This is a genomic window from Thalassospira sp. HJ, assembly GCF_000948415.1.
Lineage (GTDB): Bacteria > Pseudomonadota > Alphaproteobacteria > Rhodospirillales > Thalassospiraceae > Thalassospira.
On sequence record NZ_JYII01000021.1, the window covers coordinates 285,524 to 343,194 of the forward strand.

Sequence of the window (57,671 nt, forward strand, 5' to 3'; positions counted from 1 at the left end):
GGCGACCGGCCCGGATGCCAAACAGGCGATTGATGCGCTGAACGAACTGGTTGATGCCAAGTTCGACGAAGAATAGGACGCACTTTTCGGCCCAATATTGAGGCCGAAGACGTCTGACTTTCGGGAAACAACAAGAACGAGTTGGTAGCTAAGAAGGCTTGCAAGTTCCTCCAACAGACCAAACCGTTTCAGATGAAAACACCACGGGCGTCCGGCGGGTCATCACCGGGTTGGGCGCATCGGGCGGGATTGTTATCGGTCGCGCCTTTGTCCTTGATCGCCAGATCATTCAGGTCAATCGCAAGCCAATTTCTGACGATGCCGTCGAGTCCGAATGCAAGCGCCTTCATGATGGCGTTGCCGAAAGCATTGATCAGCTCAAACGGCTGAAATCCCAATCATCAAGTGCCGAAAGTGCCGCGTCCGAGGAACTTGGCTTCCTGATGGATGCCTATATCCACATGCTGACCCAGTCGCGTCTGGTGCGCGGGGCCGAAGAACTGATCGTTTCAAAAAAGCGCAATGCGGTGCATGCGGTCAGTGACGTGATCGATGCAATTGCCGATCAGTTTTCAGGCATGGAAGACAGTTATATCGCCGCGCGCGCGACGGACATCCGCGAGGTTGGCCTGCGCCTGATGCGCTGTCTGATTGGTGAGACCGACAGGGCAATGGACAATGCGCCGACGGGTTCCATCCTGATTGCCGAGGATGTCAGTCCGGCTGATATGGCGCGCTTTGAACCGGGGCAATTGACCGCCTTTGTCACAGCCCTTGGCGGGGCCGAAGGCCATACTGCGATCATGGCGAGGTCGCTTGGTATTCCGGCGGTTCTTGGCGCACCTGATATCGTGCGTGGCGTGCGCGGTGGCGATCAGATCATTGTTGATGGCGGACGCGGTGAAGTGATCATTTCGCCTACGGCTGCTGATATCAAACATTACACCCAACGCCGAGCAGATTGGCTTGCCGCGCGTGAAAAGCTGGCAAGCTTGCGCGATGTGCCCTCAGCGACGCGCGATGGCATAGACATCGACCTGCATGCGAATATCGAGTTGCCGATCGAACTTGCCGCCGCGCTTGAAAATGGTGCCAGTGGTATTGGTCTTTTGCGCAGCGAGTTCATGTTCATGAACAAGGACTATCTGCCGGGCGAAGACGAGCAATACGAAGAACTGGCCGATATCGTCAAACGCATGGATGGCAAACCGGTCACCATTCGTACCCTTGATATCGGTGGCGAAAAGCTTGCGGTCGCCCTTCAGAACGAAATCGGATCGGGGCCGAACCCGGCCCTTGGGTTGCGTGGTGTTCGGTTGTCGCTTCGTAAGACCGAGCTTCTTGAAGCGCAATTCGCCGCCATCCTGCGGGCATCACTGCACGGGCCGGTTCGGGTTCTGATCCCGATGGTGGTGGGCGTGCATGAAATGACCCGCGCGCGCCAGATCTATGAGGCGGTCGCCAAACGTCTGCGCAAGGATGGGCACCCGATCCCCGATACCTTGCCGCCACTGGGGGCGATGATTGAAATTCCGGCAGCGGCATTGGCGGTGGATACGCTGGCGCGAGACAGCGACTTCTTTGCGATTGGCACCAACGATTTGACGCAATATACGCTTGCGATTGATCGGACAGACGATCAGGTGGCGGGGATGTTTGATCCGCTGCATCCAGCTGTGCTGCGCCTGATCCGCGATGTGATCAAGGTCGCGGGCGAGCGTGACATTCCGGTCAGTGTTTGCGGCGAGATGGCCGGTGATCCGCGTTATGTGCCGCTTTTCATCGGGTTTGGCCTGCGCAACCTTTCGATGTCGCCGGTCAACATTTTGCTGGTCAAGCAGCGCCTGCGGCGCCTTGATAGCCGCAATTCCGAACATCAGGCCAACCGCGTTATGGAACAATGGGATTCGGCCCGCATTGCCATGATGCTCGATGATTTTAACGACCTCGCCTGACAATTCCCGTCTTTCATAGCTTGTTCCGAGTGGCTGCCATCCCAACATAGGGGGCAGTTTTGTGCCTGTTATGTCCGTGTTTGTCCGTGGGCGGAATGCCCGGGATTGCGGGGCGTGGCAGCGCGCAGGTTGGTCCGATTTTGGGTGCGATGCAAATTCACACAAAAAAGGACTTGAAAACAATATAAAGATATCTTTATATGTGATCTATCGCGGTCAGGGATAGGACCGCAACAGAATTCTTCGGCGTATCGGCGGGATCAAAATCCCAGGCGGATGCGCCATTCCTGTTTGATTGGAGACAACATGTCGAACTTTACCGATTACAAGGTCGCGGACATCTCGCTGGCCGGTTGGGGCCGCAAGGAAATCGCGATTGCCGAAACCGAAATGCCGGGCCTGATGGCGCTGCGCGAAGAATATGGCGCGGCACAGCCGCTTGCTGGTGCACGCATCGTTGGCTGCCTGCACATGACCATTCAGACCGCAGTTCTGATCGAGACCCTGACGGCACTTGGTGCGGAAGTTCGCTGGTCTTCGTGCAACATTTTCTCGACCCAGGATCAGGCTGCTGCGGCGATTGCTGCTGCTGAGATCCCGGTATTTGCTTGGAAAGGCGAGACCGAGGAAGAATTCTGGTGGTGCATTGAGCAGACCATTGCTGGTCCGGACGGCTGGAAGCCGAACCTGATCCTTGATGATGGCGGCGACGTTACCCAGCTGATCCACGAAAAGTATCCGGAACTTCTCGAAGACATCAAAGGTCTGTCGGAAGAAACCACCACCGGTGTGCACCGCCTGTATGAAATGGCGAAAAAAGGCACCCTTAAGGTCCCGGCGATCAACGTCAATGACTCGGTCACCAAGTCGAAATTCGACAACCTGTATGGCTGCCGTGAATCGCTGGTCGATGGCATCAAACGCGCAACCGACGTGATGGTTGCTGGCAAGATCGCCGTTGTTGCCGGTTTCGGTGACGTGGGTAAAGGTTCGGCTGCGTCGATGCGTAGCCAGGGTGCACGCGTTCTTGTGACCGAAATCGATCCGATCTGCGCACTGCAGGCCGCGATGGAAGGTTACGAAGTCACCACCATGGAAGACGCAGCCCCGGTCGGCGACATCTTTGTCACCACCACGGGTAACATCGACATCATCACGCTTGACCACATGCGTGCGATGAAAGACCGCGCAATCGTTTGCAACATCGGTCACTTCGATTCCGAAATCCAGATCGGTTCGCTCAAGAACTACAAGTGGGACAACGTGAAGCCGCAGGTCGACGAAGTCGAATTCCCGGATGGCAAACGCCTGATCGTTCTGGCCGAAGGTCGTCTGGTCAACCTTGGTTGCGCAACCGGTCACCCGAGCTTCGTGATGTCGGCTTCCTTCACCAACCAGGTGCTGGCACAGATCGAGCTGTGGAAAAACCACTCGAACTACGAAAACAAGGTTTATGTCCTGCCGAAACACCTTGATGAGAAAGTTGCAGCTCTGCACCTTGATCGTCTTGGCGTGAAACTGACCAAGCTGTCGTCCGAGCAGGCCGAATATATCGGCGTGCCGCAGGCTGGTCCGTTCAAGCCGGATCATTACCGCTACTAATTGGCATCTGCCAGTTTGCATCAAAGCCGGCCTGTTCATTCAGGCCGGCTTTTTTGGTATCTATAGACACCGCAAGTTGTTAGAAACATTCAAACTTGTCAGATGGATGGCCGTCATGCCGCAACTTGAAATCGAGTATTCCGCCCAATTGCCGATCAAGGATGAATTGTCCAAGCTGGCGGTTGATCTGCATTATGTGATTGCCCGCGAAGCTGATGCGGATCTGGATTCCTTCAAGACCCGGATTACACCATTGGAAAATGTCGTGATCGGGGATGGCGATGCCAAGAACGCCATGGTCCATCTTGATATCCGGTTGCTGTCAGGCCGGATCAATGCGGTGAAATTTGCCACCGGCGAGGCCGCCCTTGCCGCCCTGATTGATCGGCTGGAATGGCTGGTGGGTGACTATCAGGTGCAATTCACTGTCGAGGTGCATGACCTTGATCGGGAAAACTATTTCAAGCACATCACCGAAGGCCCGCGCGCGTCCTGAGCACGGGGTTCCCCGGGATTGATGATTACATCAAAAGCGCTTCGTGGATCGGATGATCCGGGCCATAGCGGTCATTGAGCAGTTTGATCAGCTCGCGCGAGAAGCCCTTGCCAGCATCAAGGAGTGATCGCAGTTCCGTATCATTGCGATCATGCGGTCCGACACCATCAAGGCGCGCACGGACGTCCGGGTCGGACAGTTCGCTTAAGAAGCGGTCATAAAGTTCGAGTGCGGGCAGGCTTTTTTCCCCGAACACGGTTTGCAGTCGCGTGATCGGTGGGAGCTGTAAAAGTTCCGACAGTTTTTCACGTTTACCCGCATAATCCCGGCCAGCAGTTTCAGCTGCAGCGATAATGCCGCCGAAATAAAGCATCTTGCGCGAGAAAACCAGTTTCAGGCGTCTTGGTGCCCAGGCCTTGCTGGCGTCGCCCTCGCGGGTTTTGATTTCAAAATCGACGCTAATGGTGCGGTAGTAGCGGATCACGTCATTGACCAGAAAACGCGCGATGGAATCGCGTGTGACGGAACTGGTGACGTAGTTGGCGATCAGATCATCAAAGAATTTGCGTTTGCCCGCCTCGTTATAAAGCCATTCACATTCGAGCAAAAACAGCAGGCGGCGGGTGGTGATCGAGTTGGTGTCGCCATCAAGCCCGATGCGATTTACCAGTTCTTCAGCCGTGATATAGGACGAAAACGGGCCGTTTACCGCAGGCTTTTTGGTGACCATCTTGCCCAGGATATCGGCGACCTGTTGGTGCGGGGCCTGACTGCGTTCGGCTTCGCGGCCGATGATGAAGTAATCGAGATCGGATTGATCGGATGCTTCATGCCGGCCATAGGAGCCGGTGACCACCACGCAGAATGTATCGCCCGACAGGCTTTTGCCCAACGCGTCGCGCATCTCGGCCAGACGGGTGGCCGAGTAGTGCTGATTGGATGCGATGGTTTGCGGTAACAAGCTGAGCTCAGCCCCTTAGTGCGACTCGTTGATTAGTAAAGAGTACAGGTAACTGCTAACTATTAACACTGTGTGTAATTAGTCTTTAGAAATTTTCGGGATCTTGTATGAGCCTGAACCTACTGTTTGAAGAACTAGTAGATCTTTTAAAATTGGGGAAACAGCTTCCTCAAAAGCTGACGGTCTCTTTGCTGCTTGCTCCGAAATTACAGAAACTACTTCTCTAAATTCCTCAAATGATAGCTTGAAGGTATAGTCGTGTTTTGTTGGGTCGCTCGAACGAAACTCTCTGACTGCTTTTGAATGAATTTCAATATGGTCATCGCGAACATAAAGTGCATCAATCTGCGCGCTTGTTTGCTGTTCGCCGTGATTACTTTTTGAGGCGTGACGGGATATTTCCACTTGCACTATCTCCCTAAATCAAAATCCACCGGAAGTAGTGTATTGCCTTTTATCTCTTTAGGCGAGAATCCCGCGCTAAGTTAATCAAACAGGCTTGCCGCAGCCGCCTGCTGGGCCGGGTCGGTCAGGCTGCCGACACGCCTAAGGAAGGAATGCTTTTCCTCGTAATAGCGTTTTGACAGATCGGCAAAGCAGCGGACTTCGACATCCTTGTTGATGTGGAATTCACGCCGCGGGACCTTGGCCTCGTTGAGATCAAACGTGCTGGCCGACGCACTGATCTGATGGTCAACCGCATCGGCAACGCCATCCAGTTCAATACGGTTCTTGAGACTGTGCAGGAACTTCTTGAAGGGCGGGTGGCTGTTGAGGAATGCCTTTTCGGTCAGCAGGAAATCATCAGCGGCGAAGTCAGGCGCGTTTTTGACGACAAATTCGCGGCACAGATGGTCGGTGGCAAAGCACATCGGACCAAAGATGAAATTGCGATAGATGTCTTCCTTGAGCTGCCAGAACTTATCCAGGCGCTTGAGCGATTCCGCATCAAGCTTGACCGCTGCTTCGAGCAGCAGGCGCGGATGGCAATGCACATGGTTGGGATGGACGTAAGTCTTGGTGCGACTGATGCCTTCGAGCGTGTCGATATTGACCGGGCCAGCAAACAGGGCGGCATGCGGGTGATCGGACTTTTTCGACAGAAGGGCAATCACCGCGTCCGGATCCACACCATGCTTGACCAGCAGATGATTGACCGACAGGTCGAGATCGACCTCGCCCGTGATGATCTGATTGGTCAGTTGATGGTGGTTGCGGTTAAAGCGCCGGGCAAATTCCGGTTCCAGCGTATGGGAAAACGGACCATGGCCGATATCGTGCAACAGGGCAGCAGCGCCGAGAAGATCGCAATCGGCATCCGACAGTCCCATGAGGCGGCAATAGCGTTGCGACAGCAGGGCCACACCGATTGTGTGGTCATAGCGCGAATGGCGGATATTGGCCGGACGACCATTGGGGTGGAACAGATAGTCGATGGCACCCAAAAACGAGATTTCGCGCAACCGTTCAAACGCCGGTGATGCGATCAGTTTTTTGTGCAGCGGCCGGTCAAAGGCCGAGGCGATCTGGGCACGCTTGAAATGGTAGTTATATTGCGGCACATCGCGAAACAGCAGTTCCCATTCGGCGATGTCATCGGCATTGAAATTGGTATCGAACAGATCACCGATTTCCGGAGCCGGCTTTGCGGCTGCCTTGAGCGCGGCAGAGTCCTTTTGTGGCGCAGCGGGCTTGGGCTCCGCGCGCGGTGCAAAAAGATCTAGCTGCGGTTTTGGGCTCATCTTGGAAATGACGGGTACGTCTTGTCTGTTGTTAAATGTGGTCCCGCACACATAGCCCGATTCAAAAGCCATGTCATTGCGGTTTTTCCGCAGGGTTTCGCCGCCAAACACGCCAGCAGACAAGGCTGTTGTCGCGATGATGCGAAACGGTGGTAAAAGCACATCGTTTTCACCATAATAATAGCTCATAAACACAAACGGTTAACAACACGTGACACGGCAAGCATCCGAGCAAGCTTCCAGACAGGTTGGAGCAGACAAAAAGGCGGTGGCGATTTTGCGCAGACTGTCCGATTTGTCGCGTTCTGCCGTTTGGCGGGGTGTGGGTGCGGTGTTTGCGTTGCTGAGTCTCTCGCGTACCGCGTGGGCGCAGGAAAAGTTCCGTGTGAATTCCGGCGGGAATGGTGATGCGACGGCGGCCCAAGTGGCCCAGCCTGACGGGATTGGTGCGACGATTTTCGGAAGCCTTGCGGGGCTAAGTGATCGTGATTGGCTGGTGGTGGGACTGGCGGCCGTTGGTGGGGCTGCAATTGCCGGCTGGGTTGGCTGGCGACTGTCGCTTCGGATGCGCCGCCATCTTGAGGAAGTTGAAGATCACGAACATGAACTGGCCGGTGAGACCGAGCTTTTCACCCAGCTTCTGTTTGCCGGTCCGGACCCTGTTTATTACTGGAGCCGCCATGGCTTTGCCGAGGGGGCCAGTCCGTCGCTTAAACGTGCCTTTCAGCTGGGTCAGGATGGGCGTTTTCCCGATGTGCTTGATCTTCTGCGCGATGAAGATGCGGATGCGCTGAAGGAACGAGTGCGCAACCTTAAATCCGGGCATGACCGGTTTGAATTGTGGGTCACCACCCTTGATGAGCGCAAATTCCATGTGACCGGCATGGCCGCGCGCAAGGATCGGTCATCAGACGTTCTGGCGCATGGTTTGTGGTTCCGCGATGAAACCCGCCATTCTCGCGAACGTGAAAGCCAGTTTGGTGATTTTCAGTTACTCAAGCATGAAGTATCGGGCCTGCGTCAGGCGCTTGATAGCCTGCCTTTCCCGGTCTGGCGCCGCGATAGCGAGCTTCGCCTGATTGATTGCAACATGGCCTATGCCGATGCGGTGGAACGCGACACCATCGAAGATGCGCTGGCGACACAATCGGAAATCGGTGCCGGGGTGATCCCCGATCACGGGCGGTCGCTGGCGGCATCGGTTCAGCGCAATAATGAAAGCCTGACGCGTGATTTCCATGTTGTCATTCGCGGTGATCGCAAATTGCTGCGCATTACCGAAATGCCGGATGGTGACGGGCAAACTGGCGATGACGCCGGTGGTGTGATCGGTTTTGCGATTGATTGCACCCCGGTCGAGGAATTGCAGTCCGATCTTTCGCGCCATATTCGCGCCCATGCCGAGGTACTGGAAAACCTTGGCACGGCGATCGCGGTTTATGGTGGGGACAAGGGGCTTATCTTCTTTAACACCGCTTTCACCAAGCTTTGGGATCTGGATGACGAGTGGCTCTGGACCGAGCCGACCCATGATGATGTTTTGCGGCGTTTGCGCGATGAACGCAAACTGCCCGAAGTCACCGACTTCACCCAGTTCCGCAATACCGAGAACCAGCGGTTTACCGATCTTCTCAAACCTGAAGAAGACCTGATGCATCTGCCAAATGGTATGACGCTCAGGCGGTTTATCTCGCCGCATCCGTTTGGCGGGCTGATGTTTGTCTATGAGGATGTGACTGACAAGCTGGTTCTGGAAAGTTCCTATAACACCTTGATCGCGGTTCAGCGCGAGACGCTTGAAAGCCTGCATGAGGCGGTCGGCGTGATCAGTGGTGATGGGCGTTTGCGGCTTTATAACCATGGCTTTGCCGATCTGTGGGGCCTTGAAAGTACCTTCCTTGATGTGTCGCCGCATCTGGCCGATGTGGTCGAGAAATCCAAGGACTACTGGCGCGAACGCGATGATTGGGAAAAGTTCAAGAACCGCATGGTCGCGCGGATCACCAACCATGAGCCGATGAATGGCCGGTTGGAACGATCAGATAATTCGATCATCGATTTCGCCATTGTGCCGTTGCCTGATGGGGCGGTGATGATGTCTTATATCGATGTCACCGACACGATCCGGGTGGAACGTGCGCTTCGTGAACGTAACGAGGCGCTCCGCACCGCTGATCAGATGAAGTCGGACTTTATTTCGACAGTCTCGCGCGAATTGACCAAGCCGCTTGATCACATCAATGGCGAGTCTGATCGCCTGATCCCGCATTTGACCGGGAATGTGGCGCGGTCGGTTGAAACCATCCGGACCGAAGCGCAAAGCATGCTGGCGCTGGTTGATGACATGCGCGATCTGGCGACGCTTGGATCGGGGCAGGTCGCACTTGAGCTTGATACCGTTGATCCGCGTCGTTTGCTGCGCTCGCTTGAGGCGCTGACGCGTGCGCGGCTGGCGGAGCTTAATGTATCGCTGCGTCTATATTGTTCGCGCCAGATCGGCTGGATGGTGGCTGATGAGCGCCGCCTGAAACAGGCATTGTTCATTCTGGTGACCAACGTGCTGCGCACCGCTCCCGAAGGCAGCGAGGTTTCCGTGGTCGCGCGTCGGCGCGGTGAAGATATCGAAATATCGATATCGCTTTCGGATGAAGCACCACAGCCGATGCTGTTTGAAGGCCTGCGCGATGGCGAATCCCCGTCGGCCCGCCGTGCCCTTGGCATGGCGATGGTGCGCGCCGTCGTCGAAATCCATGGCGGGCGGGTCAAGATCAGCCGCGATGGCCGCGAGATCGCCTGCATCCTGCCGGCGGGCGAGGAAAGCGATCTCGGTTAGGGTCTGACTGGTTACCCTATGGATACGAAAAAAGGCGCCTTGCGGCGCCTTTTGTTTTGTTTGGTGATCCGGGTTAATCAGACCGTAAACGGGACGTCCTTGCCGGCGATAAAGGCATCAATGTTATCAAGCGCCCGGAAGCCCATGGCGTTGCGGGTTTCAACCGTGGCCGAGCCCAGATGCGGCAGCAGGAAGGTGTTTGCAAGGTCGCGATAGGCCGGTTCGATATTCGGTTCGCCAGCAAAAACATCGAGGCCTGCAGCGGTCAGTTTGCCTGATTTCAGGGCGGCAATCAGATCCTTGTCATTGACCACATCGCCGCGCGCGGTGTTCACGATGATCGCACCATCGGGCAGTTTGGAAATAAAGTCCGTATTGACCATGCCGCGCGTTTCCGGGGTCGACGGGCAATGCAGCGACAGGAAATCACAATGGGGCAAAAGGCCCTCGATGCTGTCGTGATAGGTTGCACCCATTTCCTGATCGGCGGGCAATTGGCGGCGGTTGTAATAATGGATATCCATATCAAAGCCGCGCGCGCGTTTGGCAACGGCCTGACCAATGCGGCCCATGCCAACGATGCCGAGTTTCTTGCCCGTGACTTGCGTTCCCATCAGATGGGTCGGACGCCAGCTTGACCAACTGGCGTTGCGGACTTCGGCCTCGCCCTCGCTTGCGCGTCGGGCGGCACCAAGGATCAGAAGCCAGGCGATATCAGCCGTGGCATCGGTCAGAACGCCCGGCGTGTTGCCGATAATCACACCCTTTTTCTTGGCGGCGGCCAGATCAATATGATCGGTCCCGACCGAGAAGGTGGCGACGATTTTGACACTGTCGGAAAGATGATCGAAAAACTCGGCATCAATCGGATCGCCGACCGAAACAAGGGCGGCATCCGCGCCATGACAGAGGGCGAGGATTTCAGCACGGGTCAGGGGATCGTCATCTTCCTGGGTTCGGATGTCGTAACTTTCGGCGGCGCGCTTTGCGACGGCATCGGGCAAGCGACGGGTTACGGCAAGAACGGGTTTCATTGTGTGTTTCTCCCTGAAGCGGTTTTGTTTTTAAGCTTTCAATGACCCTAGGGTCCGGACCTATTAATTTGGTGTGAATGGTTCACCGGATTTGTGCGGATACGCGAAGCAAAACCGCCGGAAGATATGCATCTTTCCAGGCTTTGCGACAAAGTAGCCCGTGCAAATCCGGTTAATCCGAAGGACAGACGTTATATTTGCAAACTCCTGCGTCAAATCCCTTGGCCGGGATACCGACCCGCCCGGCGGGCTTTTCCTTGGATTTCACAAATATAACGTCTGCCATTCAAATCAAATTAATAGGTCCGGACCCTATAGTAACTGCCCGACGGCCAGGCGGATACCGATAGATGTAATCACCAGCGACAGCAGGAAGTCGGCCAAAACAATCGTGCTGGCGGTCGGGATCGATACCGAAAGCGTTAGCTTGGCGATATAGACGCCATAAACCAGTGTCGCGATCACTGCGATAAAGACAAAGCCATCGGCCCCGAGCGCGGGGAACAAAACACCGAGCAGCAAGGCGGCCAGATAAAGCCCCATCTGAAGCACGCTTGCCCAGTTATAGACGGTGATAAACGCGATGTAGCGTTCGGCACGGCCCAGCATCGGAATGACGTGGAACATGATCAGCGGGAATGCGACCCATTTGATGACATAGGCGATGGTCTCGACCAGCATGTACCGCGTAGCCGGGAAACCTTCGGGCGCATCAAAGATATCGTTCCAGCGCAACAGGGCGAATGCCGGGAACACAATGGCGGCTGCGAGAAACGAGCGCCAGAACCCCTCAATCGAAAAGTTAAAAAATCCAAGACCTTGCGTGTCGCCACGGGCAAGACGCCAAGTGCCGTAAAGGGCGCGCAGGGTTTCGCTGGATGTACTCATCTGGGGCTGTTTTCCGGATTTTGGGGCAACTCTGATCCCGATTGTCTAGCAGTCTGCCAGACGAAGGGAAACAGCTTATCTCCGAATGCCGGTCCTTCACAAGGTGGGCTTGCCAAACGTCTTTTGATGCACGGCCATTCGGGCCTTTGGCGTGGAAAAGAGGTGGCGGGATCAGGATGACGGACAATACGGACGAAGAATATGCGTTGCGCTTGTCCTATCTTGAACAGACCGATCCCAACTCGCTTGCGGTCGCGCGGCTTTACCTTGAAATGGCCAGTAACCACACACCCGATCAGCGCGAAGCGGCATTGACCCTGTTTGATGCGGCGGATGCGATTTTCTCGCTGCATTTGCCGACCACACGCGATGCGGCGGTGGCGGGGTTGGCACTTAGCCTGAATAACCGGGCCGCGCTTGAGATCGAGGCAGGCGAATGGGAGTGGGCCGTTGATGCGGCCTGTCAGGCAGTCGAGCTGCGCCAGGATCGGTTGCGCAATTGCGTCGGGCGCAAGGATGATAATGAGCGGCTTGATCTGGGTTATTCACTGGCGGCACTTGTTCTGGCCCTGCAGGGGGCGGGGAAGCTTGATCTGGCGCGCGATGCGGCGTGCGAGGCGGTCGAGGTGCTTGGCAAATTTGCCGGCATGCGCAATCAGGATGCGTTTATCCTTCTAACCAAGCTGATTTGTATCTATGCCGATCTGTGTAGCCGAACAGATCAGTTGCCCGATGCCAGTGTGCTTATGCCACTGGCCAAGGCGTTTTACAGCATGCGTGGCAAGGGTTGAGAAAATGCAGAACAACGCAAAACGGCCACAAGGGATGTGCCCCTGTGGCCGTTTTGTATTGGGTTTGGAAGTGCCGCTTAGCGGGTGCTTGCGACCGACCAGGTCAGCGTCACATCGCCATTGGCCGGGACATCGATTTCCCAGCTGATCTGGTTGGGTTGGTCACGCTCGTGCTTGTGGCTTTCGGCGGTGACTTTCCAATCAACGGGGATGTCTTCACGGATGGTGACGGTTTCAACCCGGTCGCTGGTGTTGCGGATGGTCCATTTCAGATCCGCGCTGACCGCGTCTGGCAGGTTTGCACGCGCCTTGCGATCCAACGCGACCACATCACGCGTGCCGTTCAGATCACTTGCCCTGCCCAGACGCAAGGTCGCATCCTGCCCGATCGGGGTCAGCGAAATCATGTCTTCTGACAGATAGCCGGTGTCGCCTGCAGGCGTCTTGGCGTAGATGCGCACGATGCCATCGGGCCACGGGCTTCTGGCGTCTTTGCCGCCTTCGTTGGTGATGTCGATTTCAAGTTCGGGGCGAACGAACTTCTCGCCGTTGCGCTGCTCCATATTATAGACGCTGCTTGCGGCGGTGAAGATTGCGCGACGCTTGACCGGCAGAACCTGCGGGTCGAGCAACGGCAAGATCACCGTGTCGCCATCCTTCATCGAAAGTCCGTTAAACGGACCATAGACATGCAGGTTTTCAAAGCTTGCCCGTTCCGGCGCGCTTGCGGCCGATGCCCCGACATCGGCAACAGCCGACATCATCATTTCAGTACGCGCGGCCTTCACCATCGGTGGCTGCTGAACCCGGTTGGGATCGCCTGCCACCAGTCGCAAGGACGCATCATCATAGTCGCTGCCCGATGCGTTCATCACCTTGGCGATGGCGGTCAGTTTCAAGCTGTTTTCCGCGCGGTCGTAATAGGCGGTATAGGACGTGTTCCAGCCGATCCCGCCCAGAAGATAGGCCATCGAAACATGGTCAAGCGGTGCACCGGTTGCGATATCGGCATCAAGGGTCGGTGCGGTGGTAAAGCCATCGGGGAGTTCGGAAATGATCACCTGATCAAGGGCGACCCGTTCGATCCCGGCATCGGTTTCGACCAATGCCACATGGGTCAGGGCAACAAGGGTGCCTTCGATCAGGTCATCGTCACGACGAATGGTGACGGTTTTACCGATCTGATCGCGCAGCAAATCATCAAGGGCGTTTGAGCCGTTGTTGCGGTTGCGCAGCGATGACCAGACAAGATCGGCGTCCTTGGCGGTGCCAAGCAGGAAGGAATCATTCATAATCGTGCGCGGCAGGCCATCAATGCGAAGGGTGCTTTGGCCTTCGGGGATGGTTGCGTCACGCTGTTCGGTGATCAATGACAGATTGCCCGGATAAACGGTGAGCTGCAGGTTGGTGCGGTTATCGGCCGATAGTCCGACAGACGGGCTTTGCGCGCGGGCTGCCTCGATATCCTGTCCGAAAAATACCGCCGAGCCCAACAAAGCCGCCAGTGCGAAACGATTGCGCAATGCTGCAGACATTCCCGATCCCTTTTTATGATGGAGTGTATGGTCCTGTTTTTACGCTGCTACCTTTGCTTGAAAAAGTGGCAGGATCAAGGACATGTGGGGACGATTTCAAGAATGAGGCAAGCAGTTTGATCCCACGCGAGCGTGTTCGGGCGCGCACCAGACAGGTGCCGCCGCGAGGCCATGTTGCGTTCAGGGAAGGCGGTTGATCAGCCCAGGTCGTGATGGAACGAATAGCCGCCAGCTTCTGGCAGGTGATGCTGGTAGGCAGCCTGACGGGCGGTATCGAGAATGATCGGGGCGCGCAGATTAACCGACATGCTAAACGGACCGTCATCTGGCTTGTGCAGGGTCACGATCAGCAAAACCGCTCCATCATTTTTCTTGATGCCGTGAATGCCAAAGGCCTGTTCAAGATGTTCCGGGCGGATGGTGTCGCTTTCAAGGTTATAGGGGGCGACGATAAAGGCCAGTTCCGGTTCGGTCAGGCATTGCATCAAAAGAAAGGCACTGCCGCCTTCGCCCGGGAAGCTCGCAAGGGCAAAGACGTTGTGATCGGGGAAGCCCTTGAGACCGGCGGGGAAATAGATCGCTTTGTCCCAGGCAAATTCGCGTTCACCAAAAAGGGTGGTCAGTTTTACGGCGGACGGGACGGCATCCGTGGCCGTTGGGTTCGAGCCTTTCGTGGTCGCCATCGCGCCCTCCTGCAGATCCGGTTTCAAGCTTAACCAAGAATTATCCAAGCATTTTGGATTGGTATGCCCAAGATTCAAGGGTTTGGCAGACCGGAAGGCATTCTATCAGGCGTTTATTTAGCAGGCGTTAAAGAGAACCCCCACAGGTTCGCTAAATCCTTTGACCTGAATGGTTTGCGTCTGGCTGTAACGCGCCAGCAGGATCGGGGCGGCGATCGGGGCTTCTTTGCGTAGGCGGCTGGCGAATTGTTCGCTCATGACCGTGTCGCTGCCCAGTTCGCGGGTGGCCTTTTCAAGACGGGCGGCCAGATTGACCGTGGCACCAATGACGGCGGGTGTCACCGCCTCGCGCTGGCCGATATCGCCGACAACCGCCGGACCGAAATTAAGGCCCACGCCGATCTCAAGCGGGGCATCGCCATTGGCCGGATCTTTGGCCTGCCATTCGGCGACCTGGGTGATGATGGCCTGGGCTGCGCAAAGCGCGTTGGCGGCTGGATGTTCAAGATCATCGAAGGCGGCGAAACTCGCCATTACCGCATCACCAATATACTTTTCGACAATGCCGCCATAGGCGCCGATTTGCGATGTAGCGATCTGATGGAACTGGTTGAGAAAGCGCATGACTTCCTGCGGGTCGCGCTTTTCGGCAAAGCGCGAAAAGCCGATGACATCGGCAAACAGAATGACGCATTCGCGCCGTTCACCGACACGCACCGGTTCGTCACGATCGGCCAACTGATCGGCAAGGGCGGTCGGGAAATAGCGTGCAAGATTGCCGTGCGCGCGTTCGGACGCGGCCGACTGATTGATCAGAACGCGCAAACGCGAAACCATCACCGCACAGGCCAGCGTGAAGACGATGACAATGATCACCTGTTCGGCAAGCGCCGAGATATCGACAAATTCGGGCAGGTTGTAGGTATCGATAATTTCCTGCTGCGTCGGGTTCCATTCATCGCCGAAATGCTGGGATACGATGACGCCGGGCCGGGTCATCAGCCACCAGATTGCCCCGCACCAGGATACAAAGAGCCAGAAGCCAAACCACAAGATCAGGCGCGGTGAGAAGGTCATGATGATGATCGCCATCATGATCATGGAAAAGACCACGCCACGGTCACGTACGACAAAGCCATAAAGCCATGCCGGATGATCAAGCAACGGGTTCAGCGGATCAGGAACGACCGAGACATAGACGATCAGTGCCGCATCAATCACGGCGAGCAGATAGATCATCCAGTAGGCTTTGTCGCCGCGAAAGGCGACGAACAATTGTACGAACACGCCGGGGATGAACCAGGCGAGGACTTCGAGCAGGGTATAGAGCTTGCCGGTCGGGGAATCAGGTTTGCTAAACAGCAGCAGGATGAAAGCGAGAAGACAGATGCGCAGGAAGGCGACAAGCATCAGCCCGCGCTTTTCCTCGCGGGCGACCAAACGTTCAAACAGTGTATTCGACGGTTCAGTTTTTGACGGCATCAGCAAGAAGTTGTTTCAGCCCTTCGCTGTCCTTGATGACCAGACGACCGTCACGGCGCGTGATCATCCCCTGTTTTTCAAGTTCGCGGAGTTTCTTGTTCACCGCTTCACGCGTGACACCCAGCATCAGACCGAGTTCCTGCTGCGACAGGGGCAGGGCAATACGGATGCCTTCGGGATCCGGGCCGCCATGACGTTCGGCCAGCCACAGGATGCGTTTGATCAGGCGCGCCGTCAGATCCAGGAAATTGGCATCTTCAAGCAGGTCGCTTACCCAGCGCAGACGACGGCACAGAAGGGCCGTGATGTGACGGCGCAGCGGTGCTTCGCGGTCAAAGATTTCAAAGAAGTCATCGCGTGAAATGAAAAGGGTGCGGGTCGGGCCAACGGCACGCGCGGTTGCGGTGCGCGGTTCGCCATCAAGCAAGGCGATTTCCCCGAAAACTGCGCCGGGTGCGAGAACGTTCAGCACGATTTCCTTGCCGGTTTCCGAGACCGAGGAAATGCGAACCTTGCCGGCTTCGACCGCATAAAGGCCGTCTGCCGGTGCCCCTTTTTCAAACAGCAACTGGCCATCTTCAAGTCGGCGCACTGTGGCCTGGTTGGAAAGCTGTTCGAGCAGTTCGGGATCAAGATCCTCGAACAGGAAGCTGCCTGCCAGAATGCGCGAAGCGACTTTCGCAAGTTGCGGTGATTTTGGGCCGGTTACACTGTTCACGGAGTTCACTTTGAAAATGGTTTCGTTTCAAGGGACGAATCGAACGATTTGACTGCCAAAGTAGCACAATTATCCTGTTTTGCAGCAAGCTGTTTTACACTTGGCAGTTGGCAGATTTACCTGCGCGCATACCGTTCGAAGGCGCGGGGTTTGGCCAGATTCCTGATCTGTATGGTTTGAAATTCAGACAGCCCTCCCCCAAGCTTAGGCTTCTTAAAGCATCGCTTTTTGTCAGGAATTTGACGCTAAAACAAAACCATGGGTGGAGGTTTGTGATGCCAAGTGCAGGGTGCAAAGCCTTGGTTCGTGCGACTTTTGGCTAAAACATAGAACGTTTGACAAAATCTCCTATGTTTTTTAAATTATCCTAATTCCGAACAAGGACCGCACAAGAACAAGAGAGTCAAAAGCAACTTCGGTCTGCGGATGTCGTTTTAAACGGGAGGAAGTAATGAAGATGATTTCCAAGGGCGCCTTGTTTGGCGCCGTATCCATTGCTGCTGCGTCATTCGGATTTTCCGCGCAGGCAGCCGACGTCACCCTGAACTTTGCCCACGTTGACCCGGCAGAGTGGACCACCTCGAAAAAAGGTGCGGCGTCACAAGTCTTTAAGAACATTGTCGAAGCAGAATCCGGTGGCCGTATTGAGGTCGGACTGTTCCCGGCTGGTGCGCTGGGCGGTGAAACCGATCTGCTGCAGAATACCCAGGACGGCACCCTTGCCATGTCGATGGTTTCCGGTCCGTTCTCCAAGGTTTGCCCTGAGGCAGCCGTTCTCGATATTCCTTATGTTTTCCCGAATGCCAACGTGGCCTGGAAAGTTCTGGATGGCGGTTTCGGTGAAGAGCTTGCTGCACACTGCCTGGAAAAAACCGGCCTGCGTACGCTTGCATATGGTGAAACCGGTTTCCGTAACTTCACCAACTCGCAGCGCGCTGTTGCCGAGCCGAAAGACATGGAAGGTCTGAAAATCCGTGTCATGACCGTTCCGCTGTTCGTGGAAATGGTCAAGGCACTTGGTGGTGATCCGACCCCGATTCCGTGGCCGGAAGTTCCGACTGCACTGACCACCGGTACGGTCGACGGTCAGGAAAACCCGATCAGCGTGATCTATGCCAACAAGTTCTATGAAATGCAGAAATACCTGACGCTTGACCGTCACGTATATGGCACCGACTTCATCGTGATCAACGAAGCAACCTATCAGAGCCTTTCGGAAGCTGATCAGGCACTTCTGCGTCGCGCTGCCGGTGTTGCATCGAACGTTGGCCGTTCGATTCAGCAGTTCAACTCTGCCGAAGGCGTTGCCAAGCTGGCAGAAGAAGGCATGGAAGTGACCACGCCGACCGCCGAACAGCTCAAGATGTTCCGTGATGCGGCACAGCCGGCTGTGATCGAATGGCTTTCGGGCCAGATCGATGCGGCCTGGATTGAAAAACTGCAGACTGCCGTTTCTGAAGCTGAAGCTTCGATGTAATCGGTCTTTGGCGGGTCGGGTGCTCCTCCTTGCACCTGACCTGCCCTTTTTTCCCGCCACCGTGCTTTTAAAAGCATAATAATAATTTTCAGAGTGATCCGGGGGAACCCATGCAACGCACCGAGAATGCGTTTAAGCGTTTGCTCGCCGGGCTTTCGGGGTTGAGTATCCTCGTTGTCTTCGGTGTTGTTTTTGCCGGCAGTGTCAGCCGCTATCTGTTTTCTTCCCCGCTGCAATGGAGCGAAGAAGTCGCGAAATACGCGATGATCTATGGCTGCATGTTTGGTGTGGCTTATGCCTATCTGCAGGGTACCCAGATCACCTTCAGTATTGTCGTTGATACCATTCCCAAACGTATCCGTCGCAAGCTCGCAATCATTGTTGATGCCGCGACGCTGGTTCTGGGCAGTATCCTTGCCTATGCGGGCTATATCTTTGCCGCCAAGCGCGGTGGCATTGTTGCATCGGGTATCGGCATTCAGATGTATTGGGCGCAAATCGCGATCACCGTTGGTGGTGTTTGCCTGGCGATTGCCGCCATTCTGCGCCTTGCATCCTACCTTGATCAGAATTCCACCGGGGGTGAGGCATGATTACCGGCGTTACCCTTTTGGCCCTGCTTGCGATCGGGGCACCGGTGGCCTTTGCCATCGCCCTTGCACTGGTGGCCTATATCAGTACCGGCACGTTCGGCCTTGATCTTTTGCCGCAGCGTATTTTTGCCGGTATGGACAGCTTTACGATCCTTGCGATCCCGTTGTTTGTTCTGGCGGGCGAGCTGATGAATGCCAGTGGCATCACATCGCGCGTGATCAATCTTGCCAATGCGCTTGTCGGGCACGCCAAGGCAGGTCTGGCACAGGTCAATATCTGGTCATCGGTGATTTTTGCCGGTCTTTCGGGCTCGGCCGTTGCCGACACTTCGGCGATCGGGCGTATCTTTATTCCGTCGATGGAAAAGGAAGGCTATCCGCGTGACTTTGCCGCGGCCCTGACAGCGGCATCGTCGGTCATTGGCCCGATCATTCCGCCGAGCATTCCGGTGATTATCTACGCGCTGATCACGACCAATGTGTCGGTTCCGGCGCTGTTTTTGGCCGGGATTGTACCGGGTGTTTTGCTGGCGATTGCGTTGTCGGTTTATGTGCGCTTCTTTGTAAAAACGCACGCCAAGCCGCGCGAACGCATGAATATGGGCGAGAAGCTCAAGGCCGTCTGGAATGGTCTTATTCCGCTGTTCATGCCGGTATTTGTTATCGGGTCGATCCTGGCGGGGATTGTTACCCCGACCGAGGCGGCAAGCTTTGCGGTGTTTTATGCCCTGATCGTTGGTTTGTTCGTGTTCCGCGAACTGAAGCCGGGTGATTTGCCGGGCATCTTTTCCGGTGCGATGCGCGATTCATCGAGCATCCTGATCATCATGGCGACGGTGGCGGCCGCAAACTGGTTCATGACCTTTGCCGGCATCCCGCAGACCATCAGCAAGTTCGTTCTGGGCTATGTCGATAGCCCGGTCACCTTCCTGATCCTGATCAACCTGATGCTTTTGGCGGTTGGTCTGGTGCTTGAAGGGATTGCCGCGATGCTGGTTCTGGTACCGATCCTGCATCCGATTGCCATCAGCCTTGGCATTGATCCGACCCATTTCGGGATCATCGTGATCTTTAACCTGATGATCGGCCTGATCACGCCGCCGATGGGGCTGTGTCTGTTTGTTGCGGATGCGGTGGCCGGGGTCGGGATGGCTAGAATGATCCGCGCCATCATGCCGTTCTTTATCGTCGAACTTCTGGTGTTGCTGATCATCACCTTTGTTCCGGGCATCGTTACATTCCTGCCCGATCTGTTTGGATTTTAGGATACCTGTCCATGTTGAAACTCGGTCTTATCGGTAAAGGCATTTCACGTAGTCAGTCGGCACGGCTGCACGTGTTGGTGGGCCGTATGTGCGGTATGGATGTCACGTACGACTATCTCGACAGCGATGTGATCAAGGATTTTGACCTGATCAAGCAGCTGACCACCTGTGCGGAAACCGGCTATGCCGGGGTCAATGTGACCCACCCGTACAAAACAAGCGCGCGCAAACTGATCACCCCGCGCAAACGCCTGCCCGAAGTACTGGGCGCGGTGAACACCGTTGTCTTCCGTGAAGATGGCTGGCGCGGGGATAACACCGACTTTGTTGGCTTCATGCGCGGCTATCAAAAGCAGTTTGGCGATGCCAAACCGGGCACGGTTTTGCAGATGGGTGCTGGTGGTGTTGGCTTGGCAACCGCCTTTGGCCTACGCGGGCTTGGTGCGGACAAGATCCTTATTCATGACAAGGATGCCGCGCGTGGCGATGAGTTGGTGGCAACCCTTGTTGCGGCCAATGCCGATGCGGTCTTTGTCGGTGAAGATGATCTTGCAGATGCGGTGCGTACCGCTGATGGCCTGATCAACTGCACGCCGGTTGGGATGAACCAGTATCCGGGGTGCCCATTTGATACCGATCTGTTTGGCGGCCAGAAATGGGCGTTTGATGCGGTTTATACGCCGGTCCAAACTGCATTCCTGCGTGCAGCAGCCAAATCGGGCATCGAAGTCATGACCGGCTTTGAACTCTTCTTCTTTCAGGGTATTGAAGCATTTGAAGTTTTCAGCGGGGCTGAAATTGATGCCGACGCTGCGAGGGAAGAATACTTCAATGCCTATCCTGAGGCATTGACGGGGTAGGTTTCAGACCCGTTCTCATTATTGTATCGGCAACAGTTATGACAGTGAAATACAAGGAAAAACCCGCAAAGCGGGGTCAGTCCCCGGTTAAGGGTTATGATGCGGTAGAGCGCTGTCATAACTGTTGTCCTTCGGATCATCCAGATTTGCACGGACTGCTTTGTCGTAAATCCTCGAAAGATGTATATCTTCCATCGGATTTTCTTCGCGCATCCGCACAAATCTGGATGACCGATGCAACAATGAGAACGGGTCTGAAACCTTAGGGGCGAAGCATGAGCAGCAGCACAGTTGCCGAGACAGTTTATAACGAAATTCGCGATGACATTTTGTATGGCGAATTGCAGCCGGGCGTGAAGCTTAAGCTTGAAGCGCTGCGCGAACGTTATAGCGTCGGGGTCAATACGCTGCGTGAAGTGCTTAACCGTCTTGTGGCGTCTGGCTTTGTGTTTGTCGAAGGCCAGAAGGGTTTTCGCGTTGTCGAAACATCGCCGTCCAATTTCATGGAATTAACGGCGATGCGTTTGCTGCTTGAACGTGACGGTCTGGCGGCTTCGATCAAGCATGGTGATGTGGAATGGGAAGCCCGCGTGGCGGCCGCCCATCACAAGCTGGCAGCCGTGGAAAAGCAGATGCTGAACCAGGATAGCCGCGATCTGACCGTGCGCTGGAGCCAGTATGACCGTGAGTTCCACCAGGCGCTGATTTCAGCCTGCGGGTCGAACCTGCATATGCGCCTGCACCACGAGATTTTCGATCAGTTCCGCCGTTATGTGGTGATCGAACTTAAAACCCATGGTTTCCGTGCCCAGGAAATCATCGATGAGCATCGCGAAATCTGTGAGCTGTCCCTGGCACGGGATCTGGATGGCGCGATTGCCAAACTGACTGACCATATCGAAACCTATCGGCGGCGTTCACAGCATTGATCGGCGCGCGGGGTAAACCCCGCGCATTCGATCATCCTTCTGTGAATGTCCCGGTGCCCCACATGCATCCCGGAGGGATAAAATGCTGACCTCAATTGCCACAGTTTCACTGTCGGGCGATCTTCAGGAAAAACTCGACGCCATTGCCGCCGCCGGCTTTGATGGGGTCGAGATTTTTGAAAATGACCTTCTGTCCTTTGACGGATCGCCAGAAGATGTTGGCAAGACGATCCGTGATCTGGGTCTGAAACTGGTCACCTTCCAGCCGTTCCGCGATTTCGAAGGCATGCCCGAACCCCAGCGCACCCGTGCGTTTGAACGGGCCGAGCGCAAGTTTGACCTGATGGAAGAACTGGGCACAGACCTTTTGATGGTGTGTTCGAACGTGTCACCGCATTCACTGGGCGGATTGGACCGTGCGGCCAAGGATCTGGCGGAGCTTGGTGGTCGTGCGGCCAAACGCGGGCTTCGCGTGGCGTTCGAGGCACTTTCATGGGGCAAGCATATCAGCGACTATCGCGATAGCTGGGAAGTGGTGCGCCGTGCCAATCACCCGAATGTTGGCTTGGTTCTTGATACCTTCCATGTCATGGCGCGCAAGGTGCCGCTTGATGCGATTTCATCGATCCCCGGCGACAAGATTTTCCTCGTTCAGGTGGCCGATGCGCCAATCCTTGAAATGGATGCCCTTTCCTGGAGCCGCCATTTCCGCTGCTTCCCGGGGCAGGGGGATTTCCCGCTTGATGAGTTCATGCGCAATCTTGCCATGACCGGTTATGACGGGCCGCTTTCGCTTGAGATTTTCAATGACCAGTTCCGGTCCAGCTCGACCAAAAGTGTGGCCAAGGATGGCCTGCGGTCGCTGATCTATCTTGGGGATGGCATTGAAGGTGTTCAGGTCGGCGAAAAGGGAACGGCGCTGCCGCCCAAGGCGCATGCCAAGGAAGTCGGATTTGTCGAGTTCGCAGTCGAGGAAGAAAACGCCGAAAAGCTCGCGACGCTTTTTGCAGCCCTTGGCTTTGAAAAACGCGGCAGCCACAAATCAAAGGCGGTTACCTGGTGGAAACAGGGTGACATCAACCTTGTGATCAACTGCGACAAGGATGGCTTTGCGCATTCCTATAACATTGTGCATGGCCCGTCGGTTTGTGCGGTGGGGCTTAAGGTCGATGACGCCAAGGCAACCATGAACCGTGCGCAGTCGCTTCTGGCTGCACCGTTCAGTCAGGCGGTGGGCGAAGGCGAAATCGAAATGCCGGCCATCCGGGGTGTTGGCGGCAGCCTTGTTTACTTCCTTGATGATCATAGCGAGTTGTCACGTATCTGGGATGTCGAGTTCGAACCCGAAAAGGGCGCGGATTCTGATGGCGGCAAGGCGAAGCTTCGCAAGGTCGACCATGTTTCATACTCGATGCAGTATGAGGAAATGCTGACCTGGCTTCTGTATTTCACTTCGATCTTTGATCTCGGCAAAATGCCAACCCTTGATATTCCTGATCCGGGCGGGCTTGTGCAAAGCCAAGTCGTGCAAAGCGATGCCGTACGTTTGATCCTTAATGGATCGCAAAGCCCGCACACCCAGCACTCCCAGTTCCTCAATGAATTCTTTGGAAGCGGCGTGCAGCATCTGGCTTTCTCAAGTGATGATATCTTTGCGTCAGTGGACTACTGCACGGCACATGGCGTCGAGGTTCTGCCGATCCCGGAAAACTATTATGACGATATCGAAGCGCGTTTCGGGCTTGAACCGGAACTGCTTGATCGTTTGCGTGCACGTAATATTCTCTATGATCGTGACGATGAAGGTGAATATTATCAGGTCTATACGCGTACCTTCGCCAACCGTTTCTTCTTTGAATTGGTGGAGCGTCGCGCGTATCGTGGCTTCGGAGCGGCAAATGCGCCAATCCGGCTGGCATCCCAGACGCGGATGAACCGCCGCAAGTGATGCGGTGATGTGACCACAAGGCCCAAGCGCATAAAGGCGGGAAACAAGGAAATGAGCGTGCAGGAAATTCTTGTCATTAACGGACCGAACCTGAACCTTCTGGGGCAGCGGCAGCCGGAAATCTATGGCTATGACACATTGGCCTCGATCGAGGAAAAATGTGCAGTGCTTGCCAAGGAGCTTGGCGTTTCGGTGCGGTTTGGCCAGTCCAACCACGAAGGTGCGATCATTGATATGATCCACGAAGCGCGCGAGAAATCAGCCGCCCTGATCATTAATGCAGGCGCCTATACACATACCTCTATCGCCATTCATGACGCGCTCAAGACCTTTGAGGGCTATATCATCGAACTGCACATTTCCAACCCGCATGCGCGCGAGGAATTCCGCCATACCAGCTGGATCAGTTCGGTCGCCGATGCAGTGATGGCCGGTGCCGGTGCCTATGGCTATGAGCTGGCAACCCGTCTTGCGGCAGAGAAAATCAAGGCTGCCTGATCTGGGTTATATTTACTTCATCATGAACTTGGTTTGCCACTATATTTTGGCGTAAAACGGTTTGAATAATTGCGACACGTGATTGGTGAGATCACAAGAAAGGCGGCCATTGGCCGCCCTTTTTATTGTCTTAAAGGTCTGGTGATCAGACCGAGCTTCGCGAGCGCAGGGCGGCGGCCAATGTGCCGTCATCAAGATAATCAAGCTCGCCCCCGACCGGCACGCCATGGGCAAGGCGGGTGACCTTGACGCCGGTCTCCATCAGCCGTTCGGTGATGTAGTGTGCTGTGGTCTGGCCATCGACCGTGGCGTTGGTGGCAAGGATCACCTCAGTCACGCCATCTCCGCGCACGCGATTGACCAACTGATCGATCTTAAGATCATCCGGGCCAACACCATCAAGCGGTGACAGGGTTCCGCCCAGCACATGATAGCGCCCCTTGAAGGCGGCGCCGCGTTCAAGGGCCCAAAGGTCCTGAACTTCCTCGACCACGCAGATGATATCCGAACTACGGTTCTGATCGGCACAGATATGGCAGGGATCGGTGACATCGATATTGCCGCAATTGGAACAGGTCGTCATGACCTCGGCCGTGGCATGCAGGGCATCGGCCAGCGGGATCATCAGCGTTTCGGGTTTCTTGAGCATCTGCAAAACCGCACGCCGTGCCGAGCGCGGCCCAAGGCCGGGCAGGCGTGAAAGCAGCTTGATCAGATTTTCAATTTCCCGTCCGGTCATGTTCATTTTGAGTTCTTATATCAGTGTATCTATCTTATGACGTCTTCACCGCTAATTGTTTTAATTCTCGGTGTTTGAATTTTCCCGCCCGATGTAATCCGCGGGCGACGTTTGGGCATCAACACATCCGCTAGCTTCAAGGTCTATTGTGCTTCGGAACTCTAAGTCCTCATACAGCTGGTCATAGATTTTAGAAGAACCAACTACTGCAAGGGCAAATTTCATTACAGATTTTGGCACATAGAACAGTCTCTTTTTTTTGCCAAGTTTTGAACGAATTCCTGCTATCAACTCTTGTGAAGAATACGGTATAGAATCTGCAGCTATTTCAATGCCTCTGGCTTCTATGACGTCTTCACAAATTTTTACAACCAAATTCGCAACTGTGTCGACAGCGATCATAGACCGTTTGTTTTTTATGCCTGCAAATGGGAGTGGGACAGACGTCTTAGAAATTTTCGAAAGAAGACCAAAGTTTCCAGGTGCATCTGCCCCGTACACCAATGGTAGTCTTAGTAATGAGACATTGATTCCATTGATGTTGCTGTGGCTCAAAATATAATTCTCTGCATTATATTTTGAGCGAGCATAAACGGATGTAGGATTTTCTGAGTCTTCAATAGAAATTACATGATTAGATGAGTTTTTTCCATAAACGCCAATAGTGCTTAGAAAAATAAATTTTTTAATGCCAGCCTCTAGGCATTTGTTGAAAAGAATCTTTGTCGCTTCATAGTTTAGCCGCAAAATTTCGCTGCTATCGTTGCATTTGTTGTGTGCAACGGCTGCAGCGTGAATGAAAACATCGATATGTTTGAGTTTGTCAGAGTCTAAATTTGAGACATCTGATAGGTCGAAGTGGATGACATCTTCCTCTTGATCTCTGACAGGATCACGTTGCAATCTGAAAACATTGTGCTGCGCATTCTGGCACTTCTCCAAGATTGATGTGCCACAAAATCCTGATGCTCCAGTCAATGCAATATTTAGTGTCATTTTGATAACTCTACTTAAATCAATGTGATTAATTCAATTCTCAAAATAGTTTAATAAAATTATACGATATAAATATCTTAATTGTTCTGATAATTCAGAAATCAAAAAGTAAAGTCATAGATATTGATTTAAATGTAGGTGAAACTGCGAAGCGATACGTATCCCAAAGTGTCCTTGTGGCGCTATGTTTTGTCTTGGTTCGTGTTATTATTTTTTCAGCACGTAAAAAGCAGCCGAGCCATACTGCTGGCCCGGCTTAGAAAAAAATGTTTCACCTGAAGATCAGAACGGCAGCTTGAAGCCTTCCGGCAGGTTCATGCCGCCGGTGACGTCTTTCATCTTTTCCTGAACAGCAGCCTCGACCTTGACCTTGGCGTCGTTATAGGCGGCAACGATCAGGTCTTCGAGGACTTCGGTGTCTTCGGGGTCGACAATGCTTTTATCAAGCGAAAGGCCGCGCATCTCGCCTTTGCCGTTCAGCATCACCTTGACCATGCCAGCACCAGACTGGCCTTCGATTTCAAGTTCAACCAGTCCTTCTTGCATTTCCTGCATTTTGGACTGCATCTGCTGGGCCTGTTTCAGCATCCCTGCAAGGTTCTTCATAGCTCGTCGTCTCCTTCGAGATAAAATGCGTCGTCATATACGGAACCGCTTTCGTCCTCTTCACCCTCAGGATTTTCCTGTCCGGGTGGCAGGTGGACGGCCACGATTTTTGCTTTGGGTAAACCATCAAGAATGGCCCGGACCAGCGGATCTTGCGAGGCATCTGCCTTGCGCTGTTCGAGGGCTTCAAGTTCCTGTTCCTTAAGGGTCGGTGCGCCTTCTTCACGTTCCGACACGCTGACCAGCCAGCGATGACCGGTCAGGCCATTGAGCGTCTTGATCAGTTTGGTCGAAAGATCCGACCCGGCCCCGCGGGCCGGGCGAAATTCGATGCGACCCGGTTCATACTTTACCAGATGCATATAGTTTTTGACCTGCATGGCAAGACCGGTGGTTTCGCGGTCCTTGCCCAGCAGTTCGGCAACTTCTTCAAACGTTTCGGGCATCTTGGCATAGACAGGCTGTTCGACCTGTTCGGGTTCGCCAAGCGGGTCCGGGCGGCGATGCGCGACGGCGGATGCACCGCCACCATTAACGACCTGCATGCGTGGACCTGGGCCGCCGCTGCCGCCACCATTTCCGCCGCCTTGGGGCGCACCGCCGCCATTGCCGGCATTGTTCATGTCCTGACGGAGCTTCTTGATCAGGTCACCCGGCGGCGGCATTTCCGCAGCATAAGCCAGACGGATCAGGATCATTTCAGCAGCCTGAATGGGGGACGGCGCAATGCGCGTTTCTTCAAGGCCCTTAAGCAGCATCTGCCAGGCGCGGGTCAATTGTGGCATGGCAAGCTTGGCTGCAATTTCCTTGCCGCGTTCGCGTTCGATCTGCGACACGCCCGGATCATTGGCGGCATCGGGTGAGAGCTTCACACGGGTCAGCCAATGGGTCAGGTCGAGCATATCCTGCAGCATGACCGGCGGATCGCCGCCAAGAGCATATTGCGCGCCCAAAAGTTCAAGGGCCTCGTTGATTTCGCCTTTCATGGTGAAATCAAACAGATCGAAAATGCGCGAGCGATCCGAAAGACCGAGCATGTCACGCACTTGCTGGGTCGTGACCTTGCCAGCACCATGCGAGATCGCCTGATCAAGCAGGCTCATGCCATCACGGACCGATCCATCGGCCGCACGCGCGATCAGGGTGACGGCTTCTTCTTCGATCTCGGCATTTTCGAGCCCGGCGATGCGGGTATAGTGGGCGGCCAGTTCGTCGGTCTGCACGCGACGCAGGTCAAAGCGCTGACAACGTGACAGGACCGTGATCGGAATTTTGCGGATTTCGGTGGTGGCAAAGATGAATTTCACATGCTCTGGCGGTTCTTCAAGCGTCTTGAGCAGCGCGTTGAACGCACTTTTCGAAAGCATGTGCACTTCATCGATGATGTAGATCTTGTAGCGCGCCGAGGTCGGGCGATAACGCACCCCTTCGATCAATTCGCGAATGTCATCAACACCGGTCCGGGACGCCGCATCCATTTCCAGCACATCAACATGGCGGTCTTCGGCAATCGCGCGGCAATGTTCACAGACACCGCAGGGTTCGATCGTCGGGCCGCCATTGCCATCCGCGCCAATACAGTTGAGCGCACGGGCAATGATACGCGCAGTCGTGGTTTTACCAATCCCGCGCACCCCGGTCAGGATGAAGGCATGTGCCAACCGGCCGCTTTCAAGCGCGTTTGACAGCGTCTTGACCATCGGCCCATGGCCGATCAGTTCATCAAAGGATTTCGGGCGGTATTTGCGCGCAAGAACCTGATATTCGCTTTTGGCTCCAGGTTCTGGGGTGGCGACGGGTGCGGTTGTTTCCGCAACGTCAGCAGACTTGGCTGACGGTGTCTCACCTTCTGGCGCAGTTTCGCTCGCGGTCTCGATCTGATCGCTCATTCATCCGGTCCGGATTGTTTTAATTCTCATTGGTTTTAGCAGCTTCGCGACCGTATGGGAAAGGCCAAGTGGGAAATTTCCCGTACAAAAAACCATCTGCCCGCGAATGTCAGGGGCATGGCAAATATCAGCGATTTCAAAGGGGGAAATGAAAGGGTGAGAGACTGAACAGCGACCCGGAAAAACTCGTTACGGCTGCTACCTTCCGGTCCTGACCGGGTTGGCGAGCGGTCCGTCCACTGCCAGCCTCTCGCCCCCTATATCGCGCAAGGAGGCATAAAACGCAAGCGTTGGCTGGGATTTTTTCTGCGATCAAGCAATCGTGGCTTTTGGCTGGCCGGTGCGCGCGTTAATGTCGTCATCCGTCACCACAGGAAATATCGGCGATCCCATGGGTTTGCCCGATATTTGCCAAAAAGAATCTTGGGAAAACCACTGCCATGAACAGGCTATTTTATGAATCCGCTGATCTTGATCGCGATGCTCTGTTGCGCAAGCGCGAAGACTGGCAACAGGTTCTATTGGCCGAGGAGTCGCTGCGGATCCTGATCTGTCATGCGGGCGATCCGCTGTTTGCCTGGCCTGAGGACATGGATGCTCATGAGCTGGTGGTGCTGGGTGCCCCGGCGGTTCCGCATCTTGATGTTGATCTGCATGGCGGGCAGTGGATTTATCTTGGGCGTGATGAAGGCGGACCGGTAATTGCGGTCGATATCGCGCCGGTGGTTTCCGATCGCGATGACGCCGTGCGCAGACTGGGCGGCGGATTTGGCGACATGCGTACCCGCATGGCCAATCTTTCGATCGATGAGGCGGCCCTTGCCGCGCAGGCGCGGGCAATTTTCCATTGGCATCAGGGGCATCAGTTCTGTGGGGCCTGCGGACATCCCAATATGGTGGCGGAGGCGGGATATCGCCTGCAATGCAGCAACCCCGGTTGCGGCAAATCGCATTTTCCGCGCACGGACCCTGCCGTCATCATGTTGATCCATCATCAGGATCATGTGTTGCTGGCCCGGTCGCCACAATTCCTGCCCGGGATGGTGTCGGTGCTGGCGGGCTTTGTCGAGCCGGGTGAAACCCTTGAACAGGCGGTCGCCCGCGAGGTGTTCGAGGAAGTCGGGATCAAGATCAAACGACCGCAATATGTCGCATCCCAGCCCTGGCCATTTCCGGGATCGTTGATGCTGGGCTTCGTGGCCGAGGCCGAAACGACCGAACTTATGCCTGACAATGACGAGATCGAATTCGCCATGTGGGTGCATCGCGATGATGTGCCGAGCCTTCCCGAAAAAGGCATTAATTTGCCACGACCGATATCAATTGCCCGCTTCCTTCTGGAAAACTGGTGCGCACGACGCATATAGTTAAGCGTATAGTTTAGATAAGTGTATAATAAAGGGCGCGTCTTGCTCACCGTTCTGGTGGGGTGGTGTTCCTTATTGCGCGCTGTGCGATCGAATGTCGGGAAAGTGCATTGGCAAGAATACGTTTTATTCGGGATGGGTTTTTTACCGGCATTGTTCTTGGTGTGCTTGCAAGTTGGCTTGGTATCAGCACGGCACAGGGCCAGGAACCGGTTCCTGTCAAGGTTGGGGCCTATGAGTATGGCGTGGTCTATTTCTTTGACGATGGCAAGCCAAGCGGCATGGTTCCAAGCCTGATTAGGCTTCTGAACGACCTTCAGGATGAATATGCTTTTGAGCTTGTCGAAACCTCATCGCGTCGGCGTTATCGGTCGGTCACAAATGGCGAGGTCGATCTTGTCCTGCTTGAAAGTCCGAAATGGGAATGGGAACAGCTTGATGTTCTGTTTTCCGACCCGATCGTTCAGGAACAGGATCTTTATCTGACCCTTTCCGGGCGCGGTGACGCCGAAATGCTGTTTTCCGATGTCACCAGCTATCAGATGTTATGTGTGCTGGGCTTCCATTACGGCTTTGCCGATTTCAACGCCGATCCGGAATATTTGCGCGGGAACTTCGACGTTATGCTGGGCTATAACGAAAAAGAGGTTCTTGACGGACTTCTGGCCGGGGAAGCGCCAATTGGCGTGGTTTCAGCCGGATTTCTGGCGCTTGAGTTTGGTGCCAATCCGGATGTACGCGACCAAGTGACCATCGCGTCACAACCCGATGCCACTTACGATCTGGTTTCTGTGTTGTCTGACAATTCTGCCATTTCGCTTGAGCAGTTCAACCAGCTGATTGCCGAACTCCATGACGAGGGTGAGGTCGAACGCCTGTGGCAGCAGCTTCATCGCGGTGTTTCGCGCTAAGCAGATGGCCTAGTCGAGTGGTGGAATACGGGCAATGACATTGCGGCGCAGGGCATCGGGGCGTTCACGCCAGGCAACGATCCCCTTTTCGCTTTCGGCATATTTGGATGCCAGTTCGCACAGGTCATCGATCATGCTTTCGGGATCGACATTGCCGTAAACATATCCCCATTTGCCCGACCCATTCAGCGCCACCGAACAGCCCGACTTGCAATTGGTCAGACATTCAACCGGTTTGAGATCAAATGGCAGATCACGCGTGGCACAAAGTTCCTGCATGCGATCAAACAGCGTCTGACCATGTCGCGGATTGCTTGGTGCGTCGGCGTTTGAAGCGGTGCAGGTCGTGCAGATATTCAGGCGTGGCTTAGTCGTCATGCGCTTGGTTCTATCCGGGATACGTTGATGTCAAAACGATGCGGGGCGCGCATCCAATCAGCTTGCAGCCGGTTTGGTCAAGTCATCATCAAATTGATGGGCGACATATTTCTGAATGGCGCTGGCAAGCTGGCGATTGACCAGTGGATGCGCATCATCTGCGAGCATCACCGCAACACCGACCGCGGGCAGTGGTGGGAAGCCATCACGGGCATCAAGGATTTTAAACTCGTCCGTCACGCTGGCAGCGGCAAGGGCGGCAACCCCCAAACCCATCCCGCACCAGATGAAGCATCGAGGCCGCCTGGCGCGAGGTGGCATAAAGATTGAACGCGCGGTTGGATTTCGAAAAGGCATCAATCGCCCATGCATGGAATTTGCAATCCTCGGCCGGAAGAACAAGCGGCAGCGGATCGAGATGATGCTGATTATGGATCGGTGATGTCACCCAGACACCCGGTTCATGGCGCAGGAAATAACCCTCTTCGCCGTTTTCCGAGCGGCTGATGATCGACAGATCCAGTTCACCCTGATCAAGCATCCGACGCAAAAGGATGGTCGGATTGACCGACACAAAAAAGCGCGCGCTTGGATGCACGGCACTGATGGCGCGCAGAACAATTGGCAAAATCTTTTGCGCATAATCATCCGGGCAACCGATGCGGATCGGGCGGGTGACCTCCTGGGAGCGCAACTGTCCCATTGCCTCGTCCGTCAGGCTGAGGATCCTTCGGGCATAGCCGACAAAGGTGATGCCTTCGTGGGTCAGTTGGACATTGCGGCCATCACGCTCAAACAGCTTGTTATCGACCAGTTCTTCAAGGCGCTTCATCTGCATGGAGAAAGCCGATGGCGTGCGACCAATGCGGTCGGCTGCACGGTTGAAGCTGCCGCATTCGGCAAAGGCGACAAAGCTTCTGAGCAGGTCGGAATCCATGGCTTCCCCTTTGATCAGAAAATTTGATCAAGAAAGTTGAACAATAAGGTCAAAACTATTCGATTGTCGGATGGCGATCCAGCGGCAAATATCAAACCCGGCCGGCCAATGCAGTTAACGAGTGTTCTCAACGCATGTGCCACAAGGATTATCACAATGATTTTGAATGACTATTTGATGTCGGGGAACGGCTATAAAGTCCGTTTGATGCTTTCGATGCTGGGTCAAAAGTTCGAGTATATCGAACGTGACATCATGAAAGGCGAAACCCGCACGCCAGAATATCTTGAAAAGGTCAACCCGAACGGCAAAATCCCGGCACTTGTCCTTGATGACGGCAGGAGCCTGGCTGAAAGCAACGCCATCCTGATCTATCTGGCTGAAGGCACCAATTTCATCCCCGAGGATGCCTATGAGCGGGCGGATATGATGAGCTGGCTGTTCTTTGAACAGTATGACCATGAACCGAACGTTGCCGTTCTGATTTCCTGGTATGAGATCAAAGGGCTGCCGGACCATGCCGATATTCTGGAGCCGATGAAGCAGGCAGGTGCCAAGCGTGCGCTTGATCTGATGGAAAAGCGTCTTTCAGGTCATAACTGGCTGGTGGGTGAGTCACTGACCATTGCCGATATCTCGCTTTATGCCTACACGCACCGGGCCGAACTTGGCAAAATCAGCCTTCAGCCTTATCCGGGTATTCGCGCATGGCTTGATCGGTTCTCTGCTGTGCCGGGGTACGTTCCGATCACCTGGACGCCGTAAAACCAAAAAAGTAGCCACCACAAACAGGGATTTCGCCCAAGGTCGGGGGAAGTCGGGGAAGGGTTTCCCCGCCTGTGGTGGCTGAGTACCCTGACATGACTAAGGGGAACGTCAGGATGGCGGTACGTGGTTTAGGCCGTTTTCAGAAGCTTTTCGGGCAAAAGCGGATCGGTCTGGGCTGCTGAACTGCGTGCCTTGAAGCGCGCAAAGGCGCTTTCGACATGGGGGGCGTCGGTCAGCATTTCTGCCCCGCCGGGCATTGCACCCAGATAATGGATCATCGGCATGATCATCATGTCGGGGATGGTGAAACGGTCACCAAAAAGCCAGCCATCGGCATAGGCTGTGTTCAAGACCTGCAGGTCATAGCGGATGTGATCGGCCATCTTGTTCATATGGATGGCAAAGCCCGGATCATGACGTTTGGCGTCATCGGCAAAGACCATCGGAATGACGAAATTACGGATGATGTCCTGATCGAGCTGGGTCATCGCAAGGCTGATCCACTGGTTCATACGCGCGACCTTTTGGGCACTTACCGGGCGCAGGAGTGGTCCCGGGAAGTTGTCATCGACATAGCGGCAGATGGCCGCAGTTTCATACAAAACAAAGGGCCCGTGTGTCAGGACCGGCACCTTGCCGAATGGATTGTTGTGCAAAAGCTCAGGCGTTGGCGGATGGCCGGGTGGCTGGACATTCCGGCTGCTGAAGTCAAAGGCGATTTCCTTTTCAAGACAGGCGATACGCACCGTACGGGTCAGGCTGCTGCGCGGCATTCCGATGATTGTGACGTCCGACATGGCAAGGTCCCTTTGTGAAGACGTGAACTTGCAGTCAGGATTACGGCATCCATAATATGTTCAAGAACATATTATTCGGATGTGCCATGGTGGCTTCGTTGCCCAACCCGACATTCGATGACGTGATGGAGTTCGAAATGCCCTATGCACCGACGCACAAGGCCAAAACCCGCATTCGCATTGTGAATGCGGCGAGTGCGTTTTTTAAAAAATACGGCTTTGAAAATGTCACGATTGATCAGGTGATGGCGGCCGCCGGGCTGACGCGCGGCGGGTTTTACGCGCATTTCAAAAACAAGGAAGACCTGTTTGTTGCCTGCGTTGAAAGCGGCATGTCGCTTTTGTCATCGCCGGTGCTGGCGAAACTGCGCAAGGCCGAAAAACAGGGCAAGGACTGGGTGACATCCTTTGCCGAGCTTTACCTGTCGAAGGTTCATATTGAAAACCCTGATCTTGGCTGTGCCTTGCCGACGTTGTCGGCCGAAGTGTCGCGTTCGGGCGATCTGGCGCGTGCCGCCTTTTCCAAGCTGGTCGATCAGGCATCGGGGCGCTTGGGCTGGAAACTTGCCAAGGAGGATGGCGTTCCGGGTATGGATAAACCGATCCCGGTTGATGGCGAGGCGGAACAGCCCGATCTGCCAGATGGATATCGCGAGGAAGCAACATCGATGCTGGCGATGATGGTGGGCGCGGTTGTGTTGAGCCGGGCGGTTGATGAAACGACGGCTGAAGACATTCTGGCCGCAACACGCAGCACAATTTTGCAGGCCCGGGATCGACTGCCAAGCGCGACGGGTCAGAAAACCGGTTGATTAGTCGTAAAAGCCTGCCAGGATTTCGGCATAGATTTTCACAAGGTTTTCGATGTCATCGACCATGGCGTGTTCGTCGACCTTGTGCATGCTTTGCCCGACCAGGCCAAACTCGGCGACTTCGGTGTATTTCTGAATGAAGCGTGCGTCCGACGTGCCGCCGGTCGTGCTCATTTCCGGGCGTTTGCCGGTGACTTTTTCCGAGGCATCGGCAATCAGGTTTGCAAGCTTGCCCGGATTGGACAGGAATGCTTCACCGGAAATCTTGACCTTGAGGTCATGCGCGCCGGCATGTTCGGCACAGACATCCTCGATCCATTTTTTAAGATCCGCCCCTGTGTGCTGATCATTGAAGCGGATGTTAAAGGCGGCACTAACCTTGGCCGGAACAACGTTGGTTGCGGCATTTCCGGCATCAACCGTGGTGATTTCAAGGTTGCTCGGCTGGAAATGCTCGGTCCCCTGATCAAGCTCGCGCGAATTCAAAACATCAAGCGTCTTGATCATGCGCGGGACCGGGTTATCGGCCAGATGCGGATAGGCAACGTGGCCCTGCGCACCATAAACCGTCAGCCAGCCGGTTATGGAGCCACGGCGGCCGACCTTCATCATCTCGCCAAGGTATTTCGGATTGGTTGGTTCGCCCACCAGACAGGCATCGAGTTTTTCGCCCTGCTGATCACACCATTCGACAAGTTTGACCGTGCCATTAACCGCATCGGCTTCTTCGTCACCGGTGATCAGGAACGAAATTGATTCATCGAAATCCGGGTGAGCCGCAAGAAACGCATCAACCCCGCCGACAAAGCAGGCAATGCCGGTTTTCATATCCACTGCACCGCGGCCAAACAGGCGACCATCCATGACTTCGCCTCCGAATGGGTCGACAGTCCATGCGGCAACGTCGCCGGCTGGTACAACATCGGTATGGCCAGCAAAGCAGAAATTGCGGCCCTTGGTACCAAGACGGGCATACAGATTGTCGATGGCATCACTGCCATCGCCATCAAAGACCTTGCGCGTACAGTCAAAGCCGCGGGCTTCGAGCGCCTTTTGCAACACATCAAGCGCGCCTTCATCAGCCGGGGTGACCGACGGGCAGCGGATCAGGGATTGTGCAAGTTCAAGCGCGGTCGACATTGGCGGTCTCGTATCTGTAAGCGGTCGGAAAATGCGGAAAAGGGCAAAACGGACTGGCCGTTTTGCCCCTTATAAATCATTGCGAAGTGTGGTGACAGAAATCAGTCACGCAGCAATTCATTGATCGAGGTTTTCGAGCGGGTCTTTTCATCAACGCGTTTGATGATGACCGCGCAATAAAGGCTCGGCCCCGGCGTTCCATCCGGAAGCGGCTTGCCAGGAATGCTGCCCGGAACGACGACCGAGTATGCCGGAACGCGACCAACAAAGGTCTCGCCCGTGGTGCGGTCGATGATTTTAGTCGATGCGCCGATGAAGACACCCATGGAAATCACGGCACCTTCTTCGACGATGACACCTTCGACGATTTCCGAACGTGCACCGATGAAGGCATTGTCTTCGATGATGACCGGGCCGGCCTGAAGCGGCTCAAGCACGCCACCGATACCCGCACCACCCGAAAGGTGAACGTTTTTGCCGATCTGTGCGCAGGAACCAACGGTTGCCCAGGTATCGACCATCACGCCGGTATCAACATAAGCGCCAAGGTTAACAAAGGACGGCATCAAAACGGTGCCCGGTGCGACATAGGCCGAACGGCGCACGATGCTGCCCGGAACGGCGCGGAAGCCAGCAGTTTTGAACTCGGCTTCGCCCCAACCTTCGAACTTGGACGGAACCTTGTCCCACCAGTTGGTGTTTTCGCCCGGACCGCCTGCGATGGTGGTCATGTCATTGAGACGGAAAGACAGCAGAACCGCCTTTTTGGCCCACTGATTGACAACCCATTTGCCATCGGTTTTTTCGGCAACACGCAGTTCGCCGGAATCCATGGCGCCAAGCGTCTGTTCAACAGCCTTGCGGATTTCACCCTGGGTGGAGGAGTTGATTTCGTCGCGGTTTTCCCAGGCGACGTTGATCACGCCTTCAAGCTCGGTTCTGTTCATTTTTCGAAGGTCCTTGCGGTCAGCCAAAATTGCGTCGGCGGAGAATGGTCAAACCCGACCTTGAAGTCAACTCCGCCAGTTTACGTAGAAACGCCTGTTTCAGGCAGATTTCCGTTCCTGATGCTTGTCCTGCCCACCTATCCCGTCCCATGGGCGCGATAGAAATAGCCGATCACGGGGCCAAGCTCAATCCTGGAACGATGACAAAATGGCTGTTCGCCGGTATTCCCGCTTACGCGCCGGTCGAAAGTCCGCGCAGGAATCCGACCAGATCATCGGTTTCATGATCAATGCGCGGATCATCGCAGCCATCCTGCGCCCAGTCGACATCGGTATGCACCCAGACGGTGGTCATGCCCATGTCCTTGGCCGGCAGCAGGTTTTTGGCCATATCTTCGAAATAGACCGCACGGGTCGGGTCAATGCCATCGCGTGCCAGAAGCAGGTCATAGGGTTCCTGCTTGGGCTTGGGGATGTAATCGGCATCGACAATGTCAAAGATGGTTTCGAAGTGATTGGCAATACCTAGACGGTCCATCACCCGTTCGGCATGACCACGCGATGCATTGGTAAAGATCAGCTTGCGGCACGGCAGATCATCAAGTGCGCGGGCAAGGTCCGGGGCCGCGTCGACCACGGAAAGATCAATGTCATGGACCTTGGCAAGGTAGTCGGCCGGGTCGACTTCATGTTCGGTCATCAGGCCGCGCAAGGTGGTGCCATAACGATGGAAATAGTCCTTTTGCACCCGATAGGCTTCACCAGCCTCTAGCTTTAGCGCGTCGCGAACATATTGCCCGATCAGATCGGAAACCTGTGAGAACAGATTGCAGGCCGCCGGATAAAGCGTGTTGTCGAGATCAAAGATCAGCACACTGTCATTATCAACGCGGGGCAGTGCTGCTGAACGTTTCGGGGCGGTGGTCATGATCAAGGCCTTCCGGAATATGCATGGGTGGACGTACGCGCCTGCGCGCCGACAGTTGTAAGCGATCCTTACGTTCTTGCAAACCATCAGGATCAATCAGGGGTGAACCCGTGGTCATTTGATTTTTGTGACTGAGGCCTGATCGCGGTCAAAACCGGCCCGGGGGTTTAAAAATCCCAACAAGACCAAACATATATGGGTCTGTCGGCTTTTTGGGGTGCGACAGGGTGCACGGCGTTTCGTCTTGGACGTATGGTCTAGATATGATTATCCGTCCGCATAGGAAATATGTGATCTGTAAAACCATTGTTAAGCAGAAACGGTGAAAATGACCAAAAGCCATTAAGGCAATCAGGGTGGTTTCCATGTTCGGGGGAAGGGGAAATCGCTTTTAGATCCGGGCAGCGTGAGAGGGTGCATTGGATAAAATTATCAAAGCTCGAACAACCGAACTGCGGAACGAGCGAAACCGTTTTGCGGCATTGGCGTTTGTTTGGGGGGATCTTCTTCTCGAGCTGGACGGGGATCTGCGCATTGTTTTTGCGTCCGGCGCATCAGACGGGATTTTGGGCCATCGCCCGCAAAACCTTGCGGGGAAATCTTTCACCCAGTTTTTGGCAAAGCAGTATCGCCCGCTTGTGACAGAGATGCTGCAGGTCGCACGCAGGCGCGGGCGGATGGACAATATTCAGGTCCGATTTAACCAGCAGGGCGACATGTTAAGCCCGCCGGTTTCCATGAGCGGCTATTTCCTGCCCGATCTTGGCGATCATTTCTTTGTCGCCCTTCGGGTGGCGATCAATGCCCTGTCGCCTGACGTTGTCGCGACCCTTCAGCGCGATAATATGACGGGGCTTTTGGATGAAGAAAGCCTGTCAAAGGTCGTTACCGAACGCCTTATTGCGCAGCGCGAAACCGGAACCGAACATAAATTCACCCTGATGACGCTTAATGCCTTTGATCCGCTTTGCGAGCGGATGAAACAGGTCGAGCGTGCGGAACTTATGGCCAGTGTCGGTGCGTTTTTGCGTGCGCATTCGGTCGCAGGTGATACCGCCGGGCGATTGGGCAAAGAACAGTTCGGGATGTTGCATCGCCCGGATGTTCCGATTGGTGAACTTGAAAAACGTATTTCCGAATGTGTGCGTGATGCCGATCCGGCCGGGGTCGGCATCGAAGTCAATTCCACCGTGACCGATTTTACCGCCGAACTTATTCCGCCGGGCGATCTTACGCGCGGGGTTTTGTATTCCATCCGGCGGTTCTGTGATCGTCAGGAACACAGCTTTACGTTTTCGCGCCTGATGGGGCAGGCAGATAACCTGGTCAATAATACCTTTTCGGCGATGCAGGATTTCGGCACGCGGATTGACCAACTGAAGTTTGATACGGTCTATCAGCCGATCGTGCGCCTGCCGACAGCCGAAATCCACCATTTCGAGGTGCTTGTCCGCTTCTATGACGATGACGGCAAACTGATCCCGACGCAGGAACTGGTCAATTTCGCCGAGCAGGTCAATATGGTCGATCGGCTTGATCTGGCGATGCTGCGCAGAAACCTTAAATGGATCCGATCACAGCTTGATCAGGGAATTACGGCCCGCGTTGCAGTGAATGTTTCCGGGCATTCATTGGAAAACCCGGATTTCTGCCGGTCCGTGATCGCGCTGTTTGAGCGCAACCGCGATGCGCTTGGTCAATTGATGATCGAGGTCACCGAAACAGCCGAAATCAAGGATATCGATACCGCTGCCAAGTGGATTACCCGGTTCCGTGAATTTGGCGTCGAGATTTGCCTTGATGATTTCGGAACAGGTGCGTCGAACTTCCGCTATCTGAGTGCGATGGATATTGATTATGTGAAGATCGACGGGGAATCGATCCGGCAATCGACCAAGACGGCCAAGGGATTGGCTTTCCTGCGGTCGCTTGTCGATCTGTGTCATGACATCGATGTTGAGGTCGTGGCCGAAATGATCGAAACCGACAAGATGCGCGAACTGGTGACAAAGGCCGGGTTTGACTATGCGCAGGGATATCTGTTCGGAAAGCCCGAGACCGATATCACGCTGTATTGGCGTGATGCCGTCGCAAAGCGCTAAGGCCAAAGTGAACTGAACGCTTTAGGCGGGCCGTGCGCGATGGTGATTGCGCGCGGTCAGTCCTGCAGCGGGGGGCTTTCATCGCTTGATACGCCGTACCTTGCGAGAATGCGTTCATACAGGCCGCTTTCGCGAATGGCGACAAGGCCGGCATTGAGTTCGCTCAACAAGGTTTTCGGATTTTTGGCCTTGCGCGAGATGCAGGAAAAATACGGATTGTTGGAAATCACCTTGGATCGGATCAGCTCGCGACCGGCAATCTTGCGATCTGTCTTGTGCAGTTGAAAATCCATCGGCGCCTTATAGGACAGCGCAACATCGAGCCTGCGTGACAGCAGCATATCAAGAAGGGTTGCTTCGCTGTTCACAACCAGGACATCCAGTCCTGCTTCGCGTGCGCTGGCCTCAAGGCTATAGCCATTAACCACCCCGATGGTCATGTTCTTGGCATCTGCAATTTCTTCAAGTCCGCCAAGAGCACCGTCACCGATGGCATAAAACGCGACCCGGACGTGACCCAGCAGATAGGAATAATAAAGATCTTCCTCGCGTTCGGGCAGGTAGCTGCAGGAACAAAGCCCGTCGACCTGACCGGTGCGGGCAAGGAAATAGGCCCGCTGCCAGGGATAGAACGGCGTGATCAGGGTGATGTTGCGGGTGGCAAATGCCGCACGCAGCACTTCGATGTCATAGCCCGGTATTGGTGCGTTGGCGGTAATCTTTGACGGCGGGAAGGGGTTGCAGGCCAATGTGACGGTCTGCTGGTTTCCGGCAGGCGGTATCAGGGAGTTTTGCGCAAATGCCCGGTCGGTATTGCCAAGCAGGAACAGGGCATAAACCAAAAGGCTGATCAAGGTTGCCATTGCGCGCAGCTTTGGGCGCGCGTCAATCGCGGCGCGGTGCAACAGACAATACTGAGAACGTTCGGCCCAATTCATCGCGATTGTGTTCGAACCATTCCAAAAAAATCAACGAAATCAAAATGCTATCACGTTTTGCGCGGGATGTAAGAGTTGAAGCGCGATCAGGTGCATGTCAATCAGTGCGCGAAAAACGAAAAGGCCGGTGATAAACACCGGCCTTTTGCAAGATAACGTCGATATATACGGCGCTTATTCGGCGGCTTTTACTTCCGCACTGTTGCGGATGGCCGCTTCGCGTACATCGTCGGTGACATGTTCTTCGAACTTCGCGAAGTTCTTTTCGAACAGGCCGGTCAGGTTCGCAGCAGCCTTGTCATAGGCAGCCTTGTCGTTCCAGCTTTCACGCGGGTTCAGAACTTCTGCCGGGATATCGCCGCAAGCGGTCGGATAGGCCAGACCGAAGTACGGATCGGTTGCGAATTCGGCACTTTCCAGATCGCCATTCAGCGCCGCATTAAGCAGGCCACGGGTATAGGCAATCTTCATGCGCGAACCAACGCCATAGCCGCCACCGGACCAGCCGGTATTGACCAGCCAGCAATTGGCTTCGTGTTTTTCCATCATTTCACCAAGCAGCTTGGCGTAGACCGACGGATGACGCGGCATGAACGGCGCACCAAAGCAGGCAGAGAACGCAGCGGTCGGTTCCTTGACACCTTTTTCGGTGCCGGCAACCTTCGCGGTGTAGCCCGACAGGAAGTGGTACATCGCCTGTGCCGAGGACAGTTTTGCGATCGGCGGCAGAACGCCAAACGCATCACAGGTCAGCATGATGATGTTTTTCGGATGGTTGCCACGGCCGTCTTCCGATGCGTTCGGAATGAATTCGATCGGATAGGAAGAGCGGGTATTTTCGGTGTGACGGGCATCGTCAAGGTCAAGCTCGCGCGACTGCTTGTTCATCACAACGTTTTCAAGAACGGTACCGAAACGCTCGGTGGTGGCAAAGATTTCCGGTTCTGCTTCTTTGGAAAGCTTGATCACCTTGGCGTAGCAGCCGCCTTCAAAGTTAAAGACGCCGTCTTCGCCCCAGCCATGTTCGTCATCACCGATAAGGGTGCGCGACGCATCGGCCGACAGGGTGGTTTTACCGGTGCCCGACAGGCCAAAGAAGATGGCGGTGTCGCCGTCCTTGCCCATGTTGGCCGAGCAATGCATCGGCATAACGCCCTTGGCCGGCAGGATGTGGTTGAGAACCGAGAAGATCGATTTCTTCATTTCGCCGGCATACCAGGTGCCGCCGATGATGATCATTTTGCGTTCGAAGCTGACCATGACGAAGACTTCGGAGCGGGTGCCGTCGACTTCCGGGTCGGCCTGAAGGCCAGGTGCGTGCAGAATGGTGAATTCCGGCGCGAAATCGCGCAGTTCTTCTTTCTGCGGCTGGATGAACATGTTGCGCGCAAACAGGTTATGCCATGCATTTTCGTTGATCACGCGAACCGGCAGGCGGAAACGCGGATCGGAACCGGCAAAGCAATCCTGAACGAACAGTTCGGTGCCCTGGAAATATGCGCGCACTTTCTGATACAGGCGCTCAAATACTTCCGGGCTGACCGGGCGGTTTACATCGCCCCAATCGATATCTGCCTTGGTGCTTTCTTCTTCAACGACGAAGCGGTCAAGCGGGGAACGGCCGGTATGTTCGCCAGTCAGGGCGACAAAGGCACCGCCTTTGGCGATTTTACCTTCGTTGCGACGGATCGCATGTTCATAAAGGCCTGCAGCGTCAAGGTTCCAGTGAACGGCGCCAAGGTTTTTGAGGCCATGAGTTTCAAGGCCTACACGGCTGACAACGGGTCCTGATTGCAGCACGAATCTCTCCTGGTGGGAATTAAAAGAGCTGGGGCTTAATGTCCTATTTTACACAACAAATTGTGGGTAATTCGTTGTGTTGAGATATATTGTTACAAAGGTGTCTTAAAAGCAACCGCCACTTTTGCCTAATACCTAGGAAAACGTAAGAGTTTTTGCGTTTGCGAAAATTACATTTTCAGGGTCGCGGCTTTAATGTTCGGAATGCAAATGGTCCTACTTATGCGCGCGAAATTTTGCACATTTCGACCAAAATATCGCGTGCGTCACCCGGAGTCATAATCGGTCGCGGGAAGTCGATTCTTAGCGGTGCGATATCAGAGGCATCAGAGGTCAGAACCATACCGTCGCAATCAATTGATTGCATCTGCCAACCCCCATTCGCATCGGCTTTGGTGTAATGGCCGACAATGTCACGCAGGGCATCAAGATGATCGGCATTCATGTGCGAGACGATCCCGTCATGGCCTTCCGTCAATGCGGTAACATCAACCGGGATGAATTTGTCCCCTGACAAGCGGCGTTGTTTGCCAAATCCGCCCACCCAATAGATTGCCGCGACATTGATCCGGTAAAAGCCGAAATCGGCAAACCCGGCATATTGTGCGGCATCCGGATGGGCCTGCAAATACCGCTGGCGAACCCGGTTCAGAACTTCGGGGGTGGTCACGCGGTTGGCTTCGCCAAACACAGTCAGTCGGGCGGTATCGGTCTGAATGGCGGCATCAGGTGCAGGTGATGTGATCAGGTCTGCCTCGGTCACAACAAGGGAAACACGGTTGTCTGCCATGATGTGGTGGGTGTGATCGGCAAGCTCGGAAATCAGCAGGATCGGGCTGCCGTCGATGTCACAGGCCGGAACGACCATTGATGCCGTTGGCCAGCCGTCACCAAGCTGCTTGTGGTCATGGGCAATGGTCGCAAGCACACCGCGCGCAGCACGGCGCAACATCTGGCGCAGGGCGGATGAGGATGGAGCTGTTTCAGACATCGTTTGGGTCATCCCTTGTGTTTCTCAAGAGATATCGCCAACCGGCCTAGCTCGCAACCGAACGTCATTCAACTGTTTTCATACGTGCAAATTAAATGCATTTATTAACTCAAAGGTTGAAAATCAACGCGTCGTTCGTACGTGTAAATGGCAGGTAGATTTTCAAAGATCACCCTGCATTGGGAAAAGTTACGAAATTTGCGTGAAGACGGTCTGGAACAGCGGTTCAACTGACCCCATATCGAAAATTAAATGTTACTATATGATGGTATAGATTTCGGTTTCTGGAAATTCGCTTCGTGCCGTTTCACGGGTGTGTTCCATCAATACCCCAATAAAAACAAAGCCTTTGGTCGAACGGGTTTTCCGGGGATGCCATCGCGAATGAGTAAGGGAAGCAATATTGGTAGAGCCGGCAAGAATTGAAACCTGGCCCTCCGAGGCAGGTTGCAGCATTGAAAATGAACCTCAAACAGAAGCAAAGTGGCGCATTCTGGTTGTCGATGATGACACGGATGTGCATGAGGCGACCGACTATGCGCTTTCACGTGTCAAGATCCTTGGACGGTCTCTTGAGCTGATCCATGCCTTCTCCGCCGGAGAGGCGCTGAAAATCCTCCGTGAGGAAGCCGACATTGCGGTAATCCTTCTGGATGTTGTGATGGAACGTCCCGATAGCGGGTTGCGGCTGGTCGGGGAAATCCGTGCCGAAGGGTATCGGGAACAGCGCATTATCCTGCGCACGGGCTATCCTGGCGATGCCCCGGAAAAGGAAGTCATCCGCGATTACGAAATAGACGACTACTGGTCAAAGGACGAGCTGACGCGAACCCGCCTCGTCACGTCGCTTACCACAGCCATCAGATCGGTTGACTATATCCGGGCGCTCAAGGGAACGCGTGCCGGTTTGGAAATGGTGATCGAAGGCACGCAGTACCTTTACAAGAACAAGAGCCTCGATCTGTTTGCTGAAGGTGTTCTGACCCAGCTTGCCGCGATTTTGCGTGTCAGTCCGGGGGGCGGAATCTGTGCGCTGGCCCAGCATCCAGACAAGGAAGATGAACTGATCGTTCTTTCAGGGATTGGTCGTTTTGCCCCGCATGTCGGCAGCAAGTTGTTCGAGGTCGATGATATCGACAAGGATCTGGTTTTCCAGAGCTTGAAAAATGATCAGGCACCGGTGGTTTCTGAAAATAAGGTAGTATTCAGCCATCAGAGCGAGACCGGCCGACGGTTGCTGATCTATTTTGTGCACGAGCAGATCCTGAGCCGGCAGGACGTTGTTCTGACCGAGGTTTTCGTTACCAATCTTGCGATCTGTTTTGACAACCTTGCCCTGATCACCGAACTGGGTGAACTGGCCTTTGTTGATCAGCGGGTTGGAATTCCCAACCAGAACGCCTTTGACCGTGAACTGATGAATATCACGCGCAGTGACAGCAATCATGCGCTGGTTGCCATGGTTGCGATCGAGGATGCCGCCGAACTTGTCGTCGCGTTTGGTGTAAATTACTTCGAAGAAATCATGAGTGCCGTTTATGAGCGCCTGCATGCTGTGGTGGGCGATAATGTGTTGGTGGCCCGGGTTGCGGAATACACACTGGGGCTCGTTGACAGCAGCGGCGAGTTTGAAGTTTCGAACGCTGAGAAAATCTTTGAGGAACCCTTCGAAGTTGCGGGAAGTCAGTTGGTTGTACAGGCGACCATTGGTGTTGTGCGCGGCAATCCGTTGGGACGGCGTTCAAGTGATATCCAGCGCGCAGCGAGGCTTACGCTTCTAAAACAAAAACAGAAAGGTCCGGGCGGAACGGCCGAGTTCGAGCCATCCATGGCCGACGACGTACAGAATTCTTTACGTCTGATCGGAAAGTTGCGTCAGGCCGTTCAGGATCGGGTTTTGACCTTTGTTTTCCAGCCCAAGGTCCGATTGGCGACTGGGGAGGTTGTTGGTTCCGAAGTGCTGTGCCGCTGGATGGATGACGGCGAACCGGTTTCGCCCGGCCGGTTTATTCCGGTGGCAGAGCGGTCTGGATTGAGTGGTGAAATTACCTTCCAGTGCCTTGAGGCCGTCAGGGAAATGGACCGACGTTTGCAGCAGGAAAACCTTCCACCGCTTAAGGTGGCAGTGAACCTTGCCGCGAACGATATCGCCGATATGGATTTTGTTGATCAGTTGCTTGCCGTTTGCCACCAACACGGACTTGGTCCGGAAACCGTCAGCTTTGAAATCACCGAGACCCAGCATTTTACCAATGACAGTGAAGCAACTGCCTGCGTGCAGAAACTGGCAAAGCATGGGTTTGAGCTTTGGCTTGATGATTTCGGCACGGGATATTCGTCCCTGACGCATCTCGATATCTTGCCGGTCGGTGGCATCAAGATCGACAAGTCCTTTATCAATGTCTTGTCAGAAGGCAGACGGCCTAGCCATGTGGCGGAAACTGCGGCCGGCATTGCGCAAACCCTTGGCCTTGCGTCTGTCGCGGAGGGTATCGAAACCCGTGATCAACATACAATTTGTCAGGAACTTGGAATCGAGTTTGCCCAAGGGTTCCTTTATAGCCCGGGCCTAAGCCCCGAAAAATATGTCGAGTGGTTGAAAAACTGGAGCCTGAACGAGTGGGCGGATTATGGTCGAAACTGAACCACAAACCTCAACCAACACAGAGGCCGCAATCCCGCTGATTGATGGACGGGAGTCGCGATGGTTTCAGAACGGCTATTTCTGGCGCGTTACCGGCATTGTGGCACTGATCGGGATGTTGTTGTTTTCCGGCTTGATGGTGTTCTGGCCTACGGTTGAAGGCAGCAGGGAAGACGAACAGACCGTCCGACGTCTGGTTGTTGATGTTACGCACCGTTCTGCGGACATACAGCAATGGTATGAAACGGCCATTCAAACCGTGACTATGTCGATCTTGCATCCTGCAGTGCAAAACTTCCGATCCCGTCCGGACGAAGCGGTCGCTTATTTTCAAACGCTTGCCGCTGAGGTGCCGCGGTTCAGCCAACTCCGTATTGTATCGCCATCGGGAATAGAAGCCCTACGGGTTGATGCGCGCGGCGACGATATCATCATCATACCGGATGACGGATTACAGGACAAATCAGGTCGGTATTACGTCGAAGCAGCAAAATCACTACGTCCCGGGCAGATCTATGTCAGCAAGCTCGACCTGAATGTTGAGAATGGCGAAATCGAAGTGCCGCACCGCCCGACGACAAGGATTGTGGCCCCGATCATTGCGAACAATCAGGAAGTATCGGGCTATCTGATTGTCAATCTGGATATGGCGACGCCACTGACCGCATATGGCGTTGCGCCCGATGGCGTGATGCGTACCGAACTGATTAATCATGAAGGGTACTGGTTGGCCGGGGCGGAAGATGACCGCAACTGGGGATTCATGCTTGAGCATAATGCCTCGGTCAAGCAGTCCGACCCGGAGCTTTGGCAGCGCATTGCTGCAGTAGATCACCAGGGCGGCTTTGAGTTGGACGGGAAGATTTACGAAGTAGAAACAATTTCGGTTTCCCCGATGCTAAACGCAATTTCTAGTGACGACGTGCATGCGGCCAGTACGCGGTTTCATCTGGTCGGGAGTGCCCTGTCCTATCAGCCGTGGGCTGGAAATATTGCGATCAAGACAGTCTTTGTCGCCTTCATGGTGATGTTGATTTGTGGGTTATCGGGCGGGGTTGGCTACCTGATGCTCCGCCGCAGGCAGGCAGCACAGCTTCAGGTTCTTTTGACCAAGGATCTGTTGTTAAAAGGACGCATGGCATCCCTTGGTCGAATTGTTGCCGGGGTTTCACATGAAATGCGCTCCCCGCTTGGCAATGCGCTTACGATCAGTACGACAATGTCTGAGGACCTTCAGGAATTGCAGCAACACCTTGCTAAGATCGATGAAGGCGATGAAGAACGCGTAGAGATAATTGCAGCTCTTTTGGAAGGGAACAGGATTCTACAAAAGAACATTCAACGTACCAGAGAACTTCTGAAGCACTTTAATCAGACAGCTACAGATCAAAGTGTGCACACTCAACGTGTTTTCGATCTGGTCAAAGTCGTTACCGATCTGGCTGAAACCTTGCGCAACCAATTGGCAAAAACGGGCGTGGAGCTAAGCACAGCGTTGCCCGCGGAAGCGCGGATGAACAGCTTTAGCGATGCGGTGGATCAGGTAATCCTCAGTTTGATCATGAATGCCCATCAGCATGCCTTTGTTGGACGTGAAAAAGGCGCGATCAGTATTCGGGTCAGCGAGCGTGATGCGGACGAATACCAGATTGAAATTGCCGATGATGGCGTCGGGATTTCGCCAAAAAATCAGGAAAGGATTTTCGAACCGTTCTGGTCACTGGATGCGACCACTGGCGGCAGCGGACTTGGTCTGGCGATCACGATGAATGTCGTGCAGAACACACTAGGCGGTCAGATCAAGGTTTCATCAATACCCGGATCGGGGACGGTGTTCCGGATGTTCTTGCCAAAGGTTGCCCCGACACGGATGGGAAAACATGAAAGCCCGTTTGCGGTTGAAAGCCAGACGGCGCTGATGTCAGCAAATACGAGTGAATCGACCTGACACGGTGTTGATCAGGAAACAGCGGCGTTTTTCTTGTGGTCGGCGCGGCGTTGCTTTGACTTGGTGATAACGCGCTTTTTGGTGCCGTCGCTCATGCCCATCCAGGCACCGATTTCATCGCCAGTGCGATAACATCCCATGCAATAGCCCGATTTCGGGTCGAGCACGCAGGTGCCAATGCAGGGGGATTTAACGGGCATGACGACGGGCCTGTAAGCGGGAATACAAGATTTCATCGCCATAAAAAGCAGTTTCGCACGCAGGGATCAAGGGGGGATGATCCCCACGCGCGAACCAAACCGGACATTGTTGGCTTTGATGGCCGGTTCAGGTGATTTAAAGGCGGTCGAACCAGTCGCGGATCTGACGGTCGGCCTCTTCGCGTTCAACGCCATAGGCTTCCTGAATCAGTCCGACCAGCTTGTCGCGCTGTCCATCGACGGCATTGACGTCATCATCGGTCAGGCGACCCCACTGGCTTTTGACGTCACCGCGCAGCTGTTTCCAGCGTCCTTCGATTTGGTCCCAATTCATGGCTTTCTCCTGCTTTGGTTGACGGTTGCTCGTGTTTCCGGCTTTGCGCCGTGTATGAGAGTCAACGATGTGGCGCGCATCTTGTTCCAAATCGGTTTTGGCGTTTGGGGGCAAATTTCCGCGATCAACATTGCCCGTGGTGTGCTTGCCTTATCGCGCCCGGGCGGGTATAGCCCCATGCAGTTTGTTTTTTATGGAGTTGGTTTCGCACTGGCCGGAGTTCGGGTGTGGTGCGGCACGGAGGAAGATATGCGCGGCTATTTCGGGATTGGAATTGAAGGGGCAAGCAAGCCTTTGAATGTGGGCACCCTGTTTCGTTCTGCCCATGCCTTTGGCGCAAGCTTTGCGTTTACGGTGGATGCAGATTTCCGTGAGGAACGCTCCAACATCACCGACACATCGAAGTCGGGCGAACAGATGCCCTACTACCACTTCCCGGATCACAAAAGCCTGCTTATGCCGCAAGGTTGCCGGATGGTTGGTGTTGAACTGACCCCGGATGCGATTGAACTGCCAAGCTTCAAGCATCCGTCACAGGCGGCCTATATCCTTGGTCCGGAACGCGGGAACCTGTCAGATGAAATGCAGGAACAGTGCGATTTCATCATCAAGATCCCGATGAGCTTCTGTGTGAATGTGGCAATTGCCGCCAATATCGTGATGTATGATCGCCTGATCAGCCTCGGCCGGTTTGCGCCGCGCCCGGTCCGTGCCGGTGCGCCGACCGAACCGAAACCCGAAGCACATTATGGCGGCTGGATTTCGCGTACGCGCGACAAACGCAAAGGCGATCCGGAACAATACCGTCAGGCCCCGCCGCCGGATTATTCGGTCATTGACGGGTCACTGGATGATGACGACGCCTGATTGCGACATCGTTCCAAGCTGATCGCAACAAAACCTGGGTAAAAAGAAGCAACGGCCGTTAGGGAGGAGCACGGCCGTTGCTGTGTGTGATCTGCGGGATTGCTGTGCCTTTGACAGGGGGGGCTTGGCACGCATCGCAGATCAGGGTGCAGTGATATCTATCAGGCGGCCTTGCTGTCGTTTGCGGCCACGTCCTTGTTTGTGTTTGTCGTTTCGTCCTGTTCGTCGGTTTCTTCGTCGGGGCGGTTGCCATGCGGGTTGCGCAGAAGGTTGGCAATCATTCGCATGCCGACATCGCCCTGCAGGGTCAAAAGGCTTTCAGGGTGGAACTGCACGGCACTGATCGGCAGCGACTTGTGGCGGATGCCCATGATCACCCCGTCGTCACTGCGCGCCGTTACCTTGATATCGGCGGGCAGTTCAGCGGCCTTGGCAAACAGGGAATGATAACGTCCGACAACGATGTCATCGGGCAGGCCATCAAACAGCGGATCAGTTGTATCGAGTTTCACCTTTGACGGTTTGCCATGCATCGGTGTGACAAGTTGGCCGAGTGACCCGCCAAAGAATTCGACAATCCCCTGTAGACCCAGACAAACCCCGAATACTGGCAAGCCTGCGGCAAGGGCGCGTTCGATGCTGTCACGCAGGTGATAGTCATCCGGGCGCCCCGGACCAGGCGACAGGAACACCAGATCGGGTTTGAAATCCTCAAACGCCTGATCGGGGAAGCCTGGACGCAGTGTGAGGGTTTCAGCCCCCGTGGCACGGATGTAGCTGGCAAGGTTTTGCACAAAGCTGTCTTCGTGATCGATCAGAAGCACGCGTTTGCCAATGCCCGAGCTTGCCGGATCAATGGCAACCTCGTCCTTGGCATCACGGGTGACGGCATCAATCATTGCGGAAGCCTTGAGCACGGTTTCGGCTTCTTCGGCATCAGATTCGCTATCAAACAAAAGCGTCGCGCCAGCGCGGACTTCGGCGACACCCTGTTTGAGGCGCACGGTCCGAAGGGTCAGGCCGGTATTAAGATCACCATTGCACAGAACAGCTCCGATCGCCCCGCCATACCATGCACGCGAACTGCGTTCGACGGCCTCGATATGTTTCATGGCAGCGCGTTTCGGCGCGCCGGTTACAGTCACGGCCCAGCAATGGGTCAGGAAGGCATCCAGCGCATCAAACCCGTCACGCAGACGGCCTTCGACATGGTCCACCGTGTGGATCAGGCGCGAATACATTTCGATCTGACGACGACCGAGAATGCGGATGCTGCCCGGTTTGCAAACGCGCGCCTTGTCGTTGCGATCAACATCGGTACACATGGTGAGTTCTGATTCTTCCTTGGCGGAATTGAGCAATGTGCGGATGTTTTCGGCATCCTCGATCGCATCACGGCCACGCGCGATGGTGCCGGAAATCGGGCAGGTTTCGATGCGTTGTCCTTTCACACGCACATACATTTCGGGTGATGCGCCAATAAGATGTTCGCCGTCCCCCAGATTGATCAAAAAGCCATACGGGGCCGGGTTGCGGCGTTTAAGTCGGCGGAAAATTTCCGATGGTTTGACATCGCACGCGGTGCGGAATACACGGCTGGGTACGACTTCAAACAGCTCGCCGCGGGCAAAGCGATGCTTGGCGTCATCGACAATGGCGGCGTATTCGCCCTGCTTCATGTCGTTTTCGATCACCGCATTGTTGCCGCGTGATGGCGGGTGGGGTTGGGAAATGCGTTCCAGCCCGGCAGTGCTGCGGCCATCAGGGGCGATGAATTCATAATCGATCCGGGTTGCCACACGGGATGCATGGTCGACCGTTACCATCTGATCGGGCAGGAACAGGTGGATGTCCTTGTGATCGACCGGGCGATCCTGGCGCAGGTTGATCTGTTCGAAATGAAGCGCGATGTCATAGCCAAATGCACCATAAAGCCCAAGGCGTTCATCCCCCTTATGCCCGAACAGATCACGCAGTGCACGGACGACGGAAAACAGGCTGGGCTGCTGGCTGCGTTCTTCTTCGGGGAACCAGGAGGCCGGCTTTTTGACTACGCCATAAAGACCGTCTTCGCCATTGGTCAGGCTTTCGACATGCGGGTGATTTTCAAGGGCACCCGAAATGACATCAAGCAGGACCTGCCCGCGATCATTGAGCGCATGAACAGCAAAGCCGCGTTCACGCCCGACGATTTCAAGTGGCGGAGCGTCAAAGCCCATATCCCAACGTGAATAGCGCCCCGGGAATTCATAGCTTGAAGACAGCAACACGCCCTTGGTGCCATCAAGGGCATCAATCAGGCCTTCGGTTGCGTTTTCATAAGCCACTTCGGTCATGCGGCGGATGACGGCAACACCGCCATCGGTGGTGTAACGGTATTCGCTGCTTTCGGTCGAAGGGCCGGTCTGGGTGGTCGGGGTCGTCACGTTTGTTACTCCTGAGTGGGCCTTACGCCGCAGGAGCCATGTGATCGTCAGAAAAGGAAAAAGGTCTGAAAACACAAAGCCGCCTGCAAGAATGAGGCGGCCGGTATGTTTAGGGCATGAGTATTGGCCGCCCGCTTAAGCGAGCCACCACCAACGATTTGCAATAAGGGTCGGGTTCATGCCGTGTGTTTTCATGCCCCAACCATGTGCCCAAAAAGCACAGGCGTCAAGACTTTTGCGGCGGGGGTGTTGTTTCGGCATCGCGCAGCTCAAGATGAAGTGGCTGATGGCAATGTGGACAGGTCAGGATTTCGTCGCTTTCATTGCGATGGACATCGCGGATGTCTTCGATGATCCATTGCGCCTGTTCTTCACTGATGCCGAGTTCTTCCTGATGGGAACGCAGTTTGTGCCGGACCCGTTCGGTCAGACGTTTGCCCAGCAACTGCCGGGTGGCCTGATGACGGTATTCACTTTCACGGCGGCGCAGTTCGGCGTTAAAGGCCGATGCCAGAATACCGGCTGGTACGGCAACAATCCCGATCCCAGTGAGCGAGATGACACTGGCAAGAAACTTGCCAAATGGTGTGACGGGTACAACGTCGCCATAGCCCACCGTGGCAAGGGTGATGACGCTCCAGTAAAGGGCGTCAAGCAGGTTGGCGAACTGTTCGGGTTGGGCTTCGTGTTCGGCGATATAAATCGCGCCGGCACTGAACACCAGCATACAGGCCAGCGCCGCACTGGCCGCGCCAAAAATGCCAAGCTGCTGGCGAAAGACCAGCAACATCAATTCAAGCCCGGTGGAATAACGGGTGAATTTCAACAAACGCAGCAAGCGAACAATACGGATAAAGCGCAGATCAATGCTGGTGAAGAACCACAGGAAGATCGGCAGGATCGCCAGAAGGTCGATCAGCGCCATCGGGGTCAGCATATAGCGCAGACGCGCAAACCGGCCATCAAAGCGCGGATCATCCGGGGCCGACCAGACGCGCAAGCCATATTCGACAGCGAAAATCAGCGTGCAGATGATTTCGATCGCGGCAAACAGAAAGAAGTAGCGCTCGGCAAAGACCTCGACCGAATCAAAGATCACCGAGACGACATTGATGATGATCGCACTGGCCAGAACCAGATGCACCAGCAGCGAAAAGCGCGACTCCCGGTCGACACCATGCAGAAGTTTCTGTGTTCGTGATCGAAGGGTCGGTTTCATAGCACGCGTACTCGGTCCAGGCAATGGGTGCACTATTGCCCGCCAAGTTTTGCGCCAATCATTTCAGAAATGGTTAAACTACCCGACCGGGGTTAATCTGGCGGATCAGTAACCCTTTGCCGCGTGGATGAAATCAGCAATCTTGCGGGCATCCTTGACACCCTTGCTGCGCTCCACGCCAGACGAAACATCGACCCACGGTGCGCCTGAAATCTTTACCGCTTCGGCGACGTTGCTGGGATCAAGTCCACCGGCCAGCATCCAGTTGCTTTTGAAGTTCTGACCGGTCAGAAGCGTCCAGTCAAAGGACACGGCATTGCCACCTGGAAGGACGCTGTCCTTGGGTGGCTTTGCATCAAAAAGCAGGAAGTCGGCAACGCCGTCATAGTTCTTCTTGGCATTTTCAATATCGGCGGCTGTGCTGACCGAGATCGCCTTCATGACCTTGAGGCCAAAGCGTTCCTTGACCTCGGCCACGCGTTCGGGGCTTTCCTTGCCGTGAAGCTGAATGACATCGAGATTGCCCGCGTTGATGGCGTTTTCAAGTGCCTCGTCACCGGCTTCGACAAACAGGCCGACCTTATAGATGCTGTTGGGGACGCGCTCAGTCAGCGTCTTGGCACCCTTAAGCGATATGTGACGCGGGCTTGGCGGGAAAAAAACATATCCAAGGGCATCGGCCCCGGCACTCATGGCGGCAATCGCGGCATCTTCGCTGTTAATTCCACAGATTTTGACCATGCAGCTCATCGGGGCATCCTGTTCTTGTCTTCGCTCTAATCTTGGCAACAAATGCTTGTCGCGTCTGATTGACTTAACAGAAATGACCACGATCCAACAGGATATTTGCGTTTTGGCGTGGCTTTCCACTGGCAGGATAATCATTGCTGCGCTATTTTCCCGCCCATGAGCAAGAACACAGACCCTGCCGCGGGCGAAACCGGCGAAAACACAACCCATTTTGGTTTTCGTGATGTTCCCGAAAGCCAGAAGGCATCCATGGTGCGTGAGGTGTTCGACACTGTCGCCTCCAAGTATGACCTGATGAACGATCTGATGAGCGGGGGGGTGCATCGCTTGTGGAAAGACAGCTTCATCAACGAGCTCAAGCCGCGTCCGGGAATGAAGCTTCTCGACGTTGCCGGGGGCACCGGGGATATTGCGTTTCGCTTCCTGAAAAATGGCGGTGGGTCGGTCACGGTTTGTGACATCAATTACGAGATGCTCCATGTCGGGCGCGACCGCGCGGTTGATCACGGGCTTCTGAAAAACATCAACTGGACGGTGGGCGATGCGCAGAAATTGCCGCTGCCTGATCAGTCGGTTGATGCCTATACCATCGCCTTTGGCATTCGCAATGTGACCCGCATCGAAGAAGCGCTTTCGGAAGCCTATCGCGTGTTGCGTCCGGGCGGAAAGTTCCAGTGCCTTGAATTTTCCAAGGTCGTCGTGCCGGGGTTTGACAAGCTTTACGATACCTATTCGTTCAAGCTGTTGCCTGAAATTGGACGCTTCATTGCCGGTAATCGCGATGCCTATCAGTATCTGGCCGAAAGCATTCGCCAGTTCCCCGATCAGGAAACCTTCGCATCCATGATCCGGGCTGCCGGGTTTGAACGTGTGAAGTACCGCAACCTGTCTGGCGGGATTGCGGCCATTCATTCCGGTTGGCGGATATAAGGGCGTTTGACGCATGATCCGGTTTGTTCGTAACAGTTTCCGCCTGCTTGCCATGGCGCGCACATTGGCGCGCTATGATGCGTTGTTTCCTCTGGCCCTTGTGCCGGGTGGCAAGCTTGTCGCGTTTTTGGCCCGCCTGACAGCACCCTTTTCACGCCGATCCGATCTGCCGCCGGGCAAACGTCTTGCCCGCGCGCTTGAGGAACTTGGTCCGGCTTTCATCAAGCTGGGGCAAACCCTTGCGACCCGGTCTGATCTGATTGGGGATGATGTGGCGGCCGACCTTTCGTCGCTTCAGGATCGCCTGCCGCCCTTTTCGGCCAAAATTGCCAAGCGCATCATTACCGAACAGCTTGCCGAGCCGTTTGACATGCTGTTTGCCGAGTTTGATGAAGAACCGGTGGCCGCAGCATCGATTGCACAGGTGCATTTCGCGACCACGACCGACGGGCGCGAAGTCGCGGTCAAGGTGCTGCGCCCGGACATCCGGTACCGCTTTGCGCGCGACATGGATCTGTTTTACTGGATCGCGGAACTTGTCGAGCTGACCCAGCCGCGTTTGCGCCGCCTGAAACCGATTGAGACGGTCAAGGCGCTTGAAGACAGCGTTCATCTTGAAATGGATTTGCGGTTTGAAGCCGCCGCGGCATCGGAATTCCGCGACAATTTCGAAGATGATCCGACCTATTACATCCCGCAAATTGATTGGGAACGCACCGCCGAACACGTGATGACCATGGAACGGGTCAAGGGTGTGCGTATTGATAATGTCGAGGCGCTTGATCGCATGGGCATTGATCGATCCGACTTGCTTGCCAAGGCCGCCGGGGCGTTTTTCCAGCAGGTTTTCCGCGACGGGTTTTTCCATGCGGACATGCATCCGGGCAACCTGTTTGTCGATGAAAACGGCCGGGTCAGTCTGGTTGATTTCGGCATCATGGGCCGGGTGGACAAGCAGACGCGTCTTTATCTGGCCGAGATGCTTCTGGGCTTTTTGACCCGCGATTATCATCGTGTGGCAGAAGTTCACTTTGAAGCGGGCTATGTTCCGCGCAACCAGTCGCTTGAAAACTTCCAGCAGGCCTGCCGCTCGATTGGCGAGCCGATCCTGGGCAAGGAACTGGCAGACATTTCCGTTGGCCGGTTGTTGGGGCAGTTGTTCCAGATTACCGAACAATTCGGCATGGAAACCCAGCCACAGCTTTTGATGCTGCAGAAAACCATGATCGTTGCCGAGGGGCTTTCACGCATCCTCAGCCCGAACGAGAATATGTGGGAACTGTCGCGTCCGCTGATCGAAGACTGGATGCGTGAAAATCTTGGTCCGGAAGCCAAGATCAAGGAAGCCACCTTGCAGGCCGGATCCATGTTGCGCAGATTACCGCGTGTGCTCGAAGCCGCGGAGCAGGCATCATCGGTTCTGACCGAACAGGGCCTCCGCCTGCATCCGGAAACGGTTGCCGCCATGCGTGGCAAGGCGGGGAATGGCCAGAAAAAGTCAGGTGGTGTGTCGCGCCAGACCCTTGTGATGTGGGTGGCGATTGCGGCCCTGGCCGTGGCGGTTTACCTGAAATAATCAAATCATCCGCGTGGGACCTTCATGATGGCAGATGGCGATAAAACCATTGAAGTCAGTATCGATCGGGCGCGGCTTGATCTTGATTACTGCTATGATTTTATCGCGGCGTCCTATTGGTCTGGTGGGCGCACACGCGGCGAATTTGATCGATCAGTGGAAATGTCCTTTCCCGTCGGGGCCTATTGCGAAGGGCGTCAGGTCGGTTTTGCGCGTGTGGTCAGTGATCAGATTGCCATCGCCTATGTTGCCGATGTTTTTGTCGATCCGGATTATCGACGGATGGGCATTGCAGCACGGATGATCGAGGCACTCCATACCCATCCCGAATTGCGGCGTGTAAAGCGCTGGCTTCTGGCGACGCGCGATATGCAGCCGCTGTATCGTTTGCATGACTATGTCGACCTTGATGACATGATGATGATGCGCTTTGATGGCGACGCCCAAGGTCGCGATCCGCTGCGCTAGGATCAATCTTACAAACAAAAACGCCGCCACGGAGAGCCGGGCGGCGTTTTTTGATGGGGTAATCGCAAAGCCTAGCTTGCGCGGACTTCGTCAAGGAAGTTGCCGACTTCACCGCGAAGTGTGCCCGACTGGCTGTTAAGCTTGTCAGACGCGCCAAGAACCTGATGGGCGGCTTCGCCGGTCTGGCGGGCGGCTTCCTGCATTTCGCGGATGTGGTTGGACACTTCCTGCGTGCTTTGAACAGCCTGCTGAACCGAGGTCGAGATTTCCGTAGTTGCCTGACCCTGTTCCTCGACCGCAGCGGCGACCTCGGATGCGATTTCGTTCAGGTTGGCAATGATGCCGGTAATCCCGTCAATCGCGCCCACGGCCTGCTGTGTCGATCCCTGAATACCGGAAATCTGTTCCGAGATATCCTCGGTCGCGCGTGCGGTCTGGTTGGCGAGGTTTTTGACCTCGTTGGCGACCACGGCAAAGCCCTTGCCAGCGTCGCCGGCACGGGCGGCCTCGATCGTTGCGTTCAGTGCCAGCAAGTTGGTCTGTTCGGCGATTGCCTGAATGATCTGGACAACCTCGCCGACTTTCTGGGCCGAGACATCAAGCCCCTGAACCATCTCGTTCACCCGGGTGGCCTCGGTCGAAGCGTTGGCGGTGATGTTCGATGTTTCATTTACGCGTGCACTGATGTCACGGATGGAAACAGCCAGTTCTTCGGCGGCACTTGCGACGGTTTCAACGCTGTGGTTGGCCTGTTCAACTGCGGCAACAACGGCCTGTGAACCGGCTTCGTTTTGCTGGACTGATGCCACCATGGTCTGGGCGACTTCCTGCATTTCGCCAGATGCACCAGACACGCTGTCGACCACACCCATGACGGTTTGTTCAAACCGACCGGCAAGGGCGGTCATGGCATCGCGGCGCTTGGCTTCGGCGCGCTCGCGTTCCTGTTCGCGTTCGCGATCAAGCTGGGTAA

At 54.9% G+C, this 57,671-nt stretch carries 53 protein-coding genes and 1 other RNA gene (2 of these 54 running past the window's edge); 24 read left to right on the top strand and 30 right to left on the bottom strand.

Going from position 1 to position 57,671, the window contains the following annotated elements:
• The 4 genes from UF64_RS19105 to UF64_RS19120 form a co-directional block, all read left to right on the top strand.
• On the top strand, nucleotides 1-76 hold the 3' end of the coding sequence (locus tag UF64_RS19105; RefSeq protein ID WP_008889057.1) for an HPr family phosphocarrier protein. The gene continues 200 nt to the left of window position 1, outside the view; 76 of the gene's 276 nt are visible here — the last part of the coding sequence; its start codon lies beyond the left edge, outside the window; its stop codon occupies nucleotides 74-76.
• An 82-nt stretch (nucleotides 77-158) separates the two neighbouring features.
• Nucleotides 159-1,955, top strand: a complete 1,797-nt coding sequence (gene ptsP / locus UF64_RS19110) for a phosphoenolpyruvate--protein phosphotransferase (protein ID WP_044830184.1) — start codon at nucleotides 159-161, stop codon at nucleotides 1,953-1,955.
• A 306-nt stretch (nucleotides 1,956-2,261) separates the two neighbouring features.
• Nucleotides 2,262-3,557: an adenosylhomocysteinase gene (gene ahcY / locus UF64_RS19115; protein ID WP_044830294.1), complete on the top strand. Its 1,296-nt coding sequence runs from the start codon at nucleotides 2,262-2,264 to the stop codon at nucleotides 3,555-3,557.
• A 115-nt stretch (nucleotides 3,558-3,672) separates the two neighbouring features.
• Nucleotides 3,673-4,053 (top strand): 5-carboxymethyl-2-hydroxymuconate Delta-isomerase, encoded by a 381-nt coding sequence (locus tag UF64_RS19120; RefSeq protein WP_044830295.1) that lies wholly within the window; start codon nucleotides 3,673-3,675, stop codon nucleotides 4,051-4,053.
• A gap of 25 nt (nucleotides 4,054-4,078) precedes the next feature.
• Here UF64_RS19120 and UF64_RS19125 read toward each other — a convergent pair whose 3' ends face one another.
• From UF64_RS19125 to UF64_RS19130, 3 genes are all read right to left on the bottom strand, one after another.
• Nucleotides 4,079-5,014 (bottom strand): DUF294 nucleotidyltransferase-like domain-containing protein, encoded by a 936-nt coding sequence (locus UF64_RS19125; RefSeq protein ID WP_044830185.1) that lies wholly within the window; start codon nucleotides 5,012-5,014, stop codon nucleotides 4,079-4,081.
• Nucleotides 5,015-5,092: 78 nt separating this feature from the next.
• The gene (locus tag UF64_RS20470) at nucleotides 5,093-5,419 is read right to left on the bottom strand and encodes a hypothetical protein (RefSeq protein WP_152630734.1); all 327 of its coding nucleotides are present in this window, start codon (nucleotides 5,417-5,419) and stop codon (nucleotides 5,093-5,095) included.
• 80 nt (nucleotides 5,420-5,499) lie between these two features.
• Entirely contained in the window at nucleotides 5,500-6,945 is a 1,446-nt protein-coding gene (locus UF64_RS19130; protein ID WP_235285162.1) for an HD domain-containing protein, read from the bottom strand.
• A gap of 106 nt (nucleotides 6,946-7,051) precedes the next feature.
• Between UF64_RS19130 and UF64_RS19135 the strand changes: the two genes are divergently transcribed.
• The gene (locus UF64_RS19135; protein ID WP_235285163.1) at nucleotides 7,052-9,589 is read left to right on the top strand and encodes a PAS domain-containing sensor histidine kinase; all 2,538 of its coding nucleotides are present in this window, start codon (nucleotides 7,052-7,054) and stop codon (nucleotides 9,587-9,589) included.
• A 77-nt stretch (nucleotides 9,590-9,666) separates the two neighbouring features.
• On the opposite strand, the gene UF64_RS19140 is transcribed toward UF64_RS19135, so the two are convergent.
• Together UF64_RS19140 and UF64_RS19145 are read right to left on the bottom strand one after the other, a co-directional pair.
• Nucleotides 9,667-10,623 (bottom strand): D-glycerate dehydrogenase, encoded by a 957-nt coding sequence (locus tag UF64_RS19140; RefSeq protein WP_044830186.1) that lies wholly within the window; start codon nucleotides 10,621-10,623, stop codon nucleotides 9,667-9,669.
• Between the two features lie 312 nt (nucleotides 10,624-10,935).
• Nucleotides 10,936-11,511 carry a hypothetical protein gene (locus UF64_RS19145; RefSeq protein WP_044830187.1) on the bottom strand — a complete coding sequence of 192 codons (576 nt, stop codon included), beginning with the start codon at nucleotides 11,509-11,511 and terminating at the stop codon, nucleotides 10,936-10,938.
• Between the two features lie 176 nt (nucleotides 11,512-11,687).
• Between UF64_RS19145 and UF64_RS19150 the strand changes: the two genes are divergently transcribed.
• A complete protein-coding gene (locus UF64_RS19150) occupies nucleotides 11,688-12,302 on the top strand; it encodes a hypothetical protein (protein WP_044830188.1) in 615 nt (204 codons plus the stop codon).
• A gap of 77 nt (nucleotides 12,303-12,379) precedes the next feature.
• Here the strand turns inward: UF64_RS19150 and UF64_RS19155 are convergent, their stop codons facing one another.
• From UF64_RS19155 to UF64_RS19170, 4 genes are all read right to left on the bottom strand, one after another.
• A complete protein-coding gene (locus tag UF64_RS19155) occupies nucleotides 12,380-13,837 on the bottom strand; it encodes a DUF4139 domain-containing protein (RefSeq protein WP_044830189.1) in 1,458 nt (485 codons plus the stop codon).
• A gap of 197 nt (nucleotides 13,838-14,034) precedes the next feature.
• Nucleotides 14,035-14,520, bottom strand: a complete 486-nt coding sequence (fliW, locus tag UF64_RS19815; protein WP_152630735.1) for a flagellar assembly protein FliW — start codon at nucleotides 14,518-14,520, stop codon at nucleotides 14,035-14,037.
• A gap of 117 nt (nucleotides 14,521-14,637) precedes the next feature.
• Nucleotides 14,638-16,002: an adenylate/guanylate cyclase domain-containing protein gene (locus tag UF64_RS19165; protein WP_044830190.1), complete on the bottom strand. Its 1,365-nt coding sequence runs from the start codon at nucleotides 16,000-16,002 to the stop codon at nucleotides 14,638-14,640.
• Nucleotides 15,986-16,720 carry a Crp/Fnr family transcriptional regulator gene (locus tag UF64_RS19170; protein ID WP_044830191.1) on the bottom strand — a complete coding sequence of 245 codons (735 nt, stop codon included), beginning with the start codon at nucleotides 16,718-16,720 and terminating at the stop codon, nucleotides 15,986-15,988. Before UF64_RS19170 ends, UF64_RS19165 begins: the two co-directional genes overlap by 17 nt.
• A gap of 451 nt (nucleotides 16,721-17,171) precedes the next feature.
• On the opposite strand from UF64_RS19170, the gene UF64_RS19175 reads away from it, so the two are divergent.
• The 7 genes from UF64_RS19175 to aroQ all read left to right on the top strand — a co-directional run bounded on the left by UF64_RS19175 (nucleotide 17,172) and on the right by aroQ (nucleotide 24,290).
• A complete protein-coding gene (locus tag UF64_RS19175) occupies nucleotides 17,172-18,197 on the top strand; it encodes a DctP family TRAP transporter solute-binding subunit (RefSeq protein WP_044830192.1) in 1,026 nt (341 codons plus the stop codon).
• Nucleotides 18,198-18,307: 110 nt separating this feature from the next.
• The gene (locus UF64_RS19180) at nucleotides 18,308-18,790 is read left to right on the top strand and encodes a TRAP transporter small permease (protein ID WP_044830193.1); all 483 of its coding nucleotides are present in this window, start codon (nucleotides 18,308-18,310) and stop codon (nucleotides 18,788-18,790) included.
• Complete coding sequence (locus tag UF64_RS19185) at nucleotides 18,787-20,055, top strand: TRAP transporter large permease (protein ID WP_044830194.1); 1,269 nt, start codon at nucleotides 18,787-18,789, stop codon at nucleotides 20,053-20,055. The genes UF64_RS19180 and UF64_RS19185 overlap by 4 nt, the downstream gene beginning before the upstream one ends.
• Nucleotides 20,056-20,066: 11 nt before the next feature.
• Nucleotides 20,067-20,915 (top strand): shikimate dehydrogenase, encoded by an 849-nt coding sequence (locus UF64_RS19190; protein WP_044830195.1) that lies wholly within the window; start codon nucleotides 20,067-20,069, stop codon nucleotides 20,913-20,915.
• A 275-nt stretch (nucleotides 20,916-21,190) separates the two neighbouring features.
• The gene (locus tag UF64_RS19195; RefSeq protein ID WP_044830196.1) at nucleotides 21,191-21,844 is read left to right on the top strand and encodes a GntR family transcriptional regulator; all 654 of its coding nucleotides are present in this window, start codon (nucleotides 21,191-21,193) and stop codon (nucleotides 21,842-21,844) included.
• An 82-nt stretch (nucleotides 21,845-21,926) separates the two neighbouring features.
• Nucleotides 21,927-23,792 (top strand): bifunctional sugar phosphate isomerase/epimerase/4-hydroxyphenylpyruvate dioxygenase family protein, encoded by a 1,866-nt coding sequence (locus tag UF64_RS19200; protein ID WP_044830197.1) that lies wholly within the window; start codon nucleotides 21,927-21,929, stop codon nucleotides 23,790-23,792.
• Between the two features lie 51 nt (nucleotides 23,793-23,843).
• Nucleotides 23,844-24,290, top strand: a complete 447-nt coding sequence (aroQ, locus tag UF64_RS19205; protein ID WP_044830198.1) for a type II 3-dehydroquinate dehydratase — start codon at nucleotides 23,844-23,846, stop codon at nucleotides 24,288-24,290.
• Between the two features lie 145 nt (nucleotides 24,291-24,435).
• On the opposite strand, the gene recR is transcribed toward aroQ, so the two are convergent.
• From recR to ffs, 5 genes are all read right to left on the bottom strand, one after another.
• Entirely contained in the window at nucleotides 24,436-25,029 is a 594-nt protein-coding gene (gene recR / locus UF64_RS19210; protein ID WP_082049924.1) for a recombination mediator RecR, read from the bottom strand.
• 60 nt (nucleotides 25,030-25,089) lie between these two features.
• Nucleotides 25,090-26,025, bottom strand: a complete 936-nt coding sequence (locus UF64_RS19215; RefSeq protein ID WP_082049910.1) for an NAD-dependent epimerase/dehydratase family protein — start codon at nucleotides 26,023-26,025, stop codon at nucleotides 25,090-25,092.
• A gap of 282 nt (nucleotides 26,026-26,307) precedes the next feature.
• Complete coding sequence (locus tag UF64_RS19220) at nucleotides 26,308-26,631, bottom strand: YbaB/EbfC family nucleoid-associated protein (RefSeq protein WP_044830201.1); 324 nt, start codon at nucleotides 26,629-26,631, stop codon at nucleotides 26,308-26,310.
• A complete protein-coding gene (locus tag UF64_RS19225) occupies nucleotides 26,628-28,520 on the bottom strand; it encodes a DNA polymerase III subunit gamma/tau (protein WP_044830202.1) in 1,893 nt (630 codons plus the stop codon). The genes UF64_RS19220 and UF64_RS19225 overlap by 4 nt, the downstream gene beginning before the upstream one ends.
• A 156-nt stretch (nucleotides 28,521-28,676) precedes the next feature.
• Nucleotides 28,677-28,771, bottom strand: an RNA gene (ffs, locus tag UF64_RS20060) — signal recognition particle sRNA small type.
• A 189-nt stretch (nucleotides 28,772-28,960) separates the two neighbouring features.
• On the opposite strand from ffs, the gene nudC reads away from it, so the two are divergent.
• Together nudC and UF64_RS19235 are read left to right on the top strand one after the other, a co-directional pair.
• The gene (gene nudC / locus UF64_RS19230) at nucleotides 28,961-29,887 is read left to right on the top strand and encodes an NAD(+) diphosphatase (RefSeq protein ID WP_044830203.1); all 927 of its coding nucleotides are present in this window, start codon (nucleotides 28,961-28,963) and stop codon (nucleotides 29,885-29,887) included.
• A 110-nt stretch (nucleotides 29,888-29,997) separates the two neighbouring features.
• Nucleotides 29,998-30,798 carry a transporter substrate-binding domain-containing protein gene (locus UF64_RS19235; RefSeq protein ID WP_152630736.1) on the top strand — a complete coding sequence of 267 codons (801 nt, stop codon included), beginning with the start codon at nucleotides 29,998-30,000 and terminating at the stop codon, nucleotides 30,796-30,798.
• 9 nt (nucleotides 30,799-30,807) lie between these two features.
• Here UF64_RS19235 and UF64_RS19240 read toward each other — a convergent pair whose 3' ends face one another.
• Genes UF64_RS19240 through UF64_RS19245 form a run of 3 tightly spaced genes read right to left on the bottom strand, consistent with a single transcriptional unit; the run spans nucleotide 30,808 to nucleotide 32,113 of the window.
• Nucleotides 30,808-31,176 carry a DUF1636 domain-containing protein gene (locus UF64_RS19240; protein ID WP_052657711.1) on the bottom strand — a complete coding sequence of 123 codons (369 nt, stop codon included), beginning with the start codon at nucleotides 31,174-31,176 and terminating at the stop codon, nucleotides 30,808-30,810.
• A 57-nt stretch (nucleotides 31,177-31,233) separates the two neighbouring features.
• The gene (locus tag UF64_RS21040) at nucleotides 31,234-31,416 is read right to left on the bottom strand and encodes a hypothetical protein (RefSeq protein ID WP_235285164.1); all 183 of its coding nucleotides are present in this window, start codon (nucleotides 31,414-31,416) and stop codon (nucleotides 31,234-31,236) included.
• A complete protein-coding gene (locus tag UF64_RS19245) occupies nucleotides 31,400-32,113 on the bottom strand; it encodes a LysR family transcriptional regulator (protein ID WP_235285165.1) in 714 nt (237 codons plus the stop codon). Before UF64_RS19245 ends, UF64_RS21040 begins: the two co-directional genes overlap by 17 nt.
• Nucleotides 32,114-32,269: 156 nt before the next feature.
• Between UF64_RS19245 and UF64_RS19250 the strand changes: the two genes are divergently transcribed.
• Nucleotides 32,270-32,878, top strand: a complete 609-nt coding sequence (locus UF64_RS19250; protein WP_082049911.1) for a glutathione S-transferase family protein — start codon at nucleotides 32,270-32,272, stop codon at nucleotides 32,876-32,878.
• A 131-nt stretch (nucleotides 32,879-33,009) separates the two neighbouring features.
• Here the strand turns inward: UF64_RS19250 and UF64_RS19255 are convergent, their stop codons facing one another.
• On the bottom strand, nucleotides 33,010-33,678 hold the full coding sequence (locus UF64_RS19255) for a glutathione S-transferase family protein (RefSeq protein ID WP_044830205.1): 669 nt from the start codon (nucleotides 33,676-33,678) through the stop codon (nucleotides 33,010-33,012).
• An 86-nt stretch (nucleotides 33,679-33,764) separates the two neighbouring features.
• Between UF64_RS19255 and UF64_RS19260 the strand changes: the two genes are divergently transcribed.
• Nucleotides 33,765-34,490: a TetR/AcrR family transcriptional regulator gene (locus UF64_RS19260; protein WP_235285166.1), complete on the top strand. Its 726-nt coding sequence runs from the start codon at nucleotides 33,765-33,767 to the stop codon at nucleotides 34,488-34,490.
• Here the strand turns inward: UF64_RS19260 and dapE are convergent, their stop codons facing one another.
• From dapE to UF64_RS19275, 3 genes are all read right to left on the bottom strand, one after another.
• Nucleotides 34,491-35,630: a succinyl-diaminopimelate desuccinylase gene (dapE, locus tag UF64_RS19265; protein ID WP_044830206.1), complete on the bottom strand. Its 1,140-nt coding sequence runs from the start codon at nucleotides 35,628-35,630 to the stop codon at nucleotides 34,491-34,493. It abuts the gene before it with no gap.
• Between the two features lie 101 nt (nucleotides 35,631-35,731).
• Nucleotides 35,732-36,577, bottom strand: coding sequence for a 2,3,4,5-tetrahydropyridine-2,6-dicarboxylate N-succinyltransferase (gene dapD, locus UF64_RS19270; RefSeq protein ID WP_044830207.1), 846 nt, complete (start codon nucleotides 36,575-36,577; stop codon nucleotides 35,732-35,734).
• A 232-nt stretch (nucleotides 36,578-36,809) separates the two neighbouring features.
• Nucleotides 36,810-37,505, bottom strand: coding sequence for a pyrimidine 5'-nucleotidase (locus UF64_RS19275; RefSeq protein ID WP_044830208.1), 696 nt, complete (start codon nucleotides 37,503-37,505; stop codon nucleotides 36,810-36,812).
• Nucleotides 37,506-37,987: 482 nt separating this feature from the next.
• Between UF64_RS19275 and UF64_RS19280 the strand changes: the two genes are divergently transcribed.
• A complete protein-coding gene (locus UF64_RS19280) occupies nucleotides 37,988-39,607 on the top strand; it encodes an EAL domain-containing protein (RefSeq protein ID WP_235285167.1) in 1,620 nt (539 codons plus the stop codon).
• Nucleotides 39,608-39,663: 56 nt separating this feature from the next.
• Here the strand turns inward: UF64_RS19280 and UF64_RS19285 are convergent, their stop codons facing one another.
• The 3 genes from UF64_RS19285 to UF64_RS19295 all read right to left on the bottom strand — a co-directional run bounded on the left by UF64_RS19285 (nucleotide 39,664) and on the right by UF64_RS19295 (nucleotide 43,336).
• Entirely contained in the window at nucleotides 39,664-40,545 is an 882-nt protein-coding gene (locus UF64_RS19285; RefSeq protein WP_044830210.1) for an ABC transporter substrate-binding protein, read from the bottom strand.
• A gap of 174 nt (nucleotides 40,546-40,719) precedes the next feature.
• On the bottom strand, nucleotides 40,720-42,345 hold the full coding sequence (locus UF64_RS19290; protein WP_044830211.1) for a phosphoenolpyruvate carboxykinase: 1,626 nt from the start codon (nucleotides 42,343-42,345) through the stop codon (nucleotides 40,720-40,722).
• Between the two features lie 220 nt (nucleotides 42,346-42,565).
• Complete coding sequence (locus UF64_RS19295; RefSeq protein ID WP_044830302.1) at nucleotides 42,566-43,336, bottom strand: HugZ family protein; 771 nt, start codon at nucleotides 43,334-43,336, stop codon at nucleotides 42,566-42,568.
• 403 nt (nucleotides 43,337-43,739) lie between these two features.
• Here UF64_RS19295 and UF64_RS19300 point away from each other — a divergent pair, with 403 nt between their 5' ends.
• On the top strand, nucleotides 43,740-45,980 hold the full coding sequence (locus UF64_RS19300; RefSeq protein WP_044830212.1) for an EAL domain-containing protein: 2,241 nt from the start codon (nucleotides 43,740-43,742) through the stop codon (nucleotides 45,978-45,980).
• A 100-nt stretch (nucleotides 45,981-46,080) separates the two neighbouring features.
• Nucleotides 46,081-47,928 (top strand): sensor histidine kinase, encoded by a 1,848-nt coding sequence (locus UF64_RS19305; protein ID WP_161794639.1) that lies wholly within the window; start codon nucleotides 46,081-46,083, stop codon nucleotides 47,926-47,928.
• 11 nt (nucleotides 47,929-47,939) lie between these two features.
• Here UF64_RS19305 and UF64_RS19310 read toward each other — a convergent pair whose 3' ends face one another.
• Nucleotides 47,940-48,128, bottom strand: coding sequence for a DUF1289 domain-containing protein (locus UF64_RS19310; protein ID WP_044830214.1), 189 nt, complete (start codon nucleotides 48,126-48,128; stop codon nucleotides 47,940-47,942).
• A gap of 136 nt (nucleotides 48,129-48,264) precedes the next feature.
• Nucleotides 48,265-48,462: a CsbD family protein gene (locus UF64_RS19315; RefSeq protein WP_044830215.1), complete on the bottom strand. Its 198-nt coding sequence runs from the start codon at nucleotides 48,460-48,462 to the stop codon at nucleotides 48,265-48,267.
• Nucleotides 48,463-48,711: 249 nt separating this feature from the next.
• Here UF64_RS19315 and UF64_RS19320 point away from each other — a divergent pair, with 249 nt between their 5' ends.
• Complete coding sequence (locus UF64_RS19320) at nucleotides 48,712-49,329, top strand: RNA methyltransferase (protein ID WP_044830303.1); 618 nt, start codon at nucleotides 48,712-48,714, stop codon at nucleotides 49,327-49,329.
• Nucleotides 49,330-49,490: 161 nt separating this feature from the next.
• Here UF64_RS19320 and UF64_RS19325 read toward each other — a convergent pair whose 3' ends face one another.
• The 3 genes from UF64_RS19325 to UF64_RS19335 all read right to left on the bottom strand — a co-directional run bounded on the left by UF64_RS19325 (nucleotide 49,491) and on the right by UF64_RS19335 (nucleotide 53,724).
• A complete protein-coding gene (locus UF64_RS19325) occupies nucleotides 49,491-51,755 on the bottom strand; it encodes an anthranilate synthase component I (protein WP_044830216.1) in 2,265 nt (754 codons plus the stop codon).
• 226 nt (nucleotides 51,756-51,981) lie between these two features.
• Nucleotides 51,982-52,974: an ion transporter gene (locus UF64_RS19330; protein WP_044830217.1), complete on the bottom strand. Its 993-nt coding sequence runs from the start codon at nucleotides 52,972-52,974 to the stop codon at nucleotides 51,982-51,984.
• Nucleotides 52,975-53,079: 105 nt separating this feature from the next.
• Nucleotides 53,080-53,724 (bottom strand): phosphoribosylanthranilate isomerase, encoded by a 645-nt coding sequence (locus UF64_RS19335; protein ID WP_044830218.1) that lies wholly within the window; start codon nucleotides 53,722-53,724, stop codon nucleotides 53,080-53,082.
• 156 nt (nucleotides 53,725-53,880) lie between these two features.
• On the opposite strand from UF64_RS19335, the gene ubiE reads away from it, so the two are divergent.
• Genes ubiE through UF64_RS19350 form a run of 3 tightly spaced genes read left to right on the top strand, consistent with a single transcriptional unit; the run spans nucleotide 53,881 to nucleotide 56,698 of the window.
• The gene (gene ubiE / locus UF64_RS19340; RefSeq protein WP_044830219.1) at nucleotides 53,881-54,654 is read left to right on the top strand and encodes a bifunctional demethylmenaquinone methyltransferase/2-methoxy-6-polyprenyl-1,4-benzoquinol methylase UbiE; all 774 of its coding nucleotides are present in this window, start codon (nucleotides 53,881-53,883) and stop codon (nucleotides 54,652-54,654) included.
• Nucleotides 54,655-54,667: 13 nt separating this feature from the next.
• Complete coding sequence (gene ubiB / locus UF64_RS19345; RefSeq protein WP_044830220.1) at nucleotides 54,668-56,230, top strand: 2-polyprenylphenol 6-hydroxylase; 1,563 nt, start codon at nucleotides 54,668-54,670, stop codon at nucleotides 56,228-56,230.
• 27 nt (nucleotides 56,231-56,257) lie between these two features.
• Nucleotides 56,258-56,698, top strand: a complete 441-nt coding sequence (locus UF64_RS19350; RefSeq protein WP_044830304.1) for a GNAT family N-acetyltransferase — start codon at nucleotides 56,258-56,260, stop codon at nucleotides 56,696-56,698.
• 71 nt (nucleotides 56,699-56,769) lie between these two features.
• Here the strand turns inward: UF64_RS19350 and UF64_RS19355 are convergent, their stop codons facing one another.
• On the bottom strand, nucleotides 56,770-57,671 hold the 3' portion of the coding sequence (locus tag UF64_RS19355) for a methyl-accepting chemotaxis protein (RefSeq protein ID WP_044830221.1). Its footprint extends 757 nt past the window's final position; 902 of the gene's 1,659 nt are visible here — the last part of the coding sequence; its start codon lies beyond the right edge, outside the window — the gene reads right to left on this strand; the stop codon is at nucleotides 56,770-56,772.

Coding starts and splice junctions, on each gene's coding strand:
- UF64_RS19120 (WP_044830295.1), top strand. CDS start 3,673: ATGCCGCAACTTGAAATCGAGTATTCCGCCCAATTGCCGATCAAGGAT.
- UF64_RS19200 (WP_044830197.1), top strand. CDS start 21,927: ATGCTGACCTCAATTGCCACAGTTTCACTGTCGGGCGATCTTCAGGAA.
- UF64_RS19140 (WP_044830186.1), bottom strand. CDS start 10,623: ATGAAACCCGTTCTTGCCGTAACCCGTCGCTTGCCCGATGCCGTCGCA.
- UF64_RS19315 (WP_044830215.1), bottom strand. CDS start 48,462: ATGAATTGGGACCAAATCGAAGGACGCTGGAAACAGCTGCGCGGTGAC.
- UF64_RS19185 (WP_044830194.1), top strand. CDS start 18,787: ATGATTACCGGCGTTACCCTTTTGGCCCTGCTTGCGATCGGGGCACCG.
- ubiE (WP_044830219.1), top strand. CDS start 53,881: ATGAGCAAGAACACAGACCCTGCCGCGGGCGAAACCGGCGAAAACACA.
- UF64_RS19310 (WP_044830214.1), bottom strand. CDS start 48,128: ATGCCCGTTAAATCCCCCTGCATTGGCACCTGCGTGCTCGACCCGAAA.
- UF64_RS19130 (WP_235285162.1), bottom strand. CDS start 6,945: ATGAGCTATTATTATGGTGAAAACGATGTGCTTTTACCACCGTTTCGC.
- nudC (WP_044830203.1), top strand. CDS start 28,961: ATGAACAGGCTATTTTATGAATCCGCTGATCTTGATCGCGATGCTCTG.
- UF64_RS19190 (WP_044830195.1), top strand. CDS start 20,067: ATGTTGAAACTCGGTCTTATCGGTAAAGGCATTTCACGTAGTCAGTCG.
- UF64_RS19330 (WP_044830217.1), bottom strand. CDS start 52,974: ATGAAACCGACCCTTCGATCACGAACACAGAAACTTCTGCATGGTGTC.
- dapD (WP_044830207.1), bottom strand. CDS start 36,577: ATGAACAGAACCGAGCTTGAAGGCGTGATCAACGTCGCCTGGGAAAAC.
- UF64_RS19295 (WP_044830302.1), bottom strand. CDS start 43,336: ATGTCTGAAACAGCTCCATCCTCATCCGCCCTGCGCCAGATGTTGCGC.
- ubiB (WP_044830220.1), top strand. CDS start 54,668: ATGATCCGGTTTGTTCGTAACAGTTTCCGCCTGCTTGCCATGGCGCGC.
- UF64_RS19220 (WP_044830201.1), bottom strand. CDS start 26,631: ATGAAGAACCTTGCAGGGATGCTGAAACAGGCCCAGCAGATGCAGTCC.
- UF64_RS19240 (WP_052657711.1), bottom strand. CDS start 31,176: ATGACGACTAAGCCACGCCTGAATATCTGCACGACCTGCACCGCTTCA.
- UF64_RS19165 (WP_044830190.1), bottom strand. CDS start 16,002: ATGCCGTCAAAAACTGAACCGTCGAATACACTGTTTGAACGTTTGGTC.
- UF64_RS19320 (WP_044830303.1), top strand. CDS start 48,712: ATGCGCGGCTATTTCGGGATTGGAATTGAAGGGGCAAGCAAGCCTTTG.
- UF64_RS19285 (WP_044830210.1), bottom strand. CDS start 40,545: ATGAATTGGGCCGAACGTTCTCAGTATTGTCTGTTGCACCGCGCCGCG.
- UF64_RS19175 (WP_044830192.1), top strand. CDS start 17,172: ATGAAGATGATTTCCAAGGGCGCCTTGTTTGGCGCCGTATCCATTGCT.
- UF64_RS19245 (WP_235285165.1), bottom strand. CDS start 32,113: ATGGATTCCGACCTGCTCAGAAGCTTTGTCGCCTTTGCCGAATGCGGC.
- UF64_RS19145 (WP_044830187.1), bottom strand. CDS start 11,511: ATGAGTACATCCAGCGAAACCCTGCGCGCCCTTTACGGCACTTGGCGT.
- recR (WP_082049924.1), bottom strand. CDS start 25,029: ATGACCGGACGGGAAATTGAAAATCTGATCAAGCTGCTTTCACGCCTG.
- aroQ (WP_044830198.1), top strand. CDS start 23,844: ATGAGCGTGCAGGAAATTCTTGTCATTAACGGACCGAACCTGAACCTT.
- UF64_RS19195 (WP_044830196.1), top strand. CDS start 21,191: ATGAGCAGCAGCACAGTTGCCGAGACAGTTTATAACGAAATTCGCGAT.
- UF64_RS19225 (WP_044830202.1), bottom strand. CDS start 28,520: ATGAGCGATCAGATCGAGACCGCGAGCGAAACTGCGCCAGAAGGTGAG.
- UF64_RS19150 (WP_044830188.1), top strand. CDS start 11,688: ATGACGGACAATACGGACGAAGAATATGCGTTGCGCTTGTCCTATCTT.
- UF64_RS19215 (WP_082049910.1), bottom strand. CDS start 26,025: ATGACACTAAATATTGCATTGACTGGAGCATCAGGATTTTGTGGCACA.
- UF64_RS19275 (WP_044830208.1), bottom strand. CDS start 37,505: ATGACCACCGCCCCGAAACGTTCAGCAGCACTGCCCCGCGTTGATAAT.
- UF64_RS19250 (WP_082049911.1), top strand. CDS start 32,270: ATGATTTTGAATGACTATTTGATGTCGGGGAACGGCTATAAAGTCCGT.
- UF64_RS19155 (WP_044830189.1), bottom strand. CDS start 13,837: ATGTCTGCAGCATTGCGCAATCGTTTCGCACTGGCGGCTTTGTTGGGC.
- UF64_RS19255 (WP_044830205.1), bottom strand. CDS start 33,678: ATGTCGGACGTCACAATCATCGGAATGCCGCGCAGCAGCCTGACCCGT.
- fliW (WP_152630735.1), bottom strand. CDS start 14,520: ATGGCGACCACGAAAGGCTCGAACCCAACGGCCACGGATGCCGTCCCG.
- UF64_RS19350 (WP_044830304.1), top strand. CDS start 56,258: ATGGCAGATGGCGATAAAACCATTGAAGTCAGTATCGATCGGGCGCGG.
- ahcY (WP_044830294.1), top strand. CDS start 2,262: ATGTCGAACTTTACCGATTACAAGGTCGCGGACATCTCGCTGGCCGGT.
- dapE (WP_044830206.1), bottom strand. CDS start 35,630: ATGTCGACCGCGCTTGAACTTGCACAATCCCTGATCCGCTGCCCGTCG.
- UF64_RS19335 (WP_044830218.1), bottom strand. CDS start 53,724: ATGAGCTGCATGGTCAAAATCTGTGGAATTAACAGCGAAGATGCCGCG.
- UF64_RS19260 (WP_235285166.1), top strand. CDS start 33,765: ATGGTGGCTTCGTTGCCCAACCCGACATTCGATGACGTGATGGAGTTC.
- UF64_RS19180 (WP_044830193.1), top strand. CDS start 18,308: ATGCAACGCACCGAGAATGCGTTTAAGCGTTTGCTCGCCGGGCTTTCG.